The organism is Pseudomonas sp. SJZ074, assembly GCF_007828215.1.
GTDB lineage: Bacteria > Pseudomonadota > Gammaproteobacteria > Pseudomonadales > Pseudomonadaceae > Aquipseudomonas.
Genome location: NZ_VIUE01000018.1, coordinates 1 through 56,656 on the forward strand (window position 1 = coordinate 1; position 56,656 = coordinate 56,656).

At 59.6% G+C, this 56,656-nt stretch carries 54 protein-coding genes and 3 pseudogenes (1 of these 57 cut by a window edge); 24 read left to right on the top strand and 33 right to left on the bottom strand.

Annotated features, from left to right (window positions below; all coding sequences use genetic code 11):
* Positions 1-307: 307 nt before the first annotated feature.
* Complete coding sequence (locus tag FBX99_RS18080; RefSeq protein ID WP_055129732.1) at positions 308-580, top strand: hypothetical protein; 273 nt, start codon at positions 308-310, stop codon at positions 578-580.
* A 99-nt stretch (positions 581-679) separates the two neighbouring features.
* On the opposite strand, the gene FBX99_RS18085 is transcribed toward FBX99_RS18080, so the two are convergent.
* Complete coding sequence (locus tag FBX99_RS18085; RefSeq protein WP_145132401.1) at positions 680-1,207, bottom strand: DUF2867 domain-containing protein; 528 nt, start codon at positions 1,205-1,207, stop codon at positions 680-682.
* 30 nt (positions 1,208-1,237) lie between these two features.
* The gene (locus FBX99_RS18090; protein WP_145132403.1) at positions 1,238-1,858 is read right to left on the bottom strand and encodes a DJ-1/PfpI family protein; all 621 of its coding nucleotides are present in this window, start codon (positions 1,856-1,858) and stop codon (positions 1,238-1,240) included.
* Positions 1,859-1,954: 96 nt separating this feature from the next.
* On the opposite strand from FBX99_RS18090, the gene FBX99_RS18095 reads away from it, so the two are divergent.
* The gene (locus FBX99_RS18095; protein ID WP_144931691.1) at positions 1,955-2,515 is read left to right on the top strand and encodes a TetR/AcrR family transcriptional regulator; all 561 of its coding nucleotides are present in this window, start codon (positions 1,955-1,957) and stop codon (positions 2,513-2,515) included.
* A gap of 480 nt (positions 2,516-2,995) precedes the next feature.
* Here the strand turns inward: FBX99_RS18095 and FBX99_RS28915 are convergent, their stop codons facing one another.
* The gene (locus FBX99_RS28915) at positions 2,996-3,160 is read right to left on the bottom strand and encodes a hypothetical protein (RefSeq protein ID WP_178112000.1); all 165 of its coding nucleotides are present in this window, start codon (positions 3,158-3,160) and stop codon (positions 2,996-2,998) included.
* 239 nt (positions 3,161-3,399) lie between these two features.
* On the opposite strand from FBX99_RS28915, the gene FBX99_RS18110 reads away from it, so the two are divergent.
* The 4 genes and pseudogenes from FBX99_RS18110 (at position 3,400) to FBX99_RS18125 (ending at position 5,704) form a co-directional block, all read left to right on the top strand.
* Positions 3,400-3,627, top strand: a complete 228-nt coding sequence (locus tag FBX99_RS18110) for a hypothetical protein (RefSeq protein WP_144931689.1) — start codon at positions 3,400-3,402, stop codon at positions 3,625-3,627.
* 161 nt (positions 3,628-3,788) lie between these two features.
* A pseudogene (locus FBX99_RS18115) lies at positions 3,789-4,333 on the top strand (hypothetical protein).
* A 227-nt stretch (positions 4,334-4,560) separates the two neighbouring features.
* Complete coding sequence (locus FBX99_RS18120; RefSeq protein WP_144931688.1) at positions 4,561-5,157, top strand: DUF6338 family protein; 597 nt, start codon at positions 4,561-4,563, stop codon at positions 5,155-5,157.
* 346 nt (positions 5,158-5,503) lie between these two features.
* On the top strand, positions 5,504-5,704 hold the full coding sequence (locus tag FBX99_RS18125; protein WP_144931686.1) for a hypothetical protein: 201 nt from the start codon (positions 5,504-5,506) through the stop codon (positions 5,702-5,704).
* Positions 5,705-5,880: 176 nt separating this feature from the next.
* Here FBX99_RS18125 and FBX99_RS29620 read toward each other — a convergent pair whose 3' ends face one another.
* The 4 genes from FBX99_RS29620 to FBX99_RS18140 all read right to left on the bottom strand — a co-directional run bounded on the left by FBX99_RS29620 (position 5,881) and on the right by FBX99_RS18140 (position 7,794).
* Positions 5,881-6,042 carry a DUF6434 domain-containing protein gene (locus FBX99_RS29620; protein WP_371927022.1) on the bottom strand — a complete coding sequence of 54 codons (162 nt, stop codon included), beginning with the start codon at positions 6,040-6,042 and terminating at the stop codon, positions 5,881-5,883.
* A 131-nt stretch (positions 6,043-6,173) separates the two neighbouring features.
* Entirely contained in the window at positions 6,174-6,575 is a 402-nt protein-coding gene (locus FBX99_RS18130; protein WP_144931684.1) for a type II toxin-antitoxin system HicB family antitoxin, read from the bottom strand.
* 36 nt (positions 6,576-6,611) lie between these two features.
* The gene (locus FBX99_RS18135) at positions 6,612-6,794 is read right to left on the bottom strand and encodes a type II toxin-antitoxin system HicA family toxin (RefSeq protein WP_082460520.1); all 183 of its coding nucleotides are present in this window, start codon (positions 6,792-6,794) and stop codon (positions 6,612-6,614) included.
* Between the two features lie 115 nt (positions 6,795-6,909).
* Positions 6,910-7,794, bottom strand: a complete 885-nt coding sequence (locus FBX99_RS18140) for a LysR substrate-binding domain-containing protein (RefSeq protein ID WP_145132405.1) — start codon at positions 7,792-7,794, stop codon at positions 6,910-6,912.
* 106 nt (positions 7,795-7,900) lie between these two features.
* Here FBX99_RS18140 and FBX99_RS18145 point away from each other — a divergent pair.
* From FBX99_RS18145 to FBX99_RS18165, 5 genes and pseudogenes are all read left to right on the top strand, one after another.
* Positions 7,901-8,351: pseudogene (locus tag FBX99_RS18145) on the top strand (PACE efflux transporter).
* Between the two features lie 114 nt (positions 8,352-8,465).
* Entirely contained in the window at positions 8,466-8,756 is a 291-nt protein-coding gene (locus FBX99_RS18150) for a hypothetical protein (protein WP_256664093.1), read from the top strand.
* Between the two features lie 215 nt (positions 8,757-8,971).
* Complete coding sequence (locus FBX99_RS18155; RefSeq protein ID WP_145132407.1) at positions 8,972-9,505, top strand: hypothetical protein; 534 nt, start codon at positions 8,972-8,974, stop codon at positions 9,503-9,505.
* A 254-nt stretch (positions 9,506-9,759) separates the two neighbouring features.
* Positions 9,760-10,470, top strand: a complete 711-nt coding sequence (locus FBX99_RS18160; RefSeq protein ID WP_144930131.1) for an AzlC family ABC transporter permease — start codon at positions 9,760-9,762, stop codon at positions 10,468-10,470.
* A complete protein-coding gene (locus FBX99_RS18165; RefSeq protein WP_144930130.1) occupies positions 10,467-10,775 on the top strand; it encodes an AzlD family protein in 309 nt (102 codons plus the stop codon). Before FBX99_RS18160 ends, FBX99_RS18165 begins: the two co-directional genes overlap by 4 nt.
* 32 nt (positions 10,776-10,807) lie before the next feature.
* On the opposite strand, the gene FBX99_RS18170 is transcribed toward FBX99_RS18165, so the two are convergent.
* Together FBX99_RS18170 and FBX99_RS18175 are read right to left on the bottom strand one after the other, a co-directional pair.
* Positions 10,808-12,178 (bottom strand): hypothetical protein, encoded by a 1,371-nt coding sequence (locus tag FBX99_RS18170; protein WP_145132409.1) that lies wholly within the window; start codon positions 12,176-12,178, stop codon positions 10,808-10,810.
* 132 nt (positions 12,179-12,310) lie between these two features.
* Complete coding sequence (locus FBX99_RS18175; RefSeq protein ID WP_144930128.1) at positions 12,311-12,517, bottom strand: hypothetical protein; 207 nt, start codon at positions 12,515-12,517, stop codon at positions 12,311-12,313.
* A gap of 393 nt (positions 12,518-12,910) precedes the next feature.
* Here FBX99_RS18175 and FBX99_RS18180 point away from each other — a divergent pair, with 393 nt between their 5' ends.
* Positions 12,911-13,411 (top strand): anti-virulence regulator CigR family protein, encoded by a 501-nt coding sequence (locus tag FBX99_RS18180; RefSeq protein ID WP_144930127.1) that lies wholly within the window; start codon positions 12,911-12,913, stop codon positions 13,409-13,411.
* 48 nt (positions 13,412-13,459) lie between these two features.
* Here FBX99_RS18180 and FBX99_RS18185 read toward each other — a convergent pair whose 3' ends face one another.
* Positions 13,460-15,310 carry a sigma-54-dependent Fis family transcriptional regulator gene (locus tag FBX99_RS18185; RefSeq protein WP_144930126.1) on the bottom strand — a complete coding sequence of 617 codons (1,851 nt, stop codon included), beginning with the start codon at positions 15,308-15,310 and terminating at the stop codon, positions 13,460-13,462.
* Positions 15,311-15,730: 420 nt separating this feature from the next.
* Between FBX99_RS18185 and FBX99_RS18195 the strand changes: the two genes are divergently transcribed.
* The 6 genes from FBX99_RS18195 to FBX99_RS18220 all read left to right on the top strand — a co-directional run bounded on the left by FBX99_RS18195 (position 15,731) and on the right by FBX99_RS18220 (position 21,697).
* Positions 15,731-16,825: an ABC transporter ATP-binding protein gene (locus FBX99_RS18195; RefSeq protein WP_041023712.1), complete on the top strand. Its 1,095-nt coding sequence runs from the start codon at positions 15,731-15,733 to the stop codon at positions 16,823-16,825.
* Entirely contained in the window at positions 16,825-17,934 is a 1,110-nt protein-coding gene (locus tag FBX99_RS18200; RefSeq protein ID WP_144930124.1) for an ABC transporter ATP-binding protein, read from the top strand. Before FBX99_RS18195 ends, FBX99_RS18200 begins: the two co-directional genes overlap by 1 nt.
* Entirely contained in the window at positions 17,931-18,797 is an 867-nt protein-coding gene (locus FBX99_RS18205; RefSeq protein WP_041023710.1) for a carbohydrate ABC transporter permease, read from the top strand. Before FBX99_RS18200 ends, FBX99_RS18205 begins: the two co-directional genes overlap by 4 nt.
* Before the next feature lie 10 nt (positions 18,798-18,807).
* On the top strand, positions 18,808-19,608 hold the full coding sequence (locus FBX99_RS18210; protein ID WP_047700612.1) for a carbohydrate ABC transporter permease: 801 nt from the start codon (positions 18,808-18,810) through the stop codon (positions 19,606-19,608).
* A 10-nt stretch (positions 19,609-19,618) separates the two neighbouring features.
* Positions 19,619-19,891, top strand: a complete 273-nt coding sequence (locus FBX99_RS18215) for a DUF2160 domain-containing protein (protein ID WP_047700613.1) — start codon at positions 19,619-19,621, stop codon at positions 19,889-19,891.
* Positions 19,892-19,954: 63 nt separating this feature from the next.
* Entirely contained in the window at positions 19,955-21,697 is a 1,743-nt protein-coding gene (locus FBX99_RS18220; RefSeq protein ID WP_041023707.1) for an ABC transporter substrate-binding protein, read from the top strand.
* A 189-nt stretch (positions 21,698-21,886) separates the two neighbouring features.
* Here the strand turns inward: FBX99_RS18220 and FBX99_RS18225 are convergent, their stop codons facing one another.
* The 18 genes from FBX99_RS18225 to FBX99_RS18310 form a co-directional block, all read right to left on the bottom strand.
* Positions 21,887-22,828: an alpha/beta hydrolase gene (locus FBX99_RS18225; protein WP_145132411.1), complete on the bottom strand. Its 942-nt coding sequence runs from the start codon at positions 22,826-22,828 to the stop codon at positions 21,887-21,889.
* A 118-nt stretch (positions 22,829-22,946) separates the two neighbouring features.
* On the bottom strand, positions 22,947-23,738 hold the full coding sequence (locus tag FBX99_RS18230; RefSeq protein WP_144930122.1) for a ChbG/HpnK family deacetylase: 792 nt from the start codon (positions 23,736-23,738) through the stop codon (positions 22,947-22,949).
* Positions 23,716-24,888, bottom strand: a complete 1,173-nt coding sequence (locus FBX99_RS18235; RefSeq protein ID WP_145132413.1) for a GNAT family N-acetyltransferase — start codon at positions 24,886-24,888, stop codon at positions 23,716-23,718. The genes FBX99_RS18230 and FBX99_RS18235 overlap by 23 nt, the downstream gene beginning before the upstream one ends.
* A 5-nt stretch (positions 24,889-24,893) precedes the next feature.
* The gene (locus FBX99_RS18240; RefSeq protein WP_145132415.1) at positions 24,894-25,583 is read right to left on the bottom strand and encodes an N-acetyltransferase; all 690 of its coding nucleotides are present in this window, start codon (positions 25,581-25,583) and stop codon (positions 24,894-24,896) included.
* Between the two features lie 78 nt (positions 25,584-25,661).
* Entirely contained in the window at positions 25,662-26,351 is a 690-nt protein-coding gene (locus FBX99_RS18245; protein WP_145132417.1) for a GNAT family N-acetyltransferase, read from the bottom strand.
* Complete coding sequence (locus FBX99_RS18250) at positions 26,348-28,291, bottom strand: hypothetical protein (RefSeq protein WP_145132419.1); 1,944 nt, start codon at positions 28,289-28,291, stop codon at positions 26,348-26,350. The genes FBX99_RS18245 and FBX99_RS18250 overlap by 4 nt, the downstream gene beginning before the upstream one ends.
* 245 nt (positions 28,292-28,536) lie before the next feature.
* Entirely contained in the window at positions 28,537-29,841 is a 1,305-nt protein-coding gene (locus tag FBX99_RS18255; RefSeq protein WP_144930117.1) for a lipopolysaccharide biosynthesis protein, read from the bottom strand.
* Complete coding sequence (locus tag FBX99_RS18260) at positions 29,838-30,842, bottom strand: polysaccharide deacetylase family protein (RefSeq protein WP_144930116.1); 1,005 nt, start codon at positions 30,840-30,842, stop codon at positions 29,838-29,840. Before FBX99_RS18260 ends, FBX99_RS18255 begins: the two co-directional genes overlap by 4 nt.
* 11 nt (positions 30,843-30,853) lie before the next feature.
* Positions 30,854-31,990 carry a glycosyltransferase family 2 protein gene (locus tag FBX99_RS18265; protein WP_145132421.1) on the bottom strand — a complete coding sequence of 379 codons (1,137 nt, stop codon included), beginning with the start codon at positions 31,988-31,990 and terminating at the stop codon, positions 30,854-30,856.
* Positions 31,983-32,942 carry a glycosyltransferase gene (locus FBX99_RS18270; RefSeq protein WP_144930114.1) on the bottom strand — a complete coding sequence of 320 codons (960 nt, stop codon included), beginning with the start codon at positions 32,940-32,942 and terminating at the stop codon, positions 31,983-31,985. The genes FBX99_RS18265 and FBX99_RS18270 overlap by 8 nt, the downstream gene beginning before the upstream one ends.
* The gene (locus tag FBX99_RS18275; protein ID WP_144930113.1) at positions 32,939-34,309 is read right to left on the bottom strand and encodes an O-antigen ligase; all 1,371 of its coding nucleotides are present in this window, start codon (positions 34,307-34,309) and stop codon (positions 32,939-32,941) included. Before FBX99_RS18275 ends, FBX99_RS18270 begins: the two co-directional genes overlap by 4 nt.
* Positions 34,306-35,409, bottom strand: a complete 1,104-nt coding sequence (locus FBX99_RS18280) for a glycosyltransferase family 4 protein (RefSeq protein WP_145132423.1) — start codon at positions 35,407-35,409, stop codon at positions 34,306-34,308. The genes FBX99_RS18275 and FBX99_RS18280 overlap by 4 nt, the downstream gene beginning before the upstream one ends.
* Positions 35,406-36,998 carry a Wzz/FepE/Etk N-terminal domain-containing protein gene (locus tag FBX99_RS18285; protein WP_144930111.1) on the bottom strand — a complete coding sequence of 531 codons (1,593 nt, stop codon included), beginning with the start codon at positions 36,996-36,998 and terminating at the stop codon, positions 35,406-35,408. The genes FBX99_RS18280 and FBX99_RS18285 overlap by 4 nt, the downstream gene beginning before the upstream one ends.
* Positions 36,999-37,013: 15 nt before the next feature.
* Complete coding sequence (locus FBX99_RS18290) at positions 37,014-38,039, bottom strand: polysaccharide biosynthesis/export family protein (protein ID WP_144930110.1); 1,026 nt, start codon at positions 38,037-38,039, stop codon at positions 37,014-37,016.
* Positions 38,040-38,059: 20 nt separating this feature from the next.
* Positions 38,060-38,704, bottom strand: a complete 645-nt coding sequence (locus FBX99_RS18295; protein ID WP_144930109.1) for a CpsD/CapB family tyrosine-protein kinase — start codon at positions 38,702-38,704, stop codon at positions 38,060-38,062.
* Positions 38,705-39,448, bottom strand: a complete 744-nt coding sequence (locus tag FBX99_RS18300; RefSeq protein WP_145132425.1) for a sugar transferase — start codon at positions 39,446-39,448, stop codon at positions 38,705-38,707.
* A complete protein-coding gene (locus FBX99_RS18305; RefSeq protein ID WP_145132427.1) occupies positions 39,445-40,515 on the bottom strand; it encodes an NAD-dependent epimerase in 1,071 nt (356 codons plus the stop codon). Before FBX99_RS18305 ends, FBX99_RS18300 begins: the two co-directional genes overlap by 4 nt.
* A complete protein-coding gene (locus FBX99_RS18310) occupies positions 40,512-41,876 on the bottom strand; it encodes a UDP-glucose/GDP-mannose dehydrogenase family protein (RefSeq protein WP_145132429.1) in 1,365 nt (454 codons plus the stop codon). The genes FBX99_RS18305 and FBX99_RS18310 overlap by 4 nt, the downstream gene beginning before the upstream one ends.
* Before the next feature lie 378 nt (positions 41,877-42,254).
* Here FBX99_RS18310 and FBX99_RS18315 point away from each other — a divergent pair, with 378 nt between their 5' ends.
* Positions 42,255-43,952 carry a sulfatase-like hydrolase/transferase gene (locus FBX99_RS18315; protein ID WP_145132525.1) on the top strand — a complete coding sequence of 566 codons (1,698 nt, stop codon included), beginning with the start codon at positions 42,255-42,257 and terminating at the stop codon, positions 43,950-43,952.
* 202 nt (positions 43,953-44,154) lie between these two features.
* Here FBX99_RS18315 and FBX99_RS18320 read toward each other — a convergent pair whose 3' ends face one another.
* Positions 44,155-46,071, bottom strand: coding sequence for an acyltransferase family protein (locus FBX99_RS18320; protein ID WP_144930105.1), 1,917 nt, complete (start codon positions 46,069-46,071; stop codon positions 44,155-44,157).
* Positions 46,072-46,316: 245 nt separating this feature from the next.
* Here FBX99_RS18320 and FBX99_RS18325 point away from each other — a divergent pair, with 245 nt between their 5' ends.
* The 5 genes and pseudogenes from FBX99_RS18325 to FBX99_RS28920 all read left to right on the top strand — a co-directional run bounded on the left by FBX99_RS18325 (position 46,317) and on the right by FBX99_RS28920 (position 51,043).
* Complete coding sequence (locus tag FBX99_RS18325) at positions 46,317-46,985, top strand: ABC transporter ATP-binding protein (protein ID WP_144930104.1); 669 nt, start codon at positions 46,317-46,319, stop codon at positions 46,983-46,985.
* On the top strand, positions 46,982-49,456 hold the full coding sequence (locus FBX99_RS18330; RefSeq protein WP_144930103.1) for an FtsX-like permease family protein: 2,475 nt from the start codon (positions 46,982-46,984) through the stop codon (positions 49,454-49,456). Before FBX99_RS18325 ends, FBX99_RS18330 begins: the two co-directional genes overlap by 4 nt.
* Positions 49,453-50,523: a lipocalin-like domain-containing protein gene (locus FBX99_RS18335; protein ID WP_144930102.1), complete on the top strand. Its 1,071-nt coding sequence runs from the start codon at positions 49,453-49,455 to the stop codon at positions 50,521-50,523. The genes FBX99_RS18330 and FBX99_RS18335 overlap by 4 nt, the downstream gene beginning before the upstream one ends.
* A 76-nt stretch (positions 50,524-50,599) precedes the next feature.
* A pseudogene (locus tag FBX99_RS18340) lies at positions 50,600-50,842 on the top strand (hypothetical protein).
* A gap of 30 nt (positions 50,843-50,872) precedes the next feature.
* The gene (locus FBX99_RS28920; RefSeq protein ID WP_178111995.1) at positions 50,873-51,043 is read left to right on the top strand and encodes a hypothetical protein; all 171 of its coding nucleotides are present in this window, start codon (positions 50,873-50,875) and stop codon (positions 51,041-51,043) included.
* Between the two features lie 420 nt (positions 51,044-51,463).
* On the opposite strand, the gene FBX99_RS18345 is transcribed toward FBX99_RS28920, so the two are convergent.
* The 4 genes from FBX99_RS18345 to FBX99_RS29210 form a co-directional block, all read right to left on the bottom strand.
* Positions 51,464-51,982, bottom strand: a complete 519-nt coding sequence (locus FBX99_RS18345) for an Hcp family type VI secretion system effector (RefSeq protein WP_144930101.1) — start codon at positions 51,980-51,982, stop codon at positions 51,464-51,466.
* 418 nt (positions 51,983-52,400) lie between these two features.
* The gene (locus tag FBX99_RS18350; protein WP_144930100.1) at positions 52,401-53,777 is read right to left on the bottom strand and encodes a VOC family protein; all 1,377 of its coding nucleotides are present in this window, start codon (positions 53,775-53,777) and stop codon (positions 52,401-52,403) included.
* Between the two features lie 131 nt (positions 53,778-53,908).
* Positions 53,909-54,838: an alpha/beta fold hydrolase gene (locus FBX99_RS18355; RefSeq protein ID WP_144930099.1), complete on the bottom strand. Its 930-nt coding sequence runs from the start codon at positions 54,836-54,838 to the stop codon at positions 53,909-53,911.
* A 681-nt stretch (positions 54,839-55,519) separates the two neighbouring features.
* Positions 55,520-56,656, bottom strand: the 3' portion of a protein-coding gene (locus tag FBX99_RS29210; RefSeq protein ID WP_256664092.1) for a polymorphic toxin type 44 domain-containing protein. 378 nt of this gene lie beyond the right edge of the window; the window shows 1,137 of its 1,515 coding nt (coding positions 379-1,515); its start codon lies beyond the right edge, outside the window — the gene reads right to left on this strand; it ends in the stop codon at positions 55,520-55,522.

Here is a 56,656-nt window from a genome sequence, read left to right on the forward strand (position 1 = left end):
GGATACGGTCTTCGTATGAATACATGAACTACCTCCAGGTAGTCCAAGATTTCCGCCGCATCCCCGGTGGGTCAGTTTTCAATCAGCGCCGACAGCAAGTGCGCTGGATCGTAATTCCCAGCCTCTAGTCGGTAAGCGCACTGGAAGCGTAGATCCCTGCCGCAAAATCCTACACAAACCTCGGAAACCATCACCTTGCCGCGCCAGCAGAACGAATCCTATAGTCCTTCCGTTGCCCAGTGGCGATTCGGGTTTGGCGACTCGATGGAATGAAGTAAACCTTTTCCATTGAATTGAGGTGCTACCCATGAATCGATACATGCCCATCACCGGCATCGACCTTATCCCTGCAACGCTGCTCATCGACACCGAAGCGCCCCTCGACGTCCTCTTCGAAACAGCCGATTACCGCATTCGCACCGTTACCCAGGTTCTGGAAAATATTGCGTTTCGCTCGGATATCAGTTCGGACACCGTAGTGCTCGCCGACTTTTGCAAACTCCTCACGACGTCGCTACGCGATGGGTGTGACGTGATGGATGTGATTGGTAGGCGGTTGCGGGCGCAGGCGGCTGGTTAGAAGAATGGGCGACTTGTGAGTCGCCCATTTCATGAGGCTTGGGTCGGTTGAATAACGGTCCTACCTGTAGTAGCCCACCTGTCTTTACGGTAGAGCTTTTTAGCAGCCAGCCAACGGCCAACCGACCCGCGCCGCCCGAAGAAGACTGGCCTTAACAACCAACCGATGAAACGGGGCAATCACCAAGATGTAGGCCCGGCCCAGACGATTGTGACACTGCACCACGGTTGAAAAGACCAATTGCCGACTGCCTTCCGGCTCTGTCTCTTCGCAACATAGGATCGATATCCGGAAGTCGAGGTGTTTGTCGTCCTCTCCCAGCACGATTTCAGTCTGGTTCGTGCTGTAGACCTTGAAGATTCCAACCCGATCAGCAAGGGTTGCCAGGTGTTTGGCTGTCTTGAGGCCAAAACAGGCAACGAGGGTGTCCCGGATTTTCATGAGCCAGCCGATCCAGGAGGGCTGGTGGGAAAGGATGAAACGAGCCAGTAAATCCGGATTGCCAGAGGCGCCCGCCGGGAGCCGAATCGCAAAGGCGTCCGCCAGGTTCATCGACTTGTAAAGATGGGTGATGCCGGAACTGGCGGGGACTGGTACGGATGTAATGAGCTCAAATTCTCGGCGCATCGGGGGATCCTTCCTGAGTTCTGACACGAGTTAATTGGATGTGGTTGAAGCGCCCACTTGCCCCTGGCGAATACTGAGTCCAATCAAGGCATCATAGAGTGCTTGCTGCCCAGTGGGCAGAACTGGGCGCAACGTCGCCCGGCGCTTGTCGACACCAAACCAGGATTCCACCAGCCATCCCACCAGATAAAGTGCAGACAGGCATCCGCCAGCGGTGGCAACGTTTCCCTGGCATACAAGAGGTTGATCCATGGACTCAAGTCCCAGGGCTTGCAAGCTCGATCGCGCATCCGGGTGTGTAGTCGCTTGGCCGTTAAGCAACCCAAGTCGTTCGAGAATGAAAGCGCCGGCGCATATGGAGCCGATTCGCTGGCGTCTGGCGTCAAGTTCAAACGACGGCAGGAAATCCGGGGCGGCAAGTGCGGCGGGGATACCTTCCTTGCCGCTGACGAACAATACCGCGTCGGCACTGTTGGCCTCGGACAGCGGACCGTGCACCGAAACAGGCAGGCCGTGCGCCGATCGCACAACAGGGCCGGAACCCACTATTCGGACGTGCCAATCCTCGGTGTTGCGGCCTAAGATGTCCCACATCAGGAACAGGTCGATATCAGTGAATTGGTCGAAAGCGACCAGAACGATCTTCTTCAATGCGAGCTCCATGACAAGTGCTGGTGCTCGTAACGTATCAATCGGTTGCGCACCCTACACAGTCTGTATGGTGCTAAACAGGGAGCGAAATAACGGGTGGAAAAACTAACGCGTCACCATTGGATCGCGGCTGGTTTTGAGGCCCTCGACCAAATAGGACACATGGGCGTTTCGGCCGAGAGTCTATCGCGTCGATTGAATGTGACCCGTGGATCGTTCTATCACCATTTCCGTAATCGCGAAGACTTTGTCCGCACTTTGCTGGCTGCTTGGGAAGAAGATTACACGGAGCGCATGCTCGCTTATGCGGCGCAGGGGCGGAGTGCGGGCGAGACCTTGAAACGCTATTTGAGTATTGCCGCTGAGAAACAACCAGGGCGGGAAGTCTCCATTCGAGCCTGGTCGTTGCACGATCCGTTGGTAAACGAGTTTCAGCAGCGTGTCGACACAAGACGGCTGGACTTCGCAATACGGACCTGCCGCCGCTTGCTCAATAGGCCTGGCGAAGCAGAAGTGATGGGGCAGATGGCCCATTTGTGCCTGATTGGCGGCCAACAGGCAGGGCTGCGGCGTGATGCCGCTCGCTTCAATGGTTTCATGCATCGCGCCCTTTCACTTTTCGAAGGGGCTCTTGCACCGTGGCGGGCTAAGTTGTGACCTGATACCTCCCGGCATAGACGCTATGGGCAGGCCATAGACTGCCGAGACTGGTGCTTGGTCCATAGGATACGACCATTGATCTTTCCTTCGGACCATGACTCGGTCACCAGAGAGCAATGCCCGCTCAGGTTCTCAACAAATGTCCTTGGGTAGCCTTCAGGCTCATCCCCACCAAGACGCATCCAATTTGGATCTGTCGAGGCCAGGGATCTGTAAGGAGTGCAGGCGGCCAATGTGAGCAGAGAGAGTGCCAAAACCAGCTTTTTCATAAAGTACCGATCAATCTGCAACATGGCTGACCACCGTCTATTTTCTCGTCCGTGAAGGCGGCCGATAAGTGTGCGGGCAGAAACTGGGCGTGTAGATAGACGGGGTTCTTTCCCAATGCGAGCTACGGCGAGGCGTTGCTGCAAGTGATGCTATACGACCCACCTCAATCGGCGGAAACCAGACAGCTGGGGGCAGGGCACCGCTTGATTAATCGACTGAAAAGAACGCATGTTCTTCTATGTCGATGTAGTAGAGCGGCTCACCCAAGTGGTTTCGAACTTTTCCGTCCTGGTGAATCCGGCCCAAGGGTGCACCATCGCTGCCATTGCCTTTGAAGACCAGGTAGCGGCCGTTCGTGTAGTTGTACGGCATTAACGTTCCTTATTCCGCCCTGACATTGGAACCCCTGGTTTGCCCACTCGCCGCACCCATCCATGACCCTTACCCGCAACGCTATCAGGTCAAGACTGACCATGCCCAATTTCTTCTGGCGTCTGTTGGCAAATCCATAAGGCGCCCGATGGTTCAGTCGTGTCGACCCGACTGGCTAGTCAATAATCTGTACATGATTTATATTTTTGTACAGGTTTTTGTAATGGGATGTAGGAAAAGTGACCCCCCTCGAAAAGCTGATTTCATGGCATGAAAGTTGGGCGCTGCGCAATCAGATCGTGAAATGCAAGAGCTGTGGTGCCGAGCAGTCCGAGAACGATAAGGCGCTGGCGTTCATTCATGAGCCGACCTGTCTGAATGCAAGATTTGCCAGCCAACCCTGGCAGGCGTTGGACGAGGTGAGAGAGGCTTATTGGGTTCCGCCGGCAACTTCGTCAACGGATTAGAGCGGGGAGAAATGAGTTTTGTGGTGTTGTCCCTGTTTCATAATGCCTCGGCTCGTGCTGGCAAAGTAATGATGCTAAGTTCTGCGCATTCAACGTGTGCGCTCATCTGGCCCCGCGGGAGTACCTGACCTCTCTCGACCATTCTGTGGATATGGACGTCAATGAACAAAACCAAGCTCTCGATTGCGCTGTCCTGCGCTGTTGCCGTCTTGATGTTGAGTGGGTGCGCTGCCTCTGTGAAAAGTGGCGGGACTGAGACGCTGGTCATCCAGGAATCGGCCAAGCAGAACCTGGTCGTCAACTTCCAGGGAAACAGCAAGGTTGAACAGAACGAGGACTGGTCTCGCCTGAAGCAAGAATGGAGTGATGCCCTGCAAGTGGAAGCGACTCGCGCGGGCTACCACCTTGCCGAAGCCCAGCCGACAAGCCTCGACGGCAAAGACGTGTCGGCATCAAGATCAACGTAACCAATTTCCGTTACCTGACCCCAAGCGCCCGTTACGGAGCCGGTGTCATGGTAGGCAATGCGTGGGTCAACTCTCTCGCAGATTACTCGGACCTGAAATCAGGCCGTCTGATTGGCACCCGGACCTATGATACGTCGTCATCTGCTTGGGAAGGTGTCATGTCGGCCATGACCCAAGAACAGGTTCAGGCTATTTCTCAGCAAATCATCAGTGACATCAAGAGCGCGAAAGCCAAGTGAATACGAGGACAGGCTGCGATTGGGTGGACTCCGTGGTGCCATGATCTTACGTGTAACCAAAGATCAAGAGCCATGGAGTGAATACGGATGACGCAATGGCGAACACAAGGATTCTGGAGCAAAGCACGGATCTATGCCGTGCTGGCACTTATCGCGGTGTTTAGTTTAATTCCCTCCGTCGCCCGATGGTGACTCGGACTTGCCAACTGGATGGAAGAAATTGCAATTTGGACGAATTAGTAAAAGAAGTGATCCCGCTGCTGCAGTATTTGATTCCAGGTTTTTTGACTGCATGGATTTTCTACTCGCTGACAGCATTCAAACGGCCCGACACTTTCGGTCAGATTGTCCAGGCGCTGATTTTCACCTTCGTGATTCATGGCGCTGTTTTAGTAATCAAAGCTGGACTGCTGTGGATAGGCTCCAAGGGGTATACGGTTGGACTATGGGATATAAAAGCCGAGGCTTTCTGGTCCTTCGTGGTTTCAGTCCAGCTCGGCTTGCTGTCCTGCTATTGCACTACAAACGATAAGCTTCATGCCTGGTTGCGGAATAAAAATATTACGAAGCAAACCTCCTATCCAAGTGAGTGGTACAGCACATTCGCAAGGCATGAAAGATTTGTGGTTTTGCATCTGAACGATGAGCGACGTCTTTATGGTTGGCCTTCCGAATGGCCGTCGGATCCATCGAGCGGGCAGTTTGTGATCGAGGGGCCAAGCTGGCTCGAAGATGAGGGCGAGCGGCCTTTCGGGGCGGATTTTGTGGTTGTAGATTCATCGAAGGTACAATGGGTCGAGTTCACCAAGGACGTTTCGGAGTAATTACATGACGAGCAAAGCTCCACAGCCGATGCCCGGCGGCGGAAAATGGGTGTCTACTCAAGACGAAAAGTGCAAATCAACGCCGCAGAACGTTAGGCCCAAGGCTCCCTCAGCACCGCCTCCGCCCAAGAATAAGTGATTGTGGGCGATGACGAAGATCTTACCCCTGGCTTGCTTAGGCGTGTAGCGTCCGCAAGCTTTCGTTTCCAACATAAATTGCCCTTTCCTGGAAGGAAATCAGTTCTGCTGAGGTCCTTAGACGGCATGCTTTACTCTGGGTCATGTGTGCAGATGGGGAGTCGCCGCACTGCAACTGACGAAGCACGCCCTGAGGAAGGGTTGATCAATGCCTAAGAAACAGCAGGAAAGCAAAGCAGTGACTGCTGCTGACATCGAACGCTCTATCCAGGCACTGAACAAAATGGCTGAACGCCTCTGGGGCGATGGTCGGGAAGCTGAGGCGAAAGCGCTGATCGATGCCTTGGATGCGTTAAATAGAGCCCTCGACCGGATCAGGATTGGTGAAAGCCGCAGGGTGCTTCATTGACGAGAAGAGCAGGCCGAAACGCTTAATGCCAGTCAGTTAAGCCACAAACCTGTGGGAGCAAAGCTTGCTCGCGATAACGACAGACCCGTCAACATTGCTGCTGACTGACTTAGCGCAATCGCGAGAAAGCTTTGCTCCCACAGGTTTTGTGCCGTTTGATCCTTAACTGACTGGTATTAGGCTGGAGCACTTTGAGTGGACCGGTCAGATGGGGGGCTCAGCGGCGTGTGTCTAGCCATTGGTCCGACACATCGTACCTTCTGCGTGTTTCGGTAGTTCTTGTCGATAAGTGTGGATCGAGTGATAGGTCCCGAGTGCCAATCGAAAGCCATGATCATTCCTTTGATTGATGCCGGTCACCGGCGCTGCATTGAAAATAGAATGGGAGACGGGAACAGACCACGATTATGAGAGGGGCTGAATAAAGTGAATTAGAATCGTGGTCTGTCGCAAATTTTTAAGCCGTGGTTTAACGACCAAGTTTTTCCATGGCTGCATCAGCCAGGAAGGATGAGCGACTCTTGATGTTGTGATCCCGGACGAAGCGGTCGATCTGTTGTACAACAAAGCCTGGCAGGGTCACGTTGACCTTCTCGGTTTTGCCCAGATAAGGCGTGATGTCCACTTCCAGCATGCCCCAGCCCATATCAGCAAACTCTGGATTGCTCCGGTGATGAGCTGTTGTAGACGGCATTGGGATCGCTTTGCCGCTTGACGCAATCTCCTCGAGCATAATATTGGCGATCTCGACGGCGGCACTGTAAGCCTCCTCGAATGTGTCGCCAGCGGTGATCGCGCCAGGAATGTCTGGAATCTGAATGCCGATGGCGGTTTTCTCGTCGCCCCACTCGATGCAGATTGGATATTGCATAGGTATCTCCTCAGGAGGTGCAGAGGGTCAAGCCGGCTACATCAACCCAGCCAGTTTCTTGATCGCTCTTACAGTTCCGATTGGTAGGTCTTTTTTTGGATGTGGCACTGGAACTGTCTGGGATCTGTTTGGATGCTTGAACATGTGATGGCTCCCGGTTACTCGATCCAAAACCCACCCAGCGGCTTCAAGCTCCTTTATCAATTGCCTGCTCTGCACCTCCATCTCCTTGGTTGATAGATGGAGGAATCATGACTCCAGGCGCATCTTTTTGCAAATTTTTTATGTGCCCGGGAAATGCTCTTCAAGACGAACCATGAAGAGTCCCTGATGCTCAGCCCATAGTCTGTTTCAGCAGCCACCCCCTAAAAACCCGCACCGCCGCCTGCCGCTCCCGCCCCGGCACGCACACCACGCTATACCGTGCCCCCTGCAGACGCACCTCAGGGCGATAGCCAACCAATTGCCCTCGCGCAACCGCGTCAGCAACCAACACGTTACTGGCCAGCACCAACCCATGCCCGGCGATGGCTGCCTGCAGCGCATGTTGTTCCTCGTCATAACGGCGCAAGCGCGCGTTATCCAGCCAGCTCAGGGTACCTGCCGCGGTACACCAGGCTGGCCAGTCGACCGCGACGCTTGAGTGGCTCAACCACGGCACGTCGATGAGCTCGATAGGGGCATTCTCTGCGGGCGGTTGCCAGTCGGGGCGGCAATAGACGCCGAAGTGCTCATCCAATAAAGGCTGTTCGATCAGCTGTGGGTCAGGGCTGAACAAGGCGCGGATCGCCAGGTCGATGCTTGCGTCACGCTGGAGGTCCACTACCTCGTTGCTGCTGTGCAGGCTGACGTCGATATCCGGGTACAACCGATGGAAATCCCCAAGTCGGGGTATCAGCCACAGGCTGGCGAATGCCGGCGTGGTACTCACCACCAGGGACTGCGCAGCACACGGTGGCGACAGCATCTGCAGGCCGTGTTGGATATCGAGCAGGGCCCGGTGGATGTGTGGTTGAAGGCGTTCGCCGTCGGCGCTCAGGCGCACGTTCTGGCTGGAGCGTTCGAACAGTTGCACCCCAAGAAAAGCCTCGAGGCTTTTGACCTGGTGGGAGATCGCCGCCGGGCTGATGTTCAGTTCCTGGGCCGCTGCCTTGAAGCTGCCTAGCCTTGCGGCGGACTCGAAGCCGCGCAGGGCGGTGAGGGGCAGTTTGGCGAACATGGGAGGGTGGGTTACTCAGGTTGAGCGTGGCTCAATTTAGCTCAATTGTGCGTGGGCGCTCAACTCGCCAGGCTGTGGTCTCCTCATCCAATCCAAGAGAGCAACGATGCAAAGCACCCCCCGCAAAATTCTCCAGGCGATCCTCTATGAGGCTGGCGGCGTCCTGTTCGTGGCGCCGGCCCTGGCGCTGACCTACGATCAAGGTCTGGTCTATTCGACCCAGCTGTCACTGGTGATTTCTGCCGTGGCGCTGGCCTGGAACATATTGTTCAACGGCCTGTTCGAACGGTGGGAGCGCCGCCAGTACCATCGCCATCGCAGTTGGCGACGGCGCTTGTTGCATTCCTTGGGATTCGAAGGCGGATTGACGCTGATTCTGACTCCGGTAATCGGGGCGTGGCTGAGCATCAGCCTTTGGCTGGCATTGATCACCAACCTGGGGGTTGTTTGTGTTTTTCTTTTTCTATTCGCTGGTTTTTCAATGGGTGTTTGATCGAGTGTTCGATGTACCGCTTTCGGCGCAGCCCGATCAGGATGCCGAAAGTCCGGTGCTTTGATCCATTGCAATTTATCAATGCCTTGCTCGTGCATTAGTATTCCTTCCCCAAAATTCAGGAAGCATGGCCGTGAAAAACAGACTTATAGCGGGTGCGTTTTTTCTGTTGATGGCCATGACTGTTCAATCTGCCTACAGCAGTGGGGTGGACGAGTCCGAAGAGAATGCATCATTGCTCTGCAAGATGCTGGATGGCATGGATGCGTTGACCCAGGCTTCTGAGTTCTCGGCCGAGAATCATACGGTCAATATTGTCATCGACGGGACTTCGGAAGACGCCAGCAAACTCTGCCCGCAGATTCTCGCCCTCGTCGAGGAGAATGAACTGGTCTTTACCCAAGGCTGGGCCGTGGAAATCAATTCTTCCAGCCCGGATTATGCCGTTATTGGTACTTGTCCGTTGTAGTCAGGCGATTTAACACGGTCAGACGCTCAGGGCCTCCTCCGCTACGTTCCAGCTCGCGCTGGGGGAGGGGTCTAAAAGTTGTGTACGGTTCCTGTTTATGATTTAAAGGAGCGGCTGCAAGTCGAGTGTTCTGTAGCACCATAGAAATTGCGCCTGGAAGGCGCCGACCCGAGAGAGGCGGATTGTCTCCAGGTATCTCAAAAGGGATTTTAGCTATGAATCTGTCTCTGCAAGACATCACCCCTGAGCAAGCCGACGCCCTAAAAAAACAGTCCCAAGCAGCTTATGACGTGGAAGTCGAAAAGCTGCAAGCGCTTCATCAGAACGCTCATCCTCAGACCCTGGCTGGGCTTGGATCCCGGCAAGGCATTTGTGGCTACTTCAACTTTCAGAGTGGCGACAGCAGTAATGGGTCCCACACCGAAGTGATTCAGATCTCGGCTTCGTCTGCCATGATTGGCCCAGATGCTCCCCAGCAAGGCATCCGGGTCCGATTCGCAGGCCATGCGACTGGCACGGGTACCCATCTGAATATCTCCAATCTGTACCTGCTGGGTACGGTGCCTGATGCCGAGAACCTCATCGGGGTCCAATTGACACTGCAGCTATCGATAAGCGCTGGCTCAATCAAGGTGTACATCTCCGAAGGGACCCGTTTGCAGGCAGTGCTGGTCCATCCTCAGCAGTCCCCACCTGTTATTGACGGAGAGTTCTCCGGTAGTGGCGTCGGTACCTTCACGCAGGCGTGATGTAGCCCTATACAGGCAGAAGGCCCTGGCGCACAAGCCGGGCCTTTCTCGTCCAGAGCCGCGTTTCATTTGTTCCTCGCTACTTCGCATCTCCGGTCAATGCCCTGAGGTACTCAGCGGCCTTCCGATACTGTTCAGCCTTCGCTGAGGCATGAGGTTATCGAATAGGGCATCTTCGAATTATGTGCTTTTCGGAAGTTGTCCTCGGCTCGCATACTTGTTTCTTTCAAGCCGATTCTGAACGAGGCGCTGTCGTGTCAAACGTTGAACCCCCTCTGCATGAGTTGAAGCGCGAATACATCTACGACGGCTTCAGGCAGTTGATGCCGATCTCTCTGTTCGTCATCGTATTTGGGGTCGCTTTCGGTTTGGCTGCAGCGCAAACGGGCTTGGGTGATACGTCGGCCGTACTCATGAGCACACTGGTTTTTGCCGGCGCTTCACAATTTGCCGCGCTGGATCTGTGGGGCGAACAGGTGCCAGTGGTGCCACTGATCATCACCGTGTTCGCCATCAACGCCCGCCATCTGTTGATGGGCGCGACGCTCTACCCATGGCTGCGGGAGCTGCCGGTGGCCAAGCGCTACGGTGTGATGCTGGTGGTCTCGGACGCCAACTGGGCGATGGCGATGCAAGCGTTCAACGCTGGCAAACCGGGGTTCGGGTTGCTGTTCGGGGGCGGTATTGCGCTGTGGGCCGCCTGGATCCTGGGCAGTTGGCTGGGCTTGCATTTTGGCAGCGCCATCCAGAATCCCGTCAGTTTCGGACTCGACATGGTGATGGGGTGTTTCCTGTTGGCGATGGTGGTCGGCGGCAAGAAAAACCTGCGCATGTTCATCATCTGGACCATCGCGGCCTGCTCTTCGCTGATGGCTTACTGGTACTTACCGGCTAACAGTCATGTCGTCGTGGGGGCTTTGGCGGGAGGGCTGTTGGGCGCGTTGTGGATGGAGGAAAAACAATGAATATCGCAACGGCGGGGTATGGCACGCTGGTCATCATCCTGATCATGGCAATCGTGACATTGGCGACTCGCTGGGGCGGGGTTTTCGTGATGTCGTTCGTACCGATCAACTATCGGGTGCAGCAGTTCATCACCGCCATGTCGGGTTCGGTATTGGTGGCGGTCCTGGCACCGATGGCGGTCAAGGGTGATGACGGCGCACGCCTGGCGTTGCTCACCACGGCAGTTGTCATGCTGGTTCTGAAAAAACCGTTGCCGGCAATTGCGGCGGGCATACTGGCAGCTGCAGTGGTGAGGCACCTATGATTCCTTATGGAGTCGCTACTTTCTTCTCCCTGTTATCCCTTCAATCGCAACACGAAAGGAATTATGCGGCGGTTCTCAATAAACCGACCGACTACGACGATGGCATGGTCGTGCTGTACAGTCAGTGCTGACAGCAACAGTTCGTCCTTCATGGGAAACTCGGTCCAGCCCTGGTTTTTGCCGAAGCTGGTATCGAACGTCCCATCGGGTTGATAACGTCCAACGATCAGGAGTTCGGTATTTTTCCCGGAACTGCCACAGGTGACGATGCGCCCGTTTGATTGAACCGCACAGTCCTGCCATCGAGAGCTAAGGTTCATGACGCTCAAGATGGGCTCACCATAATTGAAGGTCGGATCTGCCTTGCCTTCCTTGTCGATACTTGCCAGCATTCCATGAGTTGTATACCGAGTGGCGGCGTTCCTGCCGATACCGACGCCGACAAGTGTGAAGTTGTTTCTTGATGCGATGGAGTGGAAAGCTCCACTGCCATTTGCGCCGAGGTCAAAGACAAAGCCACCTGCGCCAAAGCTCAAATCGAGCTGTCCGTTCAAGTGCACTCTGACCCACGCCATATAATTCCTTTGGGTGAGCTGTATATAACCTCCCAGATAGATATGGCGATCAGTGACCAGCATGTTTCGTGCATTCACATGGTGGAGATTGGGAGGCTGCTCGGGATGCTCAATGATGCTCCCTCCCTTGTTGCCGAAGTCCTGTACGAGATTGCCGGAATCATCCAGACACATGAGCAACGTCAAGCCTTTGCCCTCTCTTGTAGCAAATCCCGAAATATAGGTGCGCCCGCCATGCACAACTAACGAAGTTTGCCCAGGCCTAAGATACTTTGGCTCAGGGGAGTCGGCTGCAGAGTCGTAGCTGTTCAGGCTTATTTCGTCGAAGTCCTCATGAAACGGAACCGAGTGACCGTTGACGCCGAATGAAAGATCCAGCGTGCCGTTTGGCAAGTAACGGGCGAGTGCGAAACGGCTAATAACATAGTTAGGCGGTACTATTACTTTTCCAAGTACAAGGATTTTTCCATCCGGTAAGACGTGAACCTGTTCTGCCAGGCTTGTTAAACCCGGTATGAATGAGTTTATGACAGGGCTGCCGTTATTGAAGGACTCATCAAGAGTCCCGTCAGGATTGAGTGCAGTAATCATGTATTGACTACTGTCGTTGAGGGCGGTGCCTCCGACGATATACAGCTTGTTCCCTGGACCGATCGCGACATCGGTGGCGTCTGTTCCGGAAAGAATATAAATCTCACCGTTATTGAACTCAGGATCAAGCTCACCCGCTCGGGGGGAGGCTACGTTTTTTGTTTGACTGTTGTCGGTATCCACGCCTGTATCTCCATAGGGGGTACTGGCGCCATTTGATTCCTCGATCTGATTCATGGCTACTGTCAGAGCTGACAGGTCGCGCAGTCGATCGGATGAGTGGAAATGAACGGATTTATGCTGTGCATAAATCCTCGACACGTTTCCAGAATGTGCTTCTCCGGTCCCCTTCAACGTTGGCGTGAAGAATCAGATCGTGCAGCCAGTGCCCTCCACGAACGTGTGCTCCAGAGCAGGAGGCATGAAGAACAAGGACGACTCCTGCGTCACATCAACAGACGGCAGTTCAAAACCACCCAGCACCTGCGCATGAAACTCACTCAGCCGTATCGATTCCTCTTCCTTTGCCTTTGCCATTCTCGCGTGGTTCGCTGCGATTTCATTGAGAGTTGACACGGTACATCTCCGATAGCTGACCAAGCGTGATTGAGTTGCCGCAGTGCCAGAATGTCGTCGTCCTGGCTACTACGGCGATTGCTGCAAACCCTGAGCCAGACGTGGCCGAGCAAGGTCGGCCAGATCTGGCAGGCGACGAATGGATTCGCACACCCATGATGCTTCAGCCATGTCTCAACAATAAGTCAGTTGGCGTGCTGCGCGGTGGGCCGATAACGCGAGGTCGGCCAATCAGGAGAGGAACAATGAGATGAAAAGCAGGCCAGGTAATCCTTGCGCATGGAGCTCCTTAATAACGTGCGTTGCCTCAGCGGCGGGGCACGTGATGTGGAACTAATATCATCTTATGCGTCCACATGTGCAGGGACATTCCCTTTTTTAGTGAGAACCATCATGCTCAAATCTCGCTCGTTGATTGCAGTGGTTACATGCTTCGCCTTGGTGGCGGGGCCTGAAATTGTCGTCGCGGATCCGGGCAACGGCAAGGGAAACGCTCAGTTCGACCAGGGTCCGGGTCACGGGCAGGGCAAAGGAGGGCAAGGCAACAAGGGTGGTCAAGGCAACTACGGTAGCCAGGGTGGCAAGGGCAACACTCACGGCGGTGGCGGCGACTGGCACAACGGTCCGAGCATCGACCGGGGCGGTATCCTCGGTGTGATCGGCGGTTATCGCGATTATTGGAGCCCCGGCCCGGCGCTGCCGCCGGGCATTCAGAAAAACCTCGCACGGGGCAAACCGATGCCGCCGGGCATTGCCAAGAAGCTGGACGGGCGCCTGTTGGGACGCTTGCCGCACTACGATGGCTACGAGTGGCGGCAGGTGGGCACGGACCTGATCCTGGTAGCGATAGCCACTGGCATCATCTACGAAGTATTGAACGGTGCGTTCGATTGAGACTCGGTTGAACCCGGCGTAGCAGCCTGTTGGCAGGCTGCTACGCCCTTAGTTTTCAAGCTGCCGCAGACGTTTGTACAAGGTATTGCGGCTGACTCCGAGCCGACGGGCCAGGTGCGAGATGTTGCCGCCGACCGCCTGCAATTGGCGGTTCAGGTCTTCGGCATCGTTCAAGTCCACTGACAGCGGCTCCGGTGCGTCCACCGGGTCCATCTCCAGGTCCACGAAGAAATCGTCCGGCAGGTGTTCCGGGCGGATCGGCTGTTCCTCGGCCATCGCCAAAGCCACTTGCAGCACGCTGCTGACTTGTCGCAGGTTGCCCGGCCACGGATGACGCTCGAACAGCTCCTGCACCTCGCGGCTCAGGCCGGCCCATTGGGTCGGCTCGCGATGATGTTCCCACAGGCGTTTGAACAATGCCTGTTTGTCGCTGCGTTCGCGCAGCGGCGGCAGTTCCAGGGTCAGGCCACCAATGCGGTAGTACAGGTCTTCGCGGAAACGGCCCAGTTGCACTTGTTCGCGCAGCGAGCGGTTGGTGGCGGAGATGATGCGGATGTCCACCGGGAACAGCTCGGCGCTGCCCACCGGTTGCACGCAACGCTCCTGCAACACCCGCAGCAAACGGGCCTGGGTCGGCAGGGGCATGTCGCCGATCTCGTCGAGGAACAATGTGCCGCGGTCGGCCTTGCGGATCAGGCCGATGCTGCCTTTCTGGTTGGCGCCGGTGAAGGCGCCTTTTTCATAACCGAACAATTCCGACTCTACCAGCTCGGCCGGGATGGCCGCGCAGTTGACCGCAATGAACGGCTGCTTGCAACGGGAGCTGGCTTGGTGCAAGGCCTTGACGAACACTTCCTTGCCGACGCCGGTCTCGCCGTGGATCAACAGCGGAATGTCTTTTTCCAGCAAGCGTTCGGCCTGGCGCACGGCTTTTTCCACGCGGCTGTCACCAAAATGCAGGGTATTGAGGCTGATGACGTGGGCGGCGGGAGCAGGGGCGGGCGAGGGCGCCGGTTCGGTGAAAAGGCGTGGCTTGATCGACATCTGGTTGGGGCGCTTGAGCATGCACTGGAAACGATTGCGACCGGCTGCTTGCAGGGAAAACGGCAGGCCGTCGGGCTGGTTCAGCAGCTCCAGCAGCGAGACCTTGAACAGGCTTTCGATACTGACCCGCGTCAGGCTCAGACCCAGCAGGTTGTCGGCCCGGCGGTTGGCGGAGAGTACCTGGCCGCTCTCGTCGAAAATCAGCAGGCCGGCCCATTGGCTGTCGAGGTTGTTCAAACCGGTGTTGAAGATCAGTTGGAAGTGTTCACCCCGGAACAGGTTGAGGATCAGCCGGTTCTCCACGGTCTGGCTCATCATCTTGACCATGCCCAGGGTGTGGGAGGGTGGCAAGTAGCTGTCGCTGGACACGTCCAGCACGGCGATCACCTTGCGCTCGGCATCGAAGATCGGCGCGGCGGAGCCGGTCATGAAGCGGTTGGCCTTGAGGAAGTGTTCATCGTGTTCAATGTGCACCGCCTGCTCGCAGGCCAGTGCGGTGCCGATGGCGTTGGTGCCGGTGCAACGCTCCATCCAGTTTGCCCCTGCGCTGAAGCCGTGGGCCAGTTTTGGCTCGATGAAGCGCTGGGTGCCCCAGGAGGTCAGCACTTGTCCCTGGTTGTCGGCCAGCATGATCAGGCAATTGGAATTGCTGAGGATGTTCTCATAGTAAGGCAGGACTTCCTGGTGGGTGGTCTGCACCAGGGAGTGCTGGCTTTCGAGCAACTGGGCAATGCTCTCGGCGGGTAACGGGTCGAAGGTCGGCGCGCTCTGGTGATTCAGGCCAAAGGCACGGCAGCGGGACCAGGAGGCCTGGATGATGGCATCGTGGGACAAGGCAGGAGCTGGTGCGGCCATTGGGCACTCTCGCAGAAGCTGTTCTTATTGTTGTGGTGAGTTTCGCACAGACTCCTTGTGCTGGGGCAGGTCTAGGTGTGACTTAGTCACGTCCCCCTGTGGGAGCGGGCTTGCTCGCGAAAGCGGTGGGTCAGATACATAAATGTCGACTGATACACCGCTTTCGCGAGCAAGCCCGCTCCCACAGGGATTGCGTCCGGCCCGGCTATAGCGTTCATTCATTGTTGTTCATAATTGTTCATTGTCAACCGGCGAATTGTTCAGTTGTTCAGTCATGTTTGTTCACTTGTGTTCATCCGTGAACGTGTTTTTCCTACGGAGATCGCCAAAATCCAATGAATTCAGCTGGTTGAGATTTCTGGCACGCCTTTCGCTTTTAATCTTCGGTCGCTTGACTCCAAAAAATAAAAAGGCCGAGCCATGTCATTAACGCTTGAGCACATTTGTCGCACCGTCGAGGGCCAGACCTGGATCGACGATGCCAACCTGAATTTCGAACCCGGATCCTTCAACGTTCTGTTGGGCCGCACATTGTCCGGCAAGACCAGCCTCATGCGCCTGATGGCCGGCCTGGACAAGCCCGACAGTGGTCGCATCCTGATGAATGGCGTTGATGTGACCAATCGTCCGGTGCGGTTGCGCAACGTGTCGATGGTCTATCAGCAGTTCATCAATTACCCGACCATGACCGTTTTCGAAAACATCGCCTCGCCCTTGCGCCAGGCCGGTGTGTCCAACGAGGTGATCCAGAGCAAGGTGCTGGAAACCGCGAAGATGCTGCGGATCGAAAAATTCCTGAAGCGCCATCCACTGGAGCTGTCCGGCGGCCAGCAGCAGCGTACTGCCATGGCCCGCGCGCTGGTCAAGGATGCCGAGCTGATCCTGTTCGACGAGCCGCTGGTGAACCTGGACTACAAGCTGCGTGAAGAGCTTCGCCAGGAAATGCGCGAACTGTTCCAGGCTCGCCACACCATCGCCGTCTATGCCACCACCGAGCCCAACGAAGCGTTGGCCCTGGGCGGCACCACCACGATTCTGCATGAAGGCCGGGTGATCCAGAGCGGCAAGGCGGCCTCGGTCTATCACCAGCCGCAAACTGTGCTGGCCGCCGAGCTGTTCTCCGAGCCACCCATCAACCTCATGCCGGGACGTATTGCCGGTAATGAAGTGAGCTTCGCCAATTTCGTGCACTTCCCGCTGAACGTCGACCTGCGCCCGGTGGGCGAGGGCGAATTCCGTTTCGGTGTGCGCCCCAGCCACATCTCGCTGGTGCCGAGCAACGACGACGACCTGGAACTGGCGGTGACCGTCGAGGTGGCCGAGATCAGTGGCTCGGAGACCTTCCTGCACGTGCGCAACGAGCACTTTCTGTTGGTGCTGCACTTGCCTGGCGTGCATGAGTACGACGTCGATGCGCCGATCCGCATCTACATCCCCACCCACAAACTGTTTGTCTTCGATGCTCAGGGCAAGTTGGTTCAGGCCCCGGGCCAGCGTATTGCGAGGGTTGCCTGATGGCCGAAATTCATTTGCAGAACCTCGCCCACAGCTACACCAGCACTCCGGCGGGACCCGAGGATTATGCGATCCGCGAGATGAACCATGTCTGGGAGCAGGGCGGCGCCTATGCGTTGCTCGGGCCTTCGGGGTGCGGTAAGTCCACCTTGCTCAACATCATTTCCGGTCTGCTCAGCCCCTCCGAAGGCCAAGTGAAGTTCGACGACAAAGTCGTCAACGACCTGAGTCCGGAGCGGCGTAACATCGCCCAGGTGTTCCAGTTCCCGGTGGTCTACGACACCATGACGGTGTTCGATAACCTGGCGTTCCCGCTGCGCAACCAAGGCATGGCCGAAGCGCGAATCCACACCAAGGTGCAGGAAATCGCCGAAGTCCTCGACCTGCAGAACCTGCTGGACAAGAAGGCCCGCAATCTCACCGCCGATGAAAAGCAGAAAGTCTCCATGGGCCGCGGGCTGGTGCGCGACGACGTGTCGGCGATCCTGTTCGACGAACCGCTGACGGTGATCGACCCGCACCTGAAATGGAAGCTGCGGCGCAAGCTCAAGCAGATCCACGAGCAGTTCAACATCACCATGGTCTACGTCACCCACGACCAGTTGGAAGCCTCCACCTTCGCCGACAAGATCGCGGTGATGTACGGCGGCCAGATCGTGCAGTTCGGCACGCCCCGGGACTTGTTCGAGCGCCCGAGCCACACCTTTGTCGGCTACTTCATCGGCAGCCCCGGGATGAACCTGATCGAGGTCACCGCGCAACCGGGCGGCGTCGGTTTCGGCTCGACCCATCTGCCATTGTCCGAAACCCTGCAAAAGCGGGTGGCGGAAGCTGAAGGCAAAACCTTGAAAGTCGGTATCCGCCCTGAGTTCGTTCACGTCTGGGAAGGCCCCTACGACGACGCGATGCGCGCAGAAGTGACGCATGTCGAAGACCTGGGCACCTACAAGATCCTGACCCTCAACCTCGATGGCGCGTCGCTGAAGGTGCGTCTGGCCGAGGACAAACCGGTGCCGGAAGGCACGGCGTATATCAGCTTCCCGGCCCAATGGCTGATGGTGTACGCCGATGAATATTTGTTGGATTCGTCGAGTGAGGTGCAGCCATGAACAAGGTGCAGAACAACAAGGCCTGGTGGCTGGTGTTGCCGGTGTTCCTGCTGGTGGCTTTCAGTGCCGTGATCCCGATGATGACCGTGGTCAACTATTCGGTGCAGGACATCTTCGACCAGTCCAGCCGCTACTTCGTCGGTGCCGACTGGTACAAGCAGGTGCTGATGGACCCACGGCTGCACGACTCGCTGCTGCGCCAGTTCATCTATTCGGCGTGCGTGCTGCTGATCGAAATCCCCCTGGGCATTGCCATCGCCCTGACCATGCCGACCAAGGGCAAATGGTCGTCCCTGGTGTTGATCATCCTGGCGATCCCGCTGCTGATTCCATGGAACGTGGTCGGCACCATCTGGCAGATTTTCGGCCGCGCCGATATCGGCCTGCTCGGTTCGACCCTCAACGCCCTGGGCATCAACTACAACTATGCGGCCAACACCATGGACGCCTGGGTGACGGTGCTGGTGATGGACGTCTGGCACTGGACTTCGCTGGTGGCGCTGCTGTGCTACTCCGGGCTGCGGGCGATCCCGGATGTGTATTACCAGGCGGCGCGGATCGATCGGGCGTCCAACTGGGCGGTGTTCCGGCACATCCAGTTGCCGAAGATGAAGAGTGTGTTGCTGATCGCGGTGATGCTGCGTTTCATGGACAGCTTCATGATCTACACCGAACCGTTCGTGCTTACCGGCGGCGGCCCGGGTAACGCCACCACGTTCCTGAGCCAGACCCTGACGCAGATGGCCATCGGTCAATTCGACCTGGGCCCGGCGGCAGCGTTTTCCCTGGTGTACTTCCTGATCATTCTGTTGGTGTCGTGGCTGTTCTACACCGCCATGACTCACTCCGACGCCAACCGTTGAGGCCCGCACGATGAGCAATAAAAAGCTGATTCCGTTGCTGCTCTACATCCTGTTCCTGCTGGTGCCCATCTACTGGCTGCTGAACATGTCGTTCAAGAGCAACACTGAAATCCTCGGCAGCCTGACCCTGTGGCCGCAGGATTTCACTTTCCACAACTACAAGGTGATCTTCACCGACCCGAGCTGGTACACCGGTTACCTGAACTCGCTCTACTACGTGAGCCTGAACACGGTGATTTCCCTGTGCGTGGCGCTGCCGGCGGCTTATGCCTTCTCGCGCTACCGGTTCCTGGGGGACAAGCACCTGTTCTTCTGGCTGCTGACCAACCGCATGGCGCCACCGGCGGTGTTCCTGTTGCCGTTCTTCCAGCTGTATTCGTCCATCGGGCTGTTCGACACCCATATCGCCGTGGCCCTGGCCCACTGCCTGTTCAACGTGCCGTTGGCGGTGTGGATCCTCGAAGGCTTCATGTCCGGGGTGCCGAAAGAAATTGACGAGACCGCCTACATTGACGGCTACAGTTTCCCCAAGTTCTTCGCCAAGATCTTCATCCCGTTGATCGGCTCCGGCATCGGCGTGACGGCGTTCTTCTGCTTCATGTTTTCCTGGGTCGAACTGTTGCTGGCCCGCACGCTCACCTCGGTGAATGCCAAGCCGATCGCTGCGGTCATGACCCGCACCGTCTCGGCCTCGGGTATCGACTGGGGCGTGCTGGCGGCGGCGGGGGTGTTGACCATCCTGCCGGGCATGCTGGTGATCTGGTTCGTTCGTAACCACGTGGCCAAGGGCTTTGCCCTGGGTCGAGTCTGAGGAGTCGATGATGGAATGGATGAACTGGACCGTCCCCACAGCGGTATTTTTTGGGGTTATCGCCTTGTTCCTGGTAGGCATGACCACTTGGGAGTTGCGTTCGCCGAGCATTCCTCGGCGTGGTTTCCTGCCGATTGCCACGACCCGTGGCGATCGGTTGTTTATCGGTCTTCTCGGTAGCGCCTACCTGCATCTGCTGGTAATCGGCGCCACCGACTGGAGCATCTGGATAGCGTTCGCGTTGTCTTTGGTGTGGCTGTTGGCAGTGATGCGGTGGGGCTAGTGGCCGTACAGGCCACGTCGAAGGTTCGACGATCAAGCTCTTAAACCCAAACAGGAGGTCTCTATGTTCAATAAAAACAATAAGCTGCGACATAGCGTTTCATTGGCAGCCGCACTGGCACTCAGCGGGTTGAGCGCTGTGGCCTGGGCTGACGCCTATGAGGACGCCGCTAAAAAATGGATCGGCAGTGAATTCAAGCCGTCAACCCTGACAGCCGAGCAGCAGCTTGAAGAACTCAAGTGGTTCATCAAGGCCGCCGAGCCGTTTCGTGGCATGAAGATCAACGTGGTGTCGGAAACCCTCACCACCCACGAATACGAGTCCAAGGTACTGGCCAAGGCCTTCACCGAAATCACCGGGATCCAGTTGACCCACGACCTGCTGCAAGAAGGCGACGTGGTGGAAAAGATGCAGACGGTGATGCAGTCGGACAAGAATATCTATGATGGCTGGGTCAACGACTCGGACCTCATCGGTACGCACTTTCGCTACGGCAAGACCGAATCGATCACTGACCTGATGGCCAATGAAGGCAAGAACTTCACTTCGCCGACCCTGGACATCAAGGACTTCATCGGTACGTCGTTCACCACCGCGCCGGATGGCAAGCTCTATCAACTGCCCGACCAGCAATTCGCCAACCTCTACTGGTTCCGCGCCGACTGGTTCGAACGTCCGGACCTGAAGGCTAAGTTCAAAGAGAAGTACGGCTACGAGCTGGGTGTACCGGTGAACTGGTCGGCCTATGAAGACATCGCCAAGTTCTTCTCCGAAGACGTCAAGGAGATCGACGGCAAGCGCGTCTACGGCCACATGGACTACGGCAAGAAAGACCCGTCCCTGGGCTGGCGCTTCACCGATGCCTGGTTCTCCATGGCCGGTGGCGGCGACAAAGGCCTGCCCAACGGCTTGCCGGTGGACGAGTGGGGCATCCGTGTCGAGGACTGCCATCCGGTCGGTTCCAGCGTGACCCGTGGCGGCGATACCAACGGCCCTGCGGCCGTGTTCGCCACCACCAAATACGTGGATTGGCTGAAAAAGTACGCGCCACCGGAAGCGGCGGGCATGACTTTCTCCGAGTCTGGTCCGGTACCGTCCCAGGGCAACATCGCCCAGCAGATTTTCTGGTACACAGCGTTCACCGCGGACATGACCAAGCCGGGCCTGCCGGTGGTCAACGCCGATGGCACACCGAAATGGCGCATGGCACCGTCGCCGCGCGGCCCGTACTGGGAAGAGGGCATGAAGCTGGGGTATCAGGACGTGGGTTCCTGGACCTTCATGAAGTCCACGCCTGAGAAGCAGAAACTTGCGGCTTGGCTTTATGCACAGTTCGTGACGTCGAAAACCGTGTCGCTGAAGAAAACCATCGTTGGCCTGACGCCGATTCGCGAATCGGACATCAACTCCCAGGCGATGACCGACCTGGCGCCGAAGCTCGGTGGCCTGGTGGAGTTCTACCGCAGCCCGGCCCGCGTGCAATGGACCCCGACCGGGACCAACGTGCCAGACTATCCGCGTCTGGCGCAGCTGTGGTGGAGCCACATCGCCGAGGCGGCCAGCGGCGAGAAGACTCCGCAACAGGCACTCGACGGCCTGGCCAAGGATCAGGACGCGATCATGACCCGTCTGGAACGCTCCAAGGCCCAGGCCACGTGCGCGCCGAAAATGAACCCGGAACGCGACGCGCAGTACTGGTTCGACCAACCGGGCGCACCAAAGCCGAAACTGGCGAACGAGAAGCCTAAAGGCGAAACCGTGAGCTACGCCGAACTGCTGAAATCGTGGGAGGCAGCCCGCAAGTAAGCGCTCAGCAGTAAATGAACGGCACCGAAAGGTGCCGTTTTTTTTTGTGCGCCATGGAAAGCACTGAAGCGACCACAAACCTCCAGGCACACGCCGGACCCTGTGGGAGCGAGCCTGCTCGCGATGACGTCAGCCCATCCAACATCGAACCAGCAGGCTAACTCCACAGCCAGGGTTACAGCAATGTCATCAGCCTGCCTTGACCTTGCTTGCCTGGGGGCCTCCGGCCATGGGGGTTGGCCGGGCTTTCATCAGGGTATCCAGCGCCTGCCGATAGCTCTTGCCGGCCAGGCTCATGCTGTTGTTGTGGGTTCCCCCAGGCACCAGCAGCAGGTGCTTCGGCTCATGGGCCGCCTTGAACAGTTGCTCGCTGAAACGCGGCGCAACGTAGTTGTCCGCCGCGCCATGCACCACCAGCAGCGGCATGTTGATTTCGGGAATCTTGTCGATGGAGTCGAACTTCTGCGACAGCAACCAGCGCACGGGCAGGGAGGTATCCGCCATGGCGGTCGCCACATCGCCCAGTGAGGTGAACGTGGATTCGATGACCAGGCCTCGGGCCGGCACGACGCTACCCTCTTTCTCGGCCTTCTGGCCCAGTTCGGCGGCGAGGTCCACCGCGACGGCGCCGCCCAGGGAGTGACCGTAGATCAGCCGCAGAGCCGGGTCCGGTTGCAGCACTTCAAACCGCTCCCAGGCGATCCGCGCATCCTCGTAGACGCTGGCCTCGGACGGCAGGTCGCCATGGCTCTTGCCGAAGCCACGGTAATCGATCGCCAGCACCGAAAAGCCCAGGGCGTGCAACTGCTGGATGCGAAACAACTGGCCAGTCAGGTTCCAGCGCACCCCATGCAAATACAGGATCGCCGGCGCGTTCTTGCGTTCGGCCGGCCACCACCAGCCGTGGATATTTTCCCCGGCCTTGAAGCTTTTGGGCTTGAGGTCGAACTCCTGCACGCTGCTCGGAAGGCCGCTGAACCAGCTCGCCGTCCCCGGCTCGATGCGAAAGACCAGCTCCCGCTCCTTGTGCTGTAACACCGCACAGCCCACCGGCAAGCCGACCAGCATCGCAGCCATGCACAGATAGGCGAGCCAGCGCCGCCGACGGCGTGGAAGTAAAGAGGAAGGCATCGAGTTATTCACCGCGCAAGACAAAACTGCCTTTTAACAGATTCGCTGGAGCAACGGAGGGTTTTTCGGACCGCTGTCCTGGCATACGAACGATCAAGCCTCTATGGCACAGGGCGCACTACGCATCCTCGACCTGCAACAGCTCAAGCGTCCGCTCAGTCTTGCCATACCCCACCTTCGGCACCCCCGCCAGGCACTGACCCAGCACCTGGGTCAACGAGCAGCCAGGGGGCAGGTAGGCGTCGCCGAAGTCACCGTTCAGTTGCATTGGGTGAACAATCACTTCCAGCAAACCATCGTCCGGTGCTGCGGCATGCAGCAAGTCGGCTGGCACGCAGACGTAGTCGGCCGTCGCGCCGCATAAACGACGCAGACGGCGGTTGAGCAGGGTCTTGAAGATGCGCTTGGGTACATTCAGGTTTGCTCCGAGGTTGCGCGCCAAGCGAATGGGCACCTGTTGCTGCGCAGCGAAGCGCGCCACCAACTCTCCGATGGGCCAGATGTTATGTACGTGCTGATGGGAGTCGAGGTGGCTTGGGCGCAATCCGTGATCCAGGCAGCATTGCCATTGGGCCTGTAGTTCGTCCTGTATTGCGGCGCGGTCCTTTGCGCCCAGATGCAGGCAATAGCGTGACAGGCTGAAGTTGAACCGGCCATTCTCATCGCATAACGCGGGGCGCGACTTTATGGCCTGGCTCAACGGCTGACCATGGCTGAGATTGAAATGCAGGCCGATGCGCCCTTCGAGGCGGGGCTGCCGGGCCATTACACACGCCTGTTTGAAACCCGGCATATTGGCCATGATGGTGGCAGAACTGATCAGCCCTGCTTCGAAGGCTCGAACGATTGTCGCGTTTTCGCTGAGGCACAACCCGAAGTCGTCAGCGTTAATGATCACGTGGCGGGGCATGTGCGACCTCCTGTTCCTTGGGGATAGAGGGGGGCTCTGTCGCGGTGGTTTTTTTGGACGAGGGTTTGGGAAGCCAGGGTTTAAGACTTTTCCAGAGTCGTAAGGCGAACCCGAGGATCAGGCCATCGGGTTGCCAGGAATAAAAACTCCAACGCCAGTGCTCCAGTTGTCCGGTCATGCGTTCGTGCAATTGATGGCTGGAATTATTGAGGCTGACCCGTGACGCATCGATCCATCGCCAGTTTTCGTCCAGCCCCCAGCGAATCCACTCTTCGAGCAATACCCGGCCACTGCCCAGGTCGGCGTGCTGCGGCAGGAACGCCAGGTTGTAATCGTACAAGCGGCCTTGGTCCAGCAGGCCGAGGCGATAGCTGATGCATTCGCCATTCAGTTCCAGCAGCACCACCCGCACCAGGCCCTGGGCGGCGAGGGCGGTGAAGGCGTGGTTCATCCATTGCCGACGCCTGGGGTCGGAGAAGATGCCGACACCTTCCTCGCCTTTCCAACTGGCGGCCTCGACATCGGCAAGCGCCCGCAACAGTTGCCCCATGCTGATGGCGTCCGGCGTCACCCGGCGGATTTCGGCACCGCACGCGGCGATCCGCTTGCGCGCCCGGCGCAGCTTGTAGCGTGGGTCGCCAGAGACTTCCTGATGATCGCTGTCGCTGATCAAGTGCACCGGAACCCGGCAACTGAGCCGCCGCTCCCCGGTGGAGCTCAGTGCCATCCAGGCGCTAAGGGCGCTTTGCTCGCCGACCGGCTCAACCACTTCATTGAGTTGCAACATCGCATGGGGCACTTGCTGACGGATCTGCATCAGCGCCTGGCCCATGCCATCGGCGTCCAGGCGCGCCAGCAGGGCGATGCGGTCGGCCAAGGGGTAACCCAAGTGATGCAACACCCGGAACCGCAATCCGCCGATACGCTCGCGTTCGGAAACCAGGGGCAGGCACAGAGACAAGTCCTGGTCTTGCCAGCCCAGTAACACATGCAATTGCTGATCAGGCAACAGGGCGAACTCTGCCGCCTGCAGCCAGGCCAGGGTGTTGAACGGTGTTGCGTCGGCCACCTGGGTTCGCAGCTGTTCATAAGCTGATACAGGAAAGTCCGCCGCGCTCAGGGAGCGACACCACTGGAACCGAATGGTCATGGACGTCAGGCCGCCGCAGTGGATGGAACCGGCTTGGCCGGTTTACGAAAGGAGTCCAGGATCGAGCCGGTGTAAAACGTGTCACGGAAGAACCGCCAACGGCCGAACAGACAATACATATGGGTGATCTGGCCGCGCTCCTGATAGTCCATGCGTAGGTGCAGCTTGACGGCTGGAATGTTGCTCAGCTCGAAGACGTCGACCACTTTGTTGCAACCCTTCTCGGCCATGGCTTTCCACAGATCCAGCTGGAAATCCACCGACAGCTGGGTCCCCCAGTAAGCGCGGTACAGCTCACCACCGAATTCGAAGAACTCACCCGGTTTGACCGGGAACCAGCAGCGAAAGAAATGGCGGTCGAAATAGTCCCGTGTACTGCCCCAGATGAAAGCGACGGTGTCGCCCTTGTCGTCCAGGTACATGAGCCCGGTGTGGCCTTCGGCAGCCAGTTCGCGCATGGTCTCGACGCGGTCGCCAAAGTACGTGGCGAAGGCATCGGCATTTCGGGTGGTAATAATTTCCCGGCGCAACGGCGTATAGGGCCTGAGGTTGTTGGGCCGTATCGGGCTGACCAGATCGCGTTCCATCCACACCAGCTGTTCGTGGAAATACAGGTAGTGTCTGCACAGCTGATTCAGAACGGCGCGCAGACCTTTTTTCCGAATTTGATCACGCAATTTTTGCAGAACGTTCATGGTGCCTCCTGGCGGGGGGCGGATTGGGAAAGAACCCATCGCGAGTGTGCTCGCGATGGGGATGGATCGCCATGGACCTCAGGCCGGCGCAGCCGATGCAAGCGGCGCGGCCGGTTTACGAAAGGCGTCCAGTGCCGAGCCGCGGTAGAACGTGTCACGGAAAAACCGCCAGCGACCGAACAGGCGGTACACGTGGGTGATTTTGCCGCGCTCCTGGAAGCCCATGCGCAGGTGCATCTTGATCGCCGGAGTGTTTTTCAAATCGCAGACATCGACCATGGTGTCGCAGCCGCTGTCCGCCATGATTTTCCACATTTCCAGCTGCATGTCCGCCGATATACGGGTACCCCAATATGCACGGATCGCCTCGCCACCGAACTGAAAGTACTCACCAGGTTTGATCGGAAAATTGCAACGATAGAAATGGCGGTCGAAATAGTCCCGTGTACTGGCCCAGGCGAAACCCACGGTGTCGCCCTGCGCATCCAGGTACATCAAGCCTGTGTAGCCTTCGGCCGCCAGCTCGCGCATGGTTTCGACGCGGTTGCCGAAGTGCCGGGCAAAAGCATCGGCATTGCTGACCGTGATGAACTCCAGGCGCATCGGTGGGTAGGGCTTGAGGTTATGCGGGGGGAGTGGGGTCCGTACATCGTGCTCCAGCCACACCAGTCGGGTGTGGAAAAACACGTAACGCCTGAACAGCTGTCTGAGAACAGCGCGCAGGCCTTTTCTTTGAATGCCATCACGTAACGCTTGCAGAACGCTCATGGTGCCTCCTGACGGGTGGCGGGTGGGGGGAAAGAGGGAGCGGTCCAGCCCAGGGCAAACACGGTTTCTCCTGGCAGGAGAAAACGGATCTGCCCGGCCTCGCAGTTGAACGGGGCGCTGCGGCTTTGGTCGTCGGGGCCGAAATACACCAGCTCCGCTTGCGCCTGGGGACAGGGCACGCCGTCCAGGCTGACCTGTTGCGGGCGCGTGCTCTTGTTCACGCCCAGCAGGCTGCGCTTCGCGTCGGTGGCCATGGCCAGCGCGTCGACTTCGAAGGCGTCGTTATCCAGGCGTAGCACCTGGTTGAGCCAATGCTGTTGGATGAATTGCTGGGCCAGGCCCACCGGCTTGAGTTCGAAGCGCTGGTTGTCCAGCAGCCGCATCATGCCTTTGGGGTACTCAGGTTCGTCGGCGAGCATGAACCAGTTGAGCATGTCCAGCCAGCCGTCGGCCGAGGCGTTGATGACCACGGACGTCCACCACAGGGCGGCGTAGTGGGTTTCCTGGTCGTAGGGGCTCAGGCTCGAGCCGCTGGACATGTTGGTCTGATCCAGCAGCAGGGCCTTGCGCGGTCGTCCGTTATTATCCAGGCCCACCAGACGGGCGGCCTGACGCACACTGTGGCGGTACACTCGGGTGGCGAGCAGGTCGCGGATCATCCATTCATGCCAGGCCAGGGCGTCGATCTGGTCATCGTGCTTGGCCAGCAGGCGTCGCGCCCAATCGATCCCACGCCGATCAACGGCGTTTTCCGCCAAAGGACCATTGGTGAACCGGGAACTGGGCGGTATGGTAATGCGCACACCGGTGCGGGCATTGGCGGGGGTGGCGCGCACCTGATCGACCATGCTCTCGAACACCTGCTGGTAGCTGGCGAAATCCGGATAGTTGAGGTTCGGCTCATCGGCGAAACTGAGGTAGTGGATGCCTTTGCCGCCCAAGGCTTGGGTCGCCTTGAGCCAGTTTTGCAAACCGTTGTTGCTGACTCGGTCGGCCTGCAGGTCGGCCTTGCGCGCGCTACCGGCCAGGAGGGTGACGTCCTGGGTAATGCCGAAGCGGTCCTGGTACAGGCGCCGAAACTTATTTTCATAGTCCGGCCTGTCCGCGATGATGTCGACCAGGCTGTAATAACTGGCGGCCTGGGGCTTGAGGGCTTCGATCGCCGGGTAGGTCGATGGCGGGGGCACGACGTAGGGCAGGTAGGCCCCCAGTTTCGGGGTTGTTCCCAGGACATCGCCATAGAGTTTCAGGCGCGCCTGCCCCGGGTCCTGGCGCAGCGGTTGCAGATGCGCCGGATCCTGGGCGAACAGGTTCGCCGTGCCATCCAGCCAGAATGCCGCCTTGCCGTTACCCTGCAATTGCAGACGCCAGGTTTGCTCGACATTGGCGACGGGCAGGGCGACTTGATCGAACTGCCAATAGGCCGGGTACGGCTTGAGGTTCAACTGAAGCTGTTTGCCGTCGGCGACGCGCCGGGCTCGCAGGCTGCGCACGCCGCCGTGGAACTTGCCTGCCAGCACGGCCTGTTCGCCGGGGGCGACTTTGAAATACAACTCATCGCCGTCGTGGGTTTCGACGCTGAAATGCACCTTTGCCGGTGCGAACAGCGCCTGGGTACGCGCATCATGTTCGACGCTGTAGCGGCGGAAGCTGTAACCGGGAATTTCCAGGCGATAGCTGGCGGCCCCCGGCAGCAAGGGCCACTGTTGTTCGCCACGTTCCTGGACCTTCTTGATCAAGCGTTTCCCTGCCAGGCGCCCCTGGCCGTCGAGCAGGTAGAGGTGTTCCGAATTGGCATTGGCCTGCCAGGCCGGCACCCAGCGCACGGTCACGCTGTCCGGCCGGTCGGTCTGCAGATACAGGCTGCCATCACGGATGCCGGTCCAGGACATGGAGGCGCCCTGGGCTGAAAGTGTCAGGGCCCAAAGGCATGCAGCCATTATCCAGCACCGCGCCGACCCCATCGCGAGCAGGCTCGCTCCCACCCTGGATCTGTACCGGCCGCGGATACTGTGATCGACACCAGGCCCCTGTGGGAGCGGGCTTGCTCGCGAAAGGGTTGTCACATCCAGCATCTGTACAGGCCGCGCCGCCGCTTTCGCGAGCAAGCCCGCTCCCACACGGTTCGGTGAGATCCCTGTGGGAGCGAGCCTGCTCGCGATGGCGGACTGAGGGGCGACGAAGCTCATGCCGATTTCCCCATCAGCATCTGCCGCATCGGCAACAGGTCGCTGGGCAGGATGATCAACGTCTGCCACAGCGCCACGCCGCTGAGACGGCAATATATCGCCAGCAACGCCAGGGTCACTCCCAGGTACGCGATGGAGGACGAGGCAGCGGCGCCGACGATGCCGTAGCGGGGAATCAGCAGTACGTTCAGCGCCAGGTTCAACAACGCCCCCACGCCCATCAGCAGCGATACCGTGCCGGGCCGGTTTTTGCCCAGCAGGTCCAGGCGCAGGATGCTCGCGTAGCACAGTCCGAACAGCCCTGGCAGCAAGGCCAGCAAGGCCGGGTAAGCCGGTTGGTAGGCCACGCCGAACAAGATCACGATCAACCATTCGCCGATCAGCGCCATAGCCAGGCAGGCGCCGAGCATCACCGTGGCGGTCAGGCGCAGCGCCAGGGGCGTCAGGCGCTGCATGTCGCGGTCCTGTTGCAACAGGCGTTTCATCAGCGGGGTGGTCACGGCCTCCGGTACGATCAGCAGCAGCTCGGCGGCGGCGCTGGCCATGGCGTAATGACCCAGGGCGGTGCTGCCCAGCAGGGCGCCGATGAACAGGTAGTCCGAGCGCAGCATTACTTGCTGGAACAGCAGGTCCGGATGGCTGCGGGCACCGTAGCGCAGCAGCTCGCCCTGGCTGGCACGGTTCCATTGCAGCGACACATCGTGATCGCGCCGCAACCAGACCCAGCCGGCCAGCACCACCAGGCTCAAGCCCGTCAGCCAGCTGATCAACGCCGCTTCCAGGGCTGCGTCCTTCCACATCCAGAACAACGCCAGGAACAACAGCAGCGGTGTCAGGGATTCCATCAGGCGCAAGGCGTTGAAGCCGCCCACGCCGCCTGAGGCATTGTGCAGCGTCAGCAGGCCGCTCTTGAGTACGCTCAACGGCACGGCGAGCAACAGCAGCCAGGCCAGCAGACCCAACTGAGTGGTGATGTCCAGGTCGGTACCGAACTCCCGCGCCAGCGCCACGACCAACAGGGTCAACAACCCGGCCAACAGGCAACCGAACACCAGCACCTGGCTGAGCAGCAGCCCCATCGAACGCTGCTGCGCCGCCTGATAACCCACGGCGGAGTTCAGGCCACCGCTGGTGGCGGCGCTGATCAGGTCCGGCAGGGTGCTGAGCAGGGCGAACAACCCGCGTTCGCTGGGCCCCAGAATGCGTGCCAGCAACACGTTGCGCAGCAGGCGCAGGCCGATCATCGCCAGGCTCGTGCCCGTGCTCAGCACCAGGTGCTTGATGTAATGCGCTCGGCTCATGAACGTGTCCCTCGACGTATGCGCCAGGCCAGCAGTTCGGGATGAAGGGCATTGCGCTGGCTGACGCCGAAGCGCGGCACGTTCAAGGGGTCGCCGTCGTTGCGATAGAGCCCGGCCTCGGTGCCCAGGGCGAACGAAAAACCGTGGGCCGCCACTTGGTGGCGGACGCGCTCGTCGTGATCGCCATTGGGATAGCAATACACCGGCAACGGTTGGGCGCAGGCGTTTTCCAGGGCTATCCGGCTGCGACTCAGTTCTTCATGCAGGCGTTGATCGTCAAGCTTGGTGAGAATCGCGTGGCTGGCGCCGTGTGGGCCGAAGCGCACCAGGCCCGAATCTTCGAGCATGCGCACCTGGGTCCAGTCCAACGCCTGGGGCTGGGCGCCATGGGGACAGGTGTCGGTGAGGTCGCTCAGGGTTTGCGGATCGAGGGTCTTGAGGCTTTGCAGATAATGCAGCAATGACAGGCTGCGGCGTTCGTCGTCCAGGTCATCGAGCATCACCGGCAGCGGCCGTCCGGCTTGTTGCAAGTGTTCGATCAGCGCCAGCCGCGCCACTTGGCCGTGACTGCCCCACAGGGTTTCGCCGATGCTTTCCCACCAGAAGTGCTGGCGACTGCCAATGAAATCGGTTGAGAGGAAAATACTGGCGGGTACCTGATATTGGCGCAGCAGGGGAAAGGCATTCATGGCGTTGTCGCGCCAACCGTCGTCGAAGGTCAGGGCGACCCGGGGACGGTCCGGAACGGTGGCTGGGTCGGCCAGTAGCAAGGTCATCAGGGGCACGCATTCGAAGTACCGTTGCAGCCAGATCAGCAAGTGCTCGAAGGCTTCCGGCCCCACGCACAATTCGTTGCGATGGGGCAGTTCGGCGGCGCGGTCGTTGCTCAGTACGCGATGCAGCATCAGGATCACGCCGGCACCCCGCAACGGGCCGCGGCCCAGGGCCGTGTTCAGGTACAGCCAGCCGCCGGTGAGTTTGAAGACTTGTTTGATCGACATCGGTCACCTCCTCAGCGGTTCTGCTCGGGATTCCATTGGCTGTAGCGCCGGCCTCGCAGGAACTGCCACAGGCCGATGCTCATGCCCGCCAGCGTCACCAGCACGAACGCCGCCAGGCGGAAGGGCCGGGGCAAGCGGTGGTGCATATCCAGCAGGCCAAGCAGCGCCATGGCGTAGCCGAGTATTTGGGCGGCCAGGCTCAGGCGATAGAACCCCTGGTCGCTCCACAACCAGAGGTTGCTGAGCAGCAGCGGCAGCAGCAAGACCGGCGCCAGGCGGCGGATCAGCTTATGGCTGATCAGCCCGATGGCGTACAGACCATGCCGCAGCGGATTGAGCAGCGCCCGGCGCTGGGCCAGGCTCTGCAGGCCTCCGACGGTGACCCGCTGGCGCCGGCGAAACTGCTTGTCGGCCTCGTCCACGCCCTGGTCGATCACTCGGGCCTTCGGCACATAGACGATGGATTTGCCAGCGGCCGGTGCGCAGGTGCTGAGGAAGAAATCATCGTTGACCTGGGCCGGGATCGGCTCGAACAGCTCCCGGCGCAGTGCCAGCAGCGCACCATCGGCTGAAACCATGCAGTCGGTACGGCTTTCCAGCCGTCGCAGCCAGCCTTCGTAGTGCCGGTACAGGCTGTCGCCCAGGCTCAGGCCCTGGCCCGGCACGGGGATTTCCATGTGTCCGGCACAGGCGCCGACCTCCGGATCGCCTAAGGGGGCGAGCAAATGGCCGAGGGTGTCATGGCTCCATTGGTTATCGGCGTCGGTAAAGACCAGGATCTCGCCGCTGCTGTGGGCCACGCCGGTATTGAGCGCCGCGACCTTGCCCTGGCGGGGCAGGTCGAGCACGGTGATGCGCGGGTCGATTATCTTGCGCGCGCAGGCCACCGTGTCGTCGCTGGAACCGTCGCTGGCGAGAATGATCTGCAGCGAGCGCGCCGGATAATCCTGGGCGAGCAAGGTGCGCAATTTGTCTTCGATGTGCCGTGCTTCGTTGTGGGCGGCGATGACGATGCTGATGTCCATCGGCAGCGCCTTGCCGTAGCGCCGGACCGGAAACAGTGGTGTCAGCAGGCTCAGCATCAGCGGGTAGCCGAGGTAGGCATACACCGGCAGCAACAGGCAGCCCCAATAAATGAATTCAGCCACGGGCAGGTCTCCTGACGTTCCAATGACAAAGGTTGAGCAACAACGCGGCACCGGTCAGGTGCAGGCGCACCCCATGCAAGGCCCATAGCTGCAAGGTCAGGCGCGGGTCGCGCCGGCTTTGGCGCAGGCTGAGAAACAACGGCGGCAGCGAGGTGATCAGCAACAGCATCAGCGCCAGGCGCAACTGACCCTGGAGCGAGGCGACCAGCGCCAGCACATCCAGCCCCCAGGCCGCGATGGACAGCACCGGGAAACGCAGCAGGCGCAAGCTCGGACCGTGGCTGCGCAGCAATTGCAAATGACTGCCCTGGCGCCACAATTCCTTGCTCATCCACTCGCGCCAACTGCCTTCGTAGCCCCAATGCAAGGCCACGCATTCGTTGACCAGCAACAGTTGCGCGTCGATCTGGCGCAGGCGCAGGGAAAAGTCCTTGTCCTCGCCGGTGCGCAGGGTTTCGTCGAAGCCGCCGACCCGTTCGAACCACGACCGACGCATCAGCAGGTTGGCGCTGGGCAGCCACTGTACCCGGTGCAGGCGGTGGGCACCGGGACGCTGGCTGCGACGCTGCCAGGCTTCGGCGAACCAAGGGGCCTGGCGGGGCGTGTTGAGGTCCAGGCCCAGTACATCGCCCTGGTGCCCCTCCAGTTCCAGCAGCAGCTTGAGCCAGTTGGCCGGCATCTCGATGTCGGCGTCGATGAACGCCAGCCAGTCGCCATGGGCCGCCGCCGCGCCGCGGTTGCGCAGGGCACCGATGTGCACGCCCGGCACAATCAACACCCGCGCGCCCAGTTCGTTGGCGATATGCGGCCCATGATCATCGGAGCCGTTGTCCACCACGATCAGCTCGCACTCCAGCTGTGCCTGGCGAGCGGCTTCCTGGGCCGCCCGCAAGGTACGGCCGATGTGCCGGGCCTCGTTGTACATCGGGATCACGATGCTGACCCGGTTCATGGGCGCGCCTCCTTCGGCGTTGCCTGTTCGGCCTCCTGGCGCAACACGGAGGTCAAGGCGAGCATGATCCATAGCAACTTGTGGTTCGGCGCGCTGAGGAACGTCAGGAACAGCATCAGCGAGAGAAAACTCGTGCCCAGGTGCGTCAGCAGATCCGCCTGCGCCCAGTCGCGGCGTGCGAGCCAGAGCCGGCGGGCCTGCAGCAGGTTGTACAGGCCCAGGCCCAGCATGCCGACGAACATCAGCCCGCCCGGAATGCCGATTTCACTGAAGATCTCCAGGTAGGTGTTATGGGCCCGACGATACAGGTCCCCCAGCTTGCGATTGGCCGAGAACGCCTTGGCGTAGCCGGTGGGCGCATAGTGCAGCGGGAAGGTGCCGGGGCCGGTGCCGAGCACCGGGTTCTCGCGGATCATCTGGCTGCCCACCACGATGTACGAAGCACGCCGGCCGAGGGATTCGTCCTTATAGGCATTGACGCCGGCGCTGAGGATACTCAACGACTGGATACGTGCGATGTAGCCGGCCGGCATTACGGCGACTGCCAGCGGCACCAGCAGCGCCAGCCCGAGCATGGCGAATCCCAGGTGCCGTGGACGGACACGCGGCAGTTGTGCGCGATAGTGATACAGCCCGATCGCCAGGCTGAGCAGGAGCACCACCAGCCCCGAACGCGATTCAGTCTTGGTCATGCCACCCAGCAGCAACGCCAGACAACCCATCCAGAACAACCGTTGCAGCAGGTTCGGTCCGCGCACCACCAGCAGCAACGCCAGGGGCATGGTAAAGGCGATCAGCAGGGCGAAGGCGTTCGGGTCTTCCAGCAGGCCCGAGGCGCGACCCTGATCCTGATATTTGGCGGAAAACATCGCCAGCAGGCAGGTGGCGCCGACACTCAGCGTCATCACGCGGCAGAACAAGTCGAGGTTCAGTTCGCGGCCGATCAACAGGGTGATGACGAACAGGGTCAACCCCACGCTCAATTCGCGCAAATGGGTCATCGACAGCTCCGGGCTGTCCGACAGGTACAGGCTCAGGCCATACAGCATCATGAAGCCGATCAGCGGCCGCCAGATATTGCTGCGCAGGCGTGTGCCTGGGATCTGCTGCAGGGCCAGTTGCAGCATCAGGATCAGTACCAGTGCCAGGCCGAAGAATTTGCTGCCCGAGAGCGGGTTGTCCTTGAACAACCCTTCGAACGGGACCAGCGCAGCGATGCCCAGCAGGCCCCAGCCGGGTTTGCGATAGAGCGCGGCGACACCCACCAGGCCCAGCACCGCCCCCGGCGCCAGAAACGGATACGGGCTGGCCAGCAAGGCCAGGCAAACCAGCCCCAGCAGGCTGACGATCGAGAGTGGGACAATCATGGGCGAGCCTCCCGTGCCGTACGGATGTAGAGCTGCGACCAGCGTTCGGCCAGCGTGCGCAAGTCGTAGCGGTCCTGTTGGGTGCCGCGTGCGTTATCGGCCAGGATCTGCGCCAGGGGCGGTTCGCTGAACAGCGTCTCGATCTGCCGAGCCAGGTCGGCGCTGTCGGCCGGTGCGGCGAGCAAACCGTTGTGCCGGTCCTGTACGACATCGGGAATGCCGCCGACGCCGAACGCCACCACCGGGACCCCGGCTTGCATGGCCTCGAGCAGAATCATCGGCGTGCCTTCGGTGCGCGAACTGATCACCAACGCATCGAGGCGACTCCACCAGGCGTTCATGTCGGTCTGGTACCCGGGCAGTTCGATGCGGGTGGGCAGCCCGGCATCGGTGATGCGTCTGAGCAGGGCCTGGCGTTCCGGGCCGTCGCCGAGCATCACCGCGTGCAGCGACGGGTGCCGCTGGCACAGGGGGATCATGGCGTCGAGGAACAGGTCCGGGCCTTTCTCGCTGCTCAAGCGGCCGACGTAGCCGACCCGCCAGCGCTGGCCGTCGTCGCGATGAGCCACAGGCGCCGTGGGTGTCGGCAAGCCATTGGGGATCACCGCGACTTTCTCCGCCCGCACGCTGGCCTGGCGGTGCAGCACGGCGATGCTTTCGGCGACGCAGACCACGCGCTTGACCGACGCCGTGCGGCACAGTTGCAGGCTCAACCAGGTGTAGAAACGCTGCTTCGGGCTGCGCGGCGTGAACCCGTGCTGGGTGATCACCAGCGGCAGGCGCAGCAACGTGGCCGCGGTCCAGCCGAACAGCAGCCCCTTGAAGTTATGGGTGTTGAGCAGCGGTTGTTCGCCGCGCCGTTGGCGCAAGTGCTGCAACAGCTCGCCCCAACTCCCACAGTGATGGCAATCGACCCCGGCCTGGCGAAAGCGCGCGATCAAGGTCGGCGGCGCCGCGAGGAACAGCACCTGGTGCTGTCCCGGGGTCGCCAGGCAATGATCGAGCAGCATCCGCTCGGCCCCGTAGAAGCCGCCGCTGTCGAGCAAATGAATGATCGGCAGGGGGCTGCTGCGGTGGGACGGGCCGAACGGCGCGTTCAATTGCGCACCCAATGGACCAGGCTGGGCAGCGTCCAGTTGCGATGCGGGTTGATCTGGTCGGGAGACTGCTCGTTGATCACCAACAGCACCGGTACATCCAGTTGCTGGCTGATCTGCGCTGGATGCTTGAAGCGATGGTCGAAGAACTCACGCACGTAGACCAGGGCAATTGCCAGCAACAGGCCGCTGAACAGGCCGAACGGGATGATCAGCATCGGCTTGGGGAAGGCCGCGGCGGTCGGTTCGAAGGGCGGGCTGAGCACGCGGGCGTTGGACAGGTCGTTGTCCAGCGAGCGGGCGGTGCTGGCTTCGGCGAACCGTTGAGCGTAGGTGGAGAACGCCGCATGCAGGGCGTTGATTTCGGTGTCCATCTGCTGCAACTTGCTCTGGGCTTCCTGCAACTGGTGGATGCGCCCCTTGAACGCAGCGATGCGCTCGACCTTCTGATTGATCACCGAACTGACCACCGCCAGGTCGGTAGTGCGCTCCTGGATCCGGTTGTTCACCACCTTCAGAAATTGCTGGCGGGTGCGCACGATCTGTTCCCGAGCCAGCAGCATCGGTTCGCTGCCGGGCTGGAAGATCGCCAGGTCATTCATGTAGCGGCTGACCTGGCTGGTCAGTTGTTCACCCAACTGTTTGATTTCCCGGTCTTCGAAGGCGATGTTGTCCACGGTAGTGGTGAAGGTGAAGGGAAAGGTGTAGTCGTTGAACTTCGAGCTGTTCGCCGCCGCCAGGCTGGTCTTGAGGTAATCGAGCCAGCGCTGGCTTTGCAGCAGGCGATCCTGGTACAGGTTCAGGGCCTGCTCTTCAGTGTTGATGGCGTTCAGGCGGAAGGTGATTTCCTCCTTGGGATCAGCCGAACCGACGCCTTCGAGCAATGCCAGCCGATTGCCTTCCAGACCGTCGAGGCGATTCTGGTATTGGCTTTTCTTCTGTTCATAGAAGGTTTGCGGCAACTCGATCGATTGCAGTTCCTGGCGGCCGCTGAGGTAGTTCTGCAGCAGTTGCGCCACGAACCGGGTGCCTTGCTGTGGGTCGCCGAAGCTGTAGACGATGGAAATGACATTGGAGCCGGGCAGGGTCTCGATCTTGAGGTTGTCGACGGCTTCGTCAGTCAGCGAATCGAGCACGGTGTCGCGCACCGGATCGACCTCCAGCCCCAGGCCATCGCGCAATGGATTGATCACGTACTCGCGCAACGGCGTGGTGACGTAGCGTTTGAACGGTTCGCTCACCCATTTGTTGAAGATGCCGGGGCTGGGGTTGTACTCGCCCTGGTCGCGCAGGGTGCTGATGGTCTGCCGGATCAGCGCCGGCGAACGCAGGATATTGCTCTCGGTTTCCATGTCCGCCAGAGACGGTGGAACGAAGGTGGCGTTTTCCTGGTTCAACGACGTGGTAGCGTCGCCTTGGGAGAGTTTTTTCGACTGTACGATCACTTGGGCGGTGATATCGAAACTCTGTTTGAGCATCAATGGCAGCGCCAGGGCAATCACGGCGAAGACCAGGAAGATGCGCTTCACCCACTGTTTGTTGGCGAAGAAGATCCTGAAGAACTCATGCAGGTAGTTTTCCTTGGGACTCATGATCGATCACCTGGCTCAGTTGCTGTTGCTGCTTTTGTTGTCGAGGCGGTAGCCGAAGCTGACCCCCATGCCCTGGAACAGCACCACGTCGGCCAGTTGCCTGGCGAGTTCGCCGGCGCTGGCAAGCTTGGTCTTGGGCACGAAGAGCATGTCTTCCGGCTGCAGGTAGGCAATCTGCGAGGCGTCGCCGCTCAGGGCTTTTTCCACGTCGTAGTGACGGGCTTCGACCTGATTGCCGTTGCGACGCATGATCACCACCGAGTCGAGCCGCGCCTTGACGTTTGTACCTCGGGCCAGGGTCAGTGCTTCGAGCACGGAGATCGGCCGGCGAATCGGGTAGGAACCGGGTTGGGCCACTTCACCGAGGACATAGATCTCATTGCCGGCGGTGGACTTGAGCAGCACGTCCACGGTCATGTGGCCGGGCAGTTGGGCGTAGCGCTCGTTGAGGAAAGTTTCCAACTGGGTGACGGTCATCCCTTGCAACGGTACCGAGCCGATTTCCGGGAAGCTGGCGTAGCCATCCCGGCCCACGATGATTTCCCGGCTCATGCCGGTGGCCGGGTGGATCAAGGTGTTGCGCAGGTTCGTCTCGTTAGACAGCGGGCTGGTCACCAGCACCGTCAACTGGTTGCGATTGGGCTGGAACAGCATTTTCTGATCGTAGGCCCGTTGCACCGCCAGGCGCGCTTCGTCGGTGGTCATGCCGGCGATTTTCACCGACGTATTGGCCCCCGGCAGTTCGATACTGCCGTCGGGCATCACCAGTTGTGAGCCGTTGAGCTGGCTGGCGGCCGTGAAGCTCAGGGCCACCTGGTCGCCCGGCTGCACGCGATAAGCCTGGGGACTGGTGATGCCGATGTGAAAGATCACATCGAGCACATCCTGGGGCCGCAGGGTCTGTTCGACCTTGGGCATGTCGGTGGCCTGGGCATTGGCCGGCGCGGCCGTAATGATCTGCACTGGCATCGAGCGGGTATCGCTGGTGCTGGAGCAGCCGGCAAGCGGCAGCAACAGCAGGACAAGCATCTTGGCGTTCATCTCGTCATCCTTCTGCACGCTTACAGGTTGTTGTAGAGCCACTTGGGCATGTAGTACTTGCGCCGGTTGAACACGCTGCCGACCACTTTCGCGCCGGCCTGGGCCAGGCGCTGGCGGGCGGCCTGGGCCACTTCCCAGCGGGTGTCTTCTCCGCGTACCACCAACACCACGCCGTCCACCTGGGCGCTCATGACCAGGGTGTCGGAGGCCGCATACACAGCGTCGGCATCGATCACCACGAAGCGGTACTGCGCCGCCAGATGCCTGAACAGGTGGCGCAACTGTTCGGGATTGAAGCGTTCGGCATTGCGCCCCAGGCGACCGATAGGCAGCACGTCGAAGGGCAGGCTGGAGGTTTGCACCACGCAGTCCTGCAACAGGGGCGGGGTGAGGTGGTTGAACAGCAGGTCGCTGAAGCCGCGCTCTTTTTGCAGCCCCAGTTGCTGGCTGAGGTTGTGCGGTGACTGGCTGGCGTCCACCAGCAGTACGCGGCCGCTGCTCATCTGCGCCAGTTGAGCGGCCAGTGCCATGGCACTGGTGCTGGTGCCGGTGCCGGTGTTGGCGGACGTCAGAAGCAGAATCCGCAGGGAGGGGTCGAGCACGGTCGAGGTCAGGTTGGTCTCGCTCGGGCTTGCGATGCTCAGGATATTCGTTGAACCGTCCATTTAACTCGCTCCGTGGCCGCTGAAAACTTTGAAGGGGGTGATCATCAGGATCTTCAAATCCAACAACAGGCTCTGCTCGGCGATGTAGCTGAGGTCCAGTTCCACGCGCTGGTCGAAGTCGATATTGCTACGCCCGGAGATCTGCCACAGGCCGGTCAGGCCGGGGTAGATGCTCAGGCGCACAAGATGGTTGTCCTTGTAGCGATAGGCGTTGAACGAGGTTGGGCGCGGGCCCACCAGGCGCATGTCGCCGGTCACCACATTGATCAGGTTTGGCAGTTCGTCGAGGCTGCTGCGTCGCAGGAGCCGGCCGATGGGGGTAATGCGCGGGTCGTTGTCGATCTTGAAGTCGATGGCGTCGGCACCGTGCTTGTTGAGGTGGCGCAACGACTCCTTGAGAGCCTCGGCGTTGGCGACCATGGTGCGGAACTTGTACATGCCAAAGACACGGCCGCGGTAGCCGGTGCGCTTCTGCACGAACAGCACCGGACCGGGGCTGGAGAGCTTGACCAGCACGGCCAGGCCCAGCAACAGCGGACAGAGCAAGACCAGCAGGACCAAGGCGCCGAGACAGGCGACCACCCGGTTGGTCCGCGAGACGGTCCACGGCCGACCGCCGTCGCGGCCGGTCAGCCAGCCACGGCCTTGTCGATGGATGGCTGCATCCAGACGCCTGCGGTGCTCGGGGTCGACACGCTTGTCGCCGGGGGTATTGAGCGGAAGGGGTTGCTCATGACGGGTCATAGACTCCTCCTCTGAGTTTCATCTGCAAGTTCAGCCGCGAGCGGCGGGCGGGCAGCAGGCAGCCCGTAGTAATCGAGGAACCAATCGATGAAGCGGCCCAGGCCTTCGTCCAGTTCGATACGTGGCTGGAAACCAGTGGCCCGCGCCAGGTCGCTGGCGTCGGCGCAGGTGTTGAGCACATCACCCGGTTGCAGGGGCAACAGCTCGATACGGGCGCTCAGCCCCAGGTGTTTTTCCAGCAGCGCGACGTAGGTCCGCAGGGCCACTGGGTGCTGTCCGCCGATGTTGTAGATGCGCCAGGGCGCGCGGCTGGTGGACGGGTCCAAGGGGGCCAGATCCCGTGCGGCAGTGACGCGGGGCGGACGCTCGATCAGCCGGGCGATGCTTTCGACGATGTCGTCGATGTAGGTGAAATCACGCTGGTGCTCGCCATGGTTGAACAACTGCAGCACCCGACCTTCGGCGATGGCACGGGCGAACTGGATCGGCGACATGTCCGGCCGCCCCCAGGGGCCATACACGGTAAAAAAGCGCAAGCCGGTGCAAGGGATGCCGAACAGGTGGCTGTAGCTGTGGGCCATCAGTTCGTTGGCTTTTTTGCTGGCCGCGTACAGCGAAAGCGGATGATCGACATTGTCCTGCTCTGAATAAGGCGTGCGCGGGTTAGCGCCATACACGGAGCTTGAGGAGGCGTAGATCAGGTGCCTGACCGGATGACGGCGGCAGCTTTCGAGGATGTTCAGGAACCCGGTGAGGTTGCTGTCGACGTAGGCCCTTGGATTCTCCAGGGAGTAGCGCACCCCCGCCTGTGCGGCGAGGTGGATCACCACCTCCGGGCGGTACGATTGGAACAGCTCGTCGATGGCGCCGGCGTCGGTCAGGTCCAGCCGTGCCAGGGGAAAATCGCCAGCCTGAGCCTTCACCCAGGCGATGCGGTCATGCTTGAGCCGGGGGTCGTAGTAGTCGTTGAAATTGTCCAGCCCGCACACCCGATGGCCATCGCACAGCAGTCGCCGCACGCAGTGGGCGCCGATGAAACCGGCCGCGCCGGTTACCAGGATATTCACGCTTGCGGCCCTGGTGCCGAGCCGGCCGGCACGGTGTGCCGCAGCCCGATGCCGCGATACAGCAGCCCGGCGGCAGCGAGGTGTTCCGGGTTGTACAGGTTGCGGCCGTCAATGATGACCCGGGCGCGCAGTTTGCTGGCCAGCAGGTCGAAATCCACCACGCGGAAGTTCTTCCACTCGGTGCAGATCACCAGCGCGTCGGCGTCTTCCAGGGTATCGTCACGGGTGGCACACAGGTTCAGGTCCTTGCGGTAGCCGTAGAGCCGCCGGCATTCAGACATGGCTTCCGGGTCGTAGGCCTGGACCCGGGCGCCTTCGCGCCACAGCGCTTCCATCAGGTAGCGGCTGGGCGCTTCGCGCATGTCGTCGGTATTGGGCTTGAAGGCCAGGCCCCAGACGGCAATCGATTTACCGGCCAGGCCATCGGGAAACTGCTTGGCGAGTTTCTCGAACAGGATGTGCCGCTGGCGGTCGTTGACGTCGGTAACGCTGCGCAACAGGTGCAGCGGCATGCCGCTCTGTTCGGCGGTGTGCAGCAGGGCTCGCAGGTCCTTGGGGAAGCACGATCCGCCGAAGCCGCAACCGGGATAAATGAAGTGGTAACCGATGCGTGGGTCAGAGCCGATACCCTTGCGCACCGCTTCGATGTCGGCCCCCAGTCGTTCGGTGAGGTTGGCCAGTTCGTTCATGAAACTGATGCGGGTGGCGAGCATGGCGTTGGCGGCGTACTTGGTCAGCTCGGCGCTGCGGTTATCCATGAACATCAGCTTTTCGTGGTTGCGGCAGAAGGGCGCGTAGAGCTCGCTCATCTGGTCGCGGGCCAGGGTATCGGCGGTGCCGACGATGATCCGGTCCGGACGCATGCAATCGGCCAGGGCGCTGCCTTCCTTGAGAAATTCGGGGTTGGACACCACCCGCACGTTCAACCGTTTCAGGCCGCGCCGGGCCAGCACCTGGCGGGCGCATTCGGTGACCTTGTCGGCCGTACCCACGGGCACGGTGGACTTGATGATCAGGGTGCGATCGCTGTCCATGAAGTCGGCGATCTGCCGGGTCACCGCCAGTACGTGGCTCAGGTCTGCCGAGCCGTCTTCATCGGCGGGGGTGCCGACGGCAATGAAAATGAGTTCGCCATGATTGACCGCATCGCTGGCCTGGGAGCTGAACGACAAGCGCCCGGCCTTGATGTTGTCTTCGAGCAATCCGGAGAGCCCCGGTTCGCTGATCGGGGGGACCGCTTGCTGCAGTTGCCGGATCTTGTTCGGGTCGATGTCGATGCACAACACACGATGCCCGACGTCGGCCAATGCTGCCGCCTGGATCAGTCCCACATACCCCGTCCCAAATACGCTCACGTCCATTCTGGCGTGCCTCGAAGATCGTTTTTATGTAACTCGGATGAAACTGTTTAGGGGGGTATAGCGCAGCCTCAGAAAAGCGTGTCAGCAAAATGACAGTTGTCACTGTTGGCAAAACTAGAAAGAGTCCGGCTTTTTGATATCAAGTTATTGACAGTCTTGGAAAAGTGCCGGTTTTAAAGGCTGAAAGTCGCGTCAAAAAAATCGATGAACGGTATTTATTCATAGATTTTTCGTTTTTTCAGGGGGTATTCGTGTCATTTTTGGGCTAACTTTTTTTTGACGCACATTTGATTCATTGGCTTTCTTGCGCTTTGGAAAGCCGCTGCTAGTGTCCAGGAACAGAGCCCTTTGCAACGTCAAGATTGCGTCGAGAAAAACATGGCCCGATACCTCAAGGAATTGCTGTTGGCGCTGTACCTGATCAGGGGGTATGACTACTACCTTGACCGTCTGACGGCGCTGGGTTTTGGCTTGGCGACGGTGTTGTTCGGCGCGATGTTCGTGGCACTGGTGGTGGCGTTGTGGATGACCGCGTATATCCGCCAGGCCCTTGTGCGGCACCTGTTTGCGTTGGCGATGTTTGCGTCGGCGGTGTTCTTCGAGGTGTACACCCGGGTGACCGACAGTTACCTGACCTACAGTCAGTTCGTGTCGCTGGTGTACTCCGGTGGTTTTATCCAGGAGGCGGCCTGGCAGTACCGCGAGGTGATCGTCCACGCGATGCTTGCCGGGCTGTTGCTGCTGTTGGGGATCGGCCTCCAGCCTCGCCGACGGCTAGCGATGCCAGGTTATCTCCCCATCGCCGCACCGCTGCTGGGGGTGCTGTTGCTCAGCGGCGTGCTCTTCGTGCGGGCAGGTGAGGGCGCCCGTGGTCTACCGGTGATGTATACCCCGCTGGCCTATTTGAACCTGTTCGCCTACGAGGCCTTGCACAACACGGTCGGCCCTCGGGAACCGGTACGGCTGGTGCGGCAAACGCCGCCGATCGGGCATGACATAGTGCTGATCATCGATGAAAGCATCTCCGGCAACTACTTGGATATCAACACGTCGTCGGGTGTGCACACCGGGCTCAAGACACCGCCGTCGGGGGTGGCAATTTTCAATTTCGGCTACGCCGCGTCCATTGCCAATTGCAGCGCCGACACCAACGTCACCCTGCGCTATGGCGGTACCCGCGCCGACTACATGCGCATCAACAGCACCCAGCCGTCGATCTGGCAATACGCCAAGGGGGCGGGCTTGCGCACCGTCTACATCGACGCCCAGCGCACGGGGGGCAACCTGCAGAACCTGATGACCGATCTGGAGAAAAAGGACATCGATGTGTTTGTCCAATTCGATCAGACCAGCGTGCGCGACCGCGACATGGCGGCGGCGGACAAATTGATCGAGCTGTTGGGCGACGGGCAACCGGAGCTGGTGGTCATCAACAAGGTCGGCGCGCATTTCCCGGTGCACGACAAATACCCCGACGATTTCATGAGCTACCGCCCCGCCTTGCCGCGCGGGCAGTATCAGGACGTGGCCGACACCGGCCGGCGTGACGGTTTCAATGGCCAGAAGGATGATTGGGTGCTCTACCGCAACGCCTACCAGAACACGCTGCTGTGGAATGTCGGCGAGTTTTTCCGACGGATCTTCAACCAGGCGGCCTTGGCCAATGCCGTGCTGATCTACACCTCCGATCATGGCCAGGACCTGCATGAACGCGGTAACCCGGGGCTCAACACTCACTGCGGCGGAGATCCGGTGGAGGAGGAGGGGTTGGTGCCGTTGGTGGTGATCCAAGGGAGTCACCTGCAGACCCTCGATTGGCGGCAGGCCTGGGCCAGCAACAAGGACCGTTCCAGCCACTACAACATCTTCCCGACGCTGTTGCGGCTGATGGGTTATGACCGTGCCGGAGTCGAATCCCTGTATGGGAAATCCCTGGACCAACCGACCGAAGACGACTTCACCTTCAACTATCGATTCAATGCACGCCTGGGCGCCAAACCGGCGTGGAAACACATTGACCTGAACAGCATCGTGACCCCGCTACCGGCCCAGGTAGAGATGGCAGTAGGGCACTGAACGGCGCGATGACGGTGGGTCAGCTTGCATTGATGTTGCCTGTGCTGCCTCCATCGCGAGCAGGCTCGCTCCCACCCTGGTCCGGGATAAACACACCACCCATGCCCACCGCCAATCCCCTGTGGGAGCGAGCCTGCTCGCGATTGCGGTGGGCCAGCTTGCATCGGTGCTGGATATACCACCATTGAGGCCAGTCCAATTCCTATCTCATTGTGGCGATCGGCCCCGGTTCTACCGGGTCTTGCAGAAGCGAGAAACCCTGGTTGCGCAATGTGCGGCCGATGAAGCGGGAGCCTACATCGTTCAGGTGTGCATCATCGCGATACAACAACTGTCCATCGATGATAGGGCTGCACAGACCCACCGGGCAGATCACCCGATTGGGGTCGATGAAGTGCACTTGAGGTAATTTGGCTCGTACCGCGCTCCAGTAGGGCGCCGTGATGTCCAGCGGGGCCGAGCAGGAGCCATGGGCGCCGAACATCAGGCGGCGCACAGGGCAGGTCGCGGCGTGGGTGATGTTCTGGTTGCTTAAAATCACAATGACCTTGCCGGCATGGTCCGTTACTTGTTTGATACTCGCTTCGACAAGAGCGCCGTCTGTGGCGCCCCTTGGCCAGACCCCGGCCAATACCACATAGGCATAGTGATTCTGCTCGATCAACTCAAACACCCGCTGGTTGCGCCTCATGCAACGATCACCATACATCGCCGACACCTCTACGGTGTGACCAAAGATCGGCGGACAGGAATCCAGGGTGTAGTCCATCAACCTGATGTCATCGGATTCGGCCAGAATATCCACCATGCCGGTGAAATGGTTGGCGAACGAGTCACCGACCATGATCCCGTCGAGTTGTGCCTTGTGTGCACCGAGGCGGCAATCCGGATCGGGCTCGGCGCTGGATCGCTCATTGGGCATGTGGCAGCCGCTGCGTAGCTTGTGCGGTTCGACCTTCGTCATGGCCTCAAGTGTGGCAACTTGCGGCACAAAGCGTTGCGGAAACCCCTGGAACTGCACGCTCAGCCCTGTCAGCACGGCCAGCCCAAGCGCTGGCGCCAGGAATCGACGCGCCACCACACGGCTAAAGGGCAGCCGCAGTCCGCTCCGTCGAAAAGGAACCTCGATGTAACGCCACGAGCACCAGGACAACGAGATTGCCACCCCCATCAGCGATATCCCCACCGGAAGCGTGATGTCGACGTCCAGGTAATTCAGGTAAGCAATCAGCGGCCAATGCCAAAGATAAAGCGAATAGGAAATCAGGCCGATTAACACCATGGGGCGGTTGGTCAGCAAGCGGGAGCGGTCACTATGGCCAGCGAGGATCAACAGCGCAGCGCCCAGGCAAGGTATGAAGGCGATGAGCCCGGGGAAGGGAGTGTCGGGATTCAGGGCAAACAGGGAAAAAATGATCAGCCCGTATCCAGTCGCTGCGTAAACCACGACCACTTGTTTGTAGAGCTGGCGTGGTTGAGACAGATAGACACCCAATGCTCCACCCAACATCAGCTCGAAAAAACGCGTGGGTAACAAGTAGTAAGAGGCTGTGGGGAAGAGAGACGTGGCGTATTCGGAAGCGCTCAGTGCTACCACCAAGCCGACGCCCAGTAGAGGCAGGACATAACGGGGCGCGAGACGATAAAGCCCAAGGATGAACAATGGCCAGATCAGATAGAACTGCTCTTCGATACCCAGCGACCAAGAGTGTACCAAGGGGGCTTCGTGGGCGTCCGTGGCGAAATAGTTGCCATGCTTCATCGCGATGTAGATGTTCGAGACACCCAACAGGGAGAACAGTGCACTGAGGTTCAATTGCGTCAGGTCGGCCGGGGAAAGGATGAAGCCTCCTGCGATCACAGTCACCAGCAATACCGTTACCAACGCCGGCAGGATGCGGTTGATGCGACGTTGGTAAAAATGTTTGAACGAAAAGGTATGGCTGCGTATCTCGGCGTACACCTGTGAAGTAATCAAGAATCCCGAAATGACGAAAAACAGGTCGACGCCAACAAACCCGCCGGGCAGCAGGCTGGCGTTAAGGTGATGGACGAAAACGGCCAGGACGGCAATTGAGCGAAGCCCATCGATATCGGGGCGATATTGGCTGTGGGACATGTCGGCGAGGATCCTTGAGAGGGGGCAATCCCGGGCGTCATATCGATGACGATTGCGCCGACAGCATACAAACGGCATTTGCTATTCATTGATTCATAGCCGGAAACTGACAACACGCAAGAGTATAGGATCTCAAAAAAACAGCAGATGACCAACGGTACGATCCGATCCCACGTAAAGTCCCGGGAGCGCTCCTTCATCTGACTCCGCTATCCTGACCCGACGTTTATCCATTGAGCCTTTCAATGCTTGAAGTCCGCGATGTGTTCAAAAGCTACGTCACCCCTCAAGGTCCGTTGCCGGTGCTGCAAGGCGTCGACCTGACATTGGCGCCGGGCAGCAGCCTGGCGCTGATGGGAGAGTCCGGCAGTGGCAAAAGTACCTTGCTGCACTTGGTCGCCGGGTTGGACAAGGTCGATCGTGGCAGCATCCGCAGTGGCGAGTACCGGCTCGACGGCATGAGCGAAAGCCAGTTGGCGAGTTGGCGGCGAACGGAAATCGGCCTGGTGTTCCAGCAGTTCAATCTCATCAGCAGCTTGTCGGTGGCGGACAACCTGGCGTTCCAGGCGCGATTGTGTGGTCGCCATGACCCTGCCTGGCAGACCCATCTGATACAGCGACTCGGTCTTGGGGAGCTGCTGCGACGTTATCCCGAACAGCTTTCCGGCGGCCAACAGCAACGGGTCGCCCTGGGCCGGGCGCTGGCTTCGCGTCCGCCTCTGCTACTGGCCGACGAACCCACCGGCAGCCTCGATGAAGCCACCAGCGATGAAGTGCTGCACCTGTTGCTGGAGCTGTTGGACGGCAGCTCCACCAGCCTGCTGATGGTTACCCATAGCCCACGGGTGGCGGCCCGTCTGGCTGAACGCGTGGTGTTGCACGGTGGGCGGCTGGCGCAGGTGGGTCAGGGCTGATGATCTTTCGCCAGACCCTCAAGGCCTTGCTCAGCCATTGGCGTCTGCACCCGGTGCAGTTTTTCAGTGTGTTGACCGGGCTCTGGCTCGCCACTAGCCTGCTGAGCGGTGTGCAGGCCTTGAACAGTCAGGCCCGGGACAGCTACGCCCGGGCCAGCCGGCTCATTGGCGGCGAACCCCAGGCCAGCCTCAATGCCCCCGGCGGCGGTACCTTCCCTCAGCAATGGTTTGTCGATCTGCGTCGCCAGGGTTGGCCGGTGTCGCCGGTGTTGCAGGCCAGGGTGACGCTCAAGGGGCATGAGGATCAGCGCCTGCAACTGATGGGCATCGAACCGGTGTCGCTGCCCGCCGGTGCGGCGCTGGCGGGGCAGGCGCGGGAGATGAGCGAGGTGGTGGCGTTTTTCAGCGAGCCCGGCCGCACCTGGGTGGCCCCGCAAACCCTGCAAGCCTTGGGGCTGGGCGAGGGCGACCGGCCCCTGACCGTCGATGGACATATCTTGCCGCCCCTGCACACCCAGGCGGACATGGCACCGGGCATGCTGCTGATGGACATCGGCTTCGCCCAGCAAGTGCTCGGGCAGCCGGAGCGGTTGTCGCGATTGCTGCTGCCCGCCACGTTCACCGCGGGGTTGCCGGAGGCGTTCAACGGTCGGTTGCAGTTCAAGCGCGCCGATGAAGAAAATAATCTATCGCGCCTGACCGAAAGCTTTCACCTGAACCTCGATGCCCTGGGCTTCCTGTCGTTTGTGGTGGGGTTGTTCATCGTTCACGCGGCAATCGGCCTGGCCCTGGAGCAGCGCCGCCACCTGCTGCGAACCCTGCGGGCCTGCGGCGTCAGTGCGCGGATGCTGGTCACCAGCCTGTCGGTCGAGCTGGGGGTACTGGCTGTGTCGGGCGGCGTTGCCGGGGTGCTGAGCGGCTACTGGCTGGCGGGCCTGCTGTTGCCGGATGTCGCGGCGAGCCTGCGAGGGTTATACGGCGCCGAGGTACCTGGGCAGTTGAATCTCAGCCCGTGGTGGTGGCTGAGCGGTGTTGGCCTGAGCCTGCTCGGTGCGCTGCTGGCCGGCGCCGACAGTTTGCTGCGGGCGGCGCGCTTGCCGTTGCTGGCGCTGGCCAATCCCCAGGCCTGGCATCAGGCCCATGCACGTTGGCTGCGTCGTCAGGGTTGGGTGGCGACATTGGCGGCGCTGATTGCCGTGTTTGCGTTGCTCCGAGGCGACAGCCTGGCCAGTGGTTTTGTCTTGATGACCGCCTTGCTGCTGGGCGCGGCCCTGGCCTTGCCGGTGTTGCTCAACCGTGTGTTGAACCTGTTGCTGCGTCGCAGCCGTTCAGTGCTCGGACAATGGTTCCTCGCCGACTGTCGACAGCAACTGCCGACGTTGAGCCTGGCGTTGATGGCCTTGCTGCTGGCGTTGGCGGCGAATATCGGCGCCGGCAGCATGACCGCCGGTTTCCGCCAGACCTTCACCCACTGGCTCGAACAGCGTCTGACCGCAGAACTCTACGTCAGCCCGCAGACCCCGGCCCAGGCCGGCGAGCTGCACGCCTGGCTCAAGCAGCAACCAACCGTGACCGCCATACTGCCCAACTGGCAGGTTTCGGTGCCGTTACAAGGCTGGCCGACGGACGTCTTCGGCGTCATCGATCACCCCCTCTATCGCCAGCATTGGCCGCTGTTGGAATCTGCCGATACACCCTGGGAGCAACTGGCGGCCGCCGACACGCTGATGCTCAGCGAACAGCTGGCCCGGCGCCTCAAGGTCCGGGTTGGCGATCAACTGACGTTGCCAACCCCGCAGGGGCCATGGACGCCGCGTATCGTCGGCATCTACGCCGATTACGGCAATCCCAAGGGCCATGTGCTGGTCAACGCCGACCATCTGCTTGCCCAATGGCCGGAACTGACACCGTATCGCTTCAATCTGCGGATCGAGCCTTCCGCCATGCCGACACTGCTGGCGGCATTGCAAAGTCGATTCGACCTGGATGACAGCCGGATCGTCGATCAAGCCCGGCTCAAGGGCTGGTCGACCCAGGTGTTCGAACGCACCTTTGCTGCCACCGCCGCGCTGAACGGTCTGACGCTGGCCGTGGCCGGAGTGGCGCTGTTCATCAGCCTGCTGACCCAGAGCCAGAGTCGTCTCGGCCAGCTGGCGCCGCTATGGGCGCTGGGCGTGACGCGCCGGCAACTGATGCTGCTCAACCTCGGCCAGACCTGGCTGCTGTCGTTGCTGACCCTGGTGCTCGCCGTGCCGCTGGGCATCGCCCTGGCCTGGTGCCTGGATGCGGTGATCAATGTGCAGGCGTTCGGTTGGCGCTTGCCGTTGCGGGTGTTCCCGCTGCAATTGGCGCAACTGCTGGCGTTGGCGATGTTCGCTACATTGCTTGCGTCCGCTTGGCCGTTGTACGCCTTGTACCGTACCCAGCCTGCGGACCTGCTCAGGCGCTTTTCCCAGGAGGACCGTTCATGAAAGTCAGGATCGGCCTGCTGCTGTTGGCGCTGCTTTGCGGTTGTGACCGCCCGCCTGAAACCCAGAAAGGCTTTGCCGGCCTGGGTGGCGAAGCCGTCGCCTTCACCCCGGTAGTGTCAGGGCGGGTGTTCGACTTTCCGGCGGATCACGGCGTTCACCAGGGCTATCGCATCGAGTGGTGGTACGTCACCGCCAATCTCAAGGATGCCGAGGGACGTGAATTCGGTGTGCAATGGACACTGTTTCGCAGCGCCTTGAGCGCCGGCCCCCAAGCGGATGGCTGGCGCAACCAAACGATCTGGCTCGGCCACGCCGCCGTCACTTCTGCGACGGTCCATCATGCCGCCGAGCGCTACGCACGGGGCGGGGTGGGGCAGGCCGGGGTGCAGACGGTGCCCTTCGAGGCCTGGATCGACGATTGGCAATTCACGACCCAAGCGAGCGGCACCGACCCCTTGACCGATATGCTATTGAAGGCCCGCGACCCACACTTTCGCTATGAGCTGCGACTCACGTCGACTCGTCCGCTGGTGTTGCAGGGCGACAAGGGCTTCAGTCAGAAATCCGAACAGGGACAGGCGTCTTACTACTACAGCCAGCCGTTCTTCCAGGCCAGTGGTCAGCTGGAAATCGACGGTCAGCGTTATACGGTCAGTGGCCCGGCCTGGCTCGATCGCGAATGGAGCAGCCAGCCGCTGACCGCCAACCAGACCGGATGGGACTGGTTCTCCCTGCACCTGGACAGTGGCGAGCAGGTGATGCTCTACCGCATGCGCCACAAGGACGGAGCGCCGTATCTCACCGGCACCTGGATCGATGCCCGTGGCCAGGCGCAGCCCCTGCATGCCGCGGACATCGAGCTGGTGCCTGCGCAAATGGCCCAGGTTGCCGGACGCTCGATGCCGGTGCGCTGGTCCATCAAGATCCCCGGCAAGCAAGTCGAGATCAGCACCCGCGCCTTGAACCCCAACGCCTGGATGGCCCTGCGCATCCCCTATTGGGAAGGCCCGGTACAAGTGAGCGGCAGTCATGGCGGCAGTGGCTATCTGGAAATGACCGGTTATTGAGACTCATCGGAACTCCCGGGGAGCGGCTCCCTCATACGTTATGAATGCCCGGACAAGGCCTGATAGGAGCCCCGTCATGAGCGATGACCTCAAACCCCCGTCGCTGGCCGATTGGCAGCGACTGTTCGACGACAAGGCCTACTGGCAGCAGTCGCCCGATGCTCATTTCACCGAGTTGATGTAGCTGGCCAATGACCTGTTCGGCCAAGGGGCTATCGACCTGGCGCAGTGGCAGGAGCTCAAGGCCCGGGCCGAACAGCTCCACCAGCGTTCCCCGGATGCCAACGTCGCCGAGGAAGTCGCCGACCCCGATGCTTGATGCGCAAGCCTGAACACGCCAGGAGTAGCCATGAAGGACAACCCCGAACACGCCACCCAAAACCCCGACGAACCGGCGCTGCCCGGTGAAGTGGAGCGCGACAACGATGCCCTGCGCCCGAATGATCCGGCCAAGCGCAAGCAGCAGGAGGGTAACCCCGGAGCGGGAGAGACCGATGCACAAAAAAACCGGACGCCATGACGCAACTTCGTCATATCGATCCCATGGAAAGGACGATGTATAACGACTGTCAGGTTTTGTGACGCATTACATGCTTTTGTTAAATGGAATTGCTGTACTGAGGTGTTGCGTTTGTGTAACACGTTGGCCAACTATTATCGGATCCAGGTTTTGTACTCAATCAAACGATTAATTGAGCGAATGGGTGAACGCCGCCGACCAAAGTTAAATAAGCTGGAAGTGAATAATTATTTATAGCGGTGAGGCGGACATGGCTCGAAAGTTCCACTATTATTGAGCCCGTTCGCCCAGTGTCTGGCTCTTTACCAGTGCATGGAATGCCGAGGCCGTCGCACTGGGCGAACACCGTCTGAAACATTTCCCCTTATTCATCTGCATCGACCAGCAGCGCCGGCCGATGCTTGAACGGTTGTCCCTGTATTAACCGGCAACCGGCGAGCGCCAATCATCGGAGCCCGACGTTCCGCTCACTTCGTGCGTCCAGGTAATCTTGCGATAGGTGAAATGCACATCTTCCAGATGGGTGAAGTGCGAGTTCGCCGGGTCTTGGCAGTTGAGCATGTAGTCCTTGATATCGACGATGATCGCGTCTTCCAAGGTGGTGGTGTAGTAATGCTCCTGAGTGCCGGCGGCAGAAGTGCGGTACCACTGGATTTCAACCTTGGTCAGGCGTTCACCGCAGGTCAGGGCCGCCAGCAGCAGCGGCGAAGCCTTGTCGAAGACCTTGGTGATGACCAAGGGTTTATGCACGCGCTGGCCGGTTGGCTGGCCGGACTGCGGATCGCGCGGAATGATGACCTGATGCTGGAAGCCCTGGACCATGACCTGGTCTTCATGACCTTCCTGATAGGTGTTGCCCACCGAGTCGGCGGTAAACGCGCCGGCCGTGATCAGACCTTGTTTGGTGCCTTCGATGGACATGTACGCGGGGGTAGCCAATGGATGCTCTCCTTGCTGGATAACTAAAGGACCTGGGAAGGAATCGTCCCGAGGTGCCGGAAGGGTTATCAAGAGCTATGCCATTTTCTTAAAAGTTGTTTTATTTCAAGTGGTTATTTATTTTTTTGAGCAACTGTCGAGTGTGTTTCCGACCATTTTGACGCGAACTGCGCAACGGCCTGCACAGTGTCGCGCAGTTTCTTGCGCAACGGTTTTGAACCCCTGAGTACAGGCAGAACGATCAGATTGATGAGCCTCATGACGAAAGCAGGTGCGCAGCTTTTTGCCTGACCCTCGCTACGGTTATTTCAGCGTGAACCCCTAAATCCCATCCAGCACCACCCTGTGGCGAGGGGATAAATCCCCTCGCCACAAAATCATTCCAGACCTTAAGTGAACGGTGTTTCTCAGCTTGTCCTTACAAACCCAACGCCACCCTGCACTCCTCAATGGAGCGCTGCTGCGTCTCGGCGTACAACCCCAGCTCATCGATCGTCGTTCGTCCCAACGCCGCTTCGAAGGCCTGGCGATTGGACTGCCCGGCGTAACGGCTCTGGGCGTCATCACCGAGGTTCGACTGGAAGATACCGGCGGCGCTGACTGGCAGGAAATCTTCATACACCAGCGGTTCGGCGCGCAGGTATTGCTGTTCAACCAGCTGCTCCAGCGCCGTCGATGGCTCGAGAGTGCCTTTGGCGGCCAGGCCCTTTTGCGTCACGAAATAACGGAAGTACGCCAGTGCCTGCCGGCGCAACTCATCGTGGCTGTCCGGGAACGGCGCAAAGTGTTCGGTCATCAAGGTGTTGTAACGCGCGGCATTGGCCTCGTTGGGAAATTCCCCCAAGGCATCCCGCGCCGCGTTGAGCAACTGATCGTAGAGCGCACGGCCCTTGGGCGTGAGGGCGGCGCCCCGTTGTTCGATTTCACCGAAGCGCGCGCTGTGACTGCCTTGGGTGTGGGGCTGGTCGATGAACGCGACAGGCTCGTCGAGTGCCTTGAAACTGGTCTGGCGCAACAGGATCGGGCACTGGCGGCGGGGCGGGCCTTCGATCACCGCCTTGGGGGTGATGCCATGCACGGGCATCTGCGCCTGGACAATGTCGATGTCCAGGGTGCGCGGTGTCAGGTGATTGATGTGCGGGCCCTTGAAGGCGACCACGTCAGCAATCAGACGGTGCTGGGCACTGAGTTGTCGGTACTGTTCGGCGGTGACGGTGGCGCTGTGGTGCCAGCGAAACGTTTCCAGGGCCTGTAGGACGAAGTCGTCGGCCTGGGCTTGTGTCAGGCCCCCCTGGCGTTCAGCGAGGTCGATGAGCTCAAGCGCCTTCGGCGTGAAGATCTGCCGTTTAGCCAGCACCGATTCGGCAAATGCCCGGAGCTCGGCGTTGTCGATCAGTTCCAGGCGTAGTAAGGAGGTAAACACCCGGAACGGACTGACCTGCAAGGCGCTTTCGTGCACGGCGCGAAAGGCTGTGGAGTGCACCGGTACCCCGGCGGGCGTGAGGTCGTAATAGCCCACCGGCTGCATGCCCATGACCGCGAACAGCCGGCTCAGGGTCGCCAGCTCCGCGGCGGTGCCGACGCGGATCGCGCCGTGGCGTTCGAGGTCCAGGCGCTCACGCTCGCCGGTGCTGTCCAGGTGTTCGGCCAGTTGCCGATCGTTGCCCAGCACCTGGGCATTGGTCTGTTCCACCAGCTTCATCAGCGTGCCGTACAGGGGCACTTCGTCGCGGTACATGTCGGACATCGCCCTGGAGAAGCATTGGCGGATCAGGTCGGGACTGACGAAGCTCATGGTGAGAATTCCTGGTTCGGACTGTGGGAATTGGGAATGAAAGTGGAACGAAAGATCGCAGCCTTCTCCAGCCCTCGCAAACGAAGAATCTTCAGGACTTCATTCTGCCAGGGACTGATCCCACCGCTCGTTCACTGTCCCAACCCCTTGAGGAACCCTCGATACAGCGCCGCCGTCCGTTCCGGTTTTTCAAGCGGCGGCAAGTGACCCAGCCCATCCCAGATCTCCACCCGCAGATCGGCGATGCCCTTGCTCCACACCGGCACGCAGCTGACGTCGATCATCCGGTCCTGGCGGCCCCAGAGCAGCAGCGACGGCGCGCGGATGTCGGACAGGCGCGGCTCCATCGGCGGGCTGGCGTTGAAATCCGTGTAGATCTCCGCCAGTTCTTCCCGGCACTTGACGTACTTATCGGCCACCGCCGCCAACACCACCTTGGGCACCCAGGGCGGTGAGTCCATGGTCATTGCATAGAAGGGTGGGAAATCGTTACGCGAACGCATGAGGGAGGGGTTCCGCCCGGCGGCCACCTGGCGGTCCATGTCGCTGGGCTGGGGCGACGTCACGCCGGCCGGATTGAGCAGTGTCAGGGTCAGCACCCGCTCCGGCGAAGTGGCTGCCAGCCAGGCGGCCAGGTAACCGCCCATGGAGTTGCCGATCACATGGACCTTGTCCAGGCCGCAGGCGTCGAGCAACTCGATTATCCGCCGGGCCTGGGTCGGAATGTCATAGCCGCCACCGGCCTTGAAGCCGGTTTCACCATGGCCGGGCAGGTCGGGAATCAGCACCCGGTAGTCACGGACGAAGGGCCGGGCGAACCGCAGCCAGAGGTTTTTATCGGCACTGTAGCCATGCAGCATCAGGATGCAGCCAGAGGCTTCATAAGGTCCGCCTTGCAGGGTCGACACCGTCATTTCGCTGATGGGCACAGTGATCTTGTGCAACCGGGAAAGACGGGTTTCCACCGCCATGCTCAGGTCGAACAGCACCTGGCCGATGGCCGGATAGGTCAGCCAGCTCCAGACGACAAACACGGCGAGTATTACCCACAGCACCAGCATTTTTTACCTCCATGAGTCACGACAAAATTTGATCGGTCAGCCTTGGGCGACAGGGCGTAGTGATAAGTGAAGCTCAAACGTGGGGACATCGCGACGACAGCGTAGCTTGTGCGTTGAAAGGTGCTGTGAAAGCGTGAGGTTATTGACGGCGCGTTCTTTTTATGTGTGTTATTTCCATTCAGCGATACGGTGCCTGATGCTTGCTGAGCTGGACGTGAGCAGCATCAAACATAGTGTTTCTTTATCTGTGTGACCGGGCACCGTCGCAGCAATGATCAAGGCATATCTGAAGTCAGGTCCAACTTGACTCGTTTCAGTTCCCCATTGGTTCTATAGTACGCGGTGTTTCTGTAATCGTAGATTGTGTCCAATGTTCTAAGTTTTACTCTGCCAGGTGAGGTGCCTCGAACTGCACCAGAGCTTCTGGTGACAAGAAATGGATGGGACGATTTTATTCGATTAAGCGCTTCATTGGGGTCGGTGATTTTTTCCAGGACAAAATATCTATAGCTAAATGGGACGGTGGCCCCGCCTGAGTTGTATAGAACTTCGTAAACTGCACCTGTAGAGTCGATGGGTATTATGGATACTATCTCTGACGGTTCTGGTGAAGGCCGCGACAGCGTGTAGATGTATATTGTTTGTATAAGGCATATTGTTAATAGGGTGACGCTGATCCACTTAGAAATCTTTGGTTTTAGCATGTCGTATACCTGCTCTTATCCATATCTGGTCTATGCTGTCATCGCCGTAGGGCGAGTCCGCCCACCACTTTCCAAACTCCTCTTTTGATGTTCCTGCAATGGATTGAGCCGCGCCTGCCGCCCTAAGTAGAACGTGCTCTGGAAGCCCTGCTGCCGTACCGGTGGCGCCGTAATTGAAATTACCGAATTCCTCAAATTCCCTTCCGCGTTGCTTGTAGTCCCATTCGCCCTTGTTTCTGACTTTTGTATAAAAAATTCCCAGAAGAACAGCATCCCCTCCTACGATAAGTTTTGAGGCATCCCTCAGTTTTTTTGCCTCCTTCATGTTTTCAGTCAGAAGGACATCTGGTGGCGCAAGGGGGAGTATTCCTGAGTTGGCCCGTTCCTCAATGAGCTGTTCATATGCAGGGATCAATTTAATAAGTCGATCTTCAAGGTTATTGATTTCGGCATTTAATATATCGCTGCGATAGGTTGCATGAATGGCTGAGAATTCTTCTTCAAAAGATATTTCAGTGTCAAGATGATTAGTTTGTATGCGCTCAAGAAAGGCTTTGCTGTCCCGGGCTATGAAATCTGTGCCCGCATAGGTCGCCAGAAGTGAAAGATGTTGCTGCAGCTCTTTTTGTTTTGTATCTCTCAGTTGTTTGATCAAGAGAATGGCTTTGTTCATTCCTTGCTCTGGTGACAGCTCCGCTGTCGAGTCTTCGGCGTTGCTGGCAGAATCCAGTTCGGCCTGGATTCTTTTTTCCAAACTGGTCTTGTCCAACTGATATTGGCTGACGATGGCGTTTTTTTTCAGATTGTATCGATTGGTCCAGGTAGCGATGTGTCTTTTTTTTTCATCGGCTTCTGTGGTTGCAATAGTTGAAGTAAGTTGCCTGGATTTTTCCGTCAGCATTTTTGTTTTTACCGCAAGCATTTTGGCTGTATAGGCGGCGGTGATGGATGTGAGCCATTTGTTGTAGGTGGTCAGTGAAGGGGCTCTGCTTTTATGAAAAATATTTAGAAACTCAACTGCATTTTTTTTAATGGTGTTGTTGAGAGGGTCTCTTCCATAAAATTGGCTTGCTGTTGCAGTAATTTTTTGTAGTTCGTTTTTTTTAAATCGAAG

Bases quoted from the DNA above. Each gene is read 5' to 3' on its own strand.
- FBX99_RS18150 (WP_256664093.1), top strand. From the start codon at position 8,466: ATGACTGTTCAATCTGCCTACAGCAGTGGGGTGGACGAGTCCGAAGAG.
- FBX99_RS18230 (WP_144930122.1), bottom strand. From the start codon at position 23,738: ATGCCCCGCCACGTGATCATTAACGCTGACGACTTCGGGTTGTGCCTC.
- FBX99_RS28915 (WP_178112000.1), bottom strand. From the start codon at position 3,160: ATGCCGTACAACTACACGAACGGCCGCTACCTGGTCTTCAAAGGCAAT.
- FBX99_RS18310 (WP_145132429.1), bottom strand. From the start codon at position 41,876: ATGGACGTGAGCGTATTTGGGACGGGGTATGTGGGACTGATCCAGGCG.
- FBX99_RS18270 (WP_144930114.1), bottom strand. From the start codon at position 32,942: ATGAACCGGGTCAGCATCGTGATCCCGATGTACAACGAGGCCCGGCAC.
- FBX99_RS18355 (WP_144930099.1), bottom strand. From the start codon at position 54,838: ATGCTGGTGCTGTGGGTAATACTCGCCGTGTTTGTCGTCTGGAGCTGG.
- FBX99_RS18185 (WP_144930126.1), bottom strand. From the start codon at position 15,310: ATGGCCGCACCAGCTCCTGCCTTGTCCCACGATGCCATCATCCAGGCC.
- FBX99_RS18215 (WP_047700613.1), top strand. From the start codon at position 19,619: ATGGAATGGATGAACTGGACCGTCCCCACAGCGGTATTTTTTGGGGTT.
- FBX99_RS18130 (WP_144931684.1), bottom strand. From the start codon at position 6,575: ATGCAATATCCAATCTGCATCGAGTGGGGCGACGAGAAAACCGCCATC.
- FBX99_RS18225 (WP_145132411.1), bottom strand. From the start codon at position 22,828: ATGCCTTCCTCTTTACTTCCACGCCGTCGGCGGCGCTGGCTCGCCTAT.
- FBX99_RS18205 (WP_041023710.1), top strand. From the start codon at position 17,931: ATGAACAAGGTGCAGAACAACAAGGCCTGGTGGCTGGTGTTGCCGGTG.
- FBX99_RS28920 (WP_178111995.1), top strand. From the start codon at position 50,873: ATGAAGGACAACCCCGAACACGCCACCCAAAACCCCGACGAACCGGCG.
- FBX99_RS18250 (WP_145132419.1), bottom strand. From the start codon at position 28,291: ATGGCTGCATGCCTTTGGGCCCTGACACTTTCAGCCCAGGGCGCCTCC.
- FBX99_RS18290 (WP_144930110.1), bottom strand. From the start codon at position 38,039: ATGAACGCCAAGATGCTTGTCCTGCTGTTGCTGCCGCTTGCCGGCTGC.
- FBX99_RS18165 (WP_144930130.1), top strand. From the start codon at position 10,467: ATGAATATCGCAACGGCGGGGTATGGCACGCTGGTCATCATCCTGATC.
- FBX99_RS18325 (WP_144930104.1), top strand. From the start codon at position 46,317: ATGCTTGAAGTCCGCGATGTGTTCAAAAGCTACGTCACCCCTCAAGGT.
- FBX99_RS18260 (WP_144930116.1), bottom strand. From the start codon at position 30,842: ATGTCGATCAAACAAGTCTTCAAACTCACCGGCGGCTGGCTGTACCTG.
- FBX99_RS18240 (WP_145132415.1), bottom strand. From the start codon at position 25,583: ATGAACGTTCTGCAAAAATTGCGTGATCAAATTCGGAAAAAAGGTCTG.
- FBX99_RS18220 (WP_041023707.1), top strand. From the start codon at position 19,955: ATGTTCAATAAAAACAATAAGCTGCGACATAGCGTTTCATTGGCAGCC.
- FBX99_RS18155 (WP_145132407.1), top strand. From the start codon at position 8,972: ATGAATCTGTCTCTGCAAGACATCACCCCTGAGCAAGCCGACGCCCTA.
- FBX99_RS18335 (WP_144930102.1), top strand. From the start codon at position 49,453: ATGAAAGTCAGGATCGGCCTGCTGCTGTTGGCGCTGCTTTGCGGTTGT.
- FBX99_RS18320 (WP_144930105.1), bottom strand. From the start codon at position 46,071: ATGTCCCACAGCCAATATCGCCCCGATATCGATGGGCTTCGCTCAATT.
- FBX99_RS18200 (WP_144930124.1), top strand. From the start codon at position 16,825: ATGGCCGAAATTCATTTGCAGAACCTCGCCCACAGCTACACCAGCACT.
- FBX99_RS18195 (WP_041023712.1), top strand. From the start codon at position 15,731: ATGTCATTAACGCTTGAGCACATTTGTCGCACCGTCGAGGGCCAGACC.
- FBX99_RS18085 (WP_145132401.1), bottom strand. From the start codon at position 1,207: ATGCGCCGAGAATTTGAGCTCATTACATCCGTACCAGTCCCCGCCAGT.
- FBX99_RS18315 (WP_145132525.1), top strand. From the start codon at position 42,255: ATGGCCCGATACCTCAAGGAATTGCTGTTGGCGCTGTACCTGATCAGG.
- FBX99_RS18180 (WP_144930127.1), top strand. From the start codon at position 12,911: ATGCTCAAATCTCGCTCGTTGATTGCAGTGGTTACATGCTTCGCCTTG.
- FBX99_RS29620 (WP_371927022.1), bottom strand. From the start codon at position 6,042: ATGATCATGGCTTTCGATTGGCACTCGGGACCTATCACTCGATCCACA.
- FBX99_RS18255 (WP_144930117.1), bottom strand. From the start codon at position 29,841: ATGAGCCGAGCGCATTACATCAAGCACCTGGTGCTGAGCACGGGCACG.
- FBX99_RS18170 (WP_145132409.1), bottom strand. From the start codon at position 12,178: ATGAATCAGATCGAGGAATCAAATGGCGCCAGTACCCCCTATGGAGAT.
- FBX99_RS18125 (WP_144931686.1), top strand. From the start codon at position 5,504: ATGCCTAAGAAACAGCAGGAAAGCAAAGCAGTGACTGCTGCTGACATC.
- FBX99_RS18295 (WP_144930109.1), bottom strand. From the start codon at position 38,704: ATGGACGGTTCAACGAATATCCTGAGCATCGCAAGCCCGAGCGAGACC.
- FBX99_RS18285 (WP_144930111.1), bottom strand. From the start codon at position 36,998: ATGAGTCCCAAGGAAAACTACCTGCATGAGTTCTTCAGGATCTTCTTC.
- FBX99_RS18350 (WP_144930100.1), bottom strand. From the start codon at position 53,777: ATGAGCTTCGTCAGTCCCGACCTGATCCGCCAATGCTTCTCCAGGGCG.
- FBX99_RS18080 (WP_055129732.1), top strand. From the start codon at position 308: ATGAATCGATACATGCCCATCACCGGCATCGACCTTATCCCTGCAACG.
- FBX99_RS18300 (WP_145132425.1), bottom strand. From the start codon at position 39,448: ATGACCCGTCATGAGCAACCCCTTCCGCTCAATACCCCCGGCGACAAG.
- FBX99_RS18275 (WP_144930113.1), bottom strand. From the start codon at position 34,309: ATGATTGTCCCACTCTCGATCGTCAGCCTGCTGGGGCTGGTTTGCCTG.
- FBX99_RS18140 (WP_145132405.1), bottom strand. From the start codon at position 7,794: ATGTTCGCCAAACTGCCCCTCACCGCCCTGCGCGGCTTCGAGTCCGCC.
- FBX99_RS18235 (WP_145132413.1), bottom strand. From the start codon at position 24,888: ATGACCATTCGGTTCCAGTGGTGTCGCTCCCTGAGCGCGGCGGACTTT.
- FBX99_RS18245 (WP_145132417.1), bottom strand. From the start codon at position 26,351: ATGAGCGTTCTGCAAGCGTTACGTGATGGCATTCAAAGAAAAGGCCTG.
- FBX99_RS18210 (WP_047700612.1), top strand. From the start codon at position 18,808: ATGAGCAATAAAAAGCTGATTCCGTTGCTGCTCTACATCCTGTTCCTG.